This window comes from Mesorhizobium sp. MC2-1-1 (assembly GCF_057597255.1).
Genome location: NZ_CP195205.1, coordinates 895509 through 949262 on the forward strand (window position 1 = coordinate 895509; position 53754 = coordinate 949262).

The 53754-nt window shown below is 65.0% G+C and carries 64 protein-coding genes and 1 riboswitch (2 of these 65 running past the window's edge); of the genes, 29 read left to right on the plus strand and 35 right to left on the minus strand.

Going from position 1 to position 53754, the window contains the following annotated elements; translation table 11 throughout:
• On the plus strand, positions 1-407 hold the 3' end of the coding sequence (locus ACR64R_RS04390; RefSeq protein ID WP_487360462.1) for a cation diffusion facilitator family transporter. It extends 937 nt beyond the left edge of the window; the window shows 407 of its 1344 coding nt (coding positions 938-1344); its start codon lies beyond the left edge, outside the window; the stop codon is at positions 405-407.
• A 53-nt stretch (positions 408-460) separates the two neighbouring features.
• Here ACR64R_RS04390 and ACR64R_RS04395 read toward each other — a convergent pair whose 3' ends face one another.
• Positions 461-1408 carry a DMT family transporter gene (locus ACR64R_RS04395; RefSeq protein ID WP_487360463.1) on the minus strand — a complete coding sequence of 316 codons (948 nt, stop codon included), beginning with the start codon at positions 1406-1408 and terminating at the stop codon, positions 461-463.
• A gap of 228 nt (positions 1409-1636) precedes the next feature.
• Positions 1637-2041, minus strand: a complete 405-nt coding sequence (locus tag ACR64R_RS04400) for a VOC family protein (RefSeq protein ID WP_487360464.1) — start codon at positions 2039-2041, stop codon at positions 1637-1639.
• 101 nt (positions 2042-2142) lie between these two features.
• On the opposite strand from ACR64R_RS04400, the gene ACR64R_RS04405 reads away from it, so the two are divergent.
• Positions 2143-2775, plus strand: coding sequence for a TetR/AcrR family transcriptional regulator (locus ACR64R_RS04405; RefSeq protein WP_487360465.1), 633 nt, complete (start codon positions 2143-2145; stop codon positions 2773-2775).
• An 80-nt stretch (positions 2776-2855) separates the two neighbouring features.
• On the opposite strand, the gene ACR64R_RS04410 is transcribed toward ACR64R_RS04405, so the two are convergent.
• From ACR64R_RS04410 to ACR64R_RS04420, 3 genes are all read right to left on the minus strand, one after another.
• Positions 2856-3482, minus strand: a complete 627-nt coding sequence (locus tag ACR64R_RS04410; RefSeq protein WP_487360466.1) for a hypothetical protein — start codon at positions 3480-3482, stop codon at positions 2856-2858.
• A gap of 5 nt (positions 3483-3487) precedes the next feature.
• Entirely contained in the window at positions 3488-4228 is a 741-nt protein-coding gene (locus ACR64R_RS04415) for a CbtA family protein (protein WP_487360467.1), read from the minus strand.
• A gap of 279 nt (positions 4229-4507) precedes the next feature.
• A complete protein-coding gene (locus ACR64R_RS04420) occupies positions 4508-4717 on the minus strand; it encodes a CbtB domain-containing protein (RefSeq protein ID WP_487360468.1) in 210 nt (69 codons plus the stop codon).
• Positions 4718-4861, minus strand: a riboswitch (adenosylcobalamin (AdoCbl) riboswitch).
• 84 nt (positions 4862-4945) lie between these two features.
• On the opposite strand from ACR64R_RS04420, the gene ACR64R_RS04425 reads away from it, so the two are divergent.
• Positions 4946-5515, plus strand: a complete 570-nt coding sequence (locus ACR64R_RS04425; protein ID WP_487360469.1) for a histidine phosphatase family protein — start codon at positions 4946-4948, stop codon at positions 5513-5515.
• A gap of 166 nt (positions 5516-5681) precedes the next feature.
• The gene (locus ACR64R_RS04430; RefSeq protein ID WP_487360470.1) at positions 5682-5954 is read left to right on the plus strand and encodes a PilZ domain-containing protein; all 273 of its coding nucleotides are present in this window, start codon (positions 5682-5684) and stop codon (positions 5952-5954) included.
• A 226-nt stretch (positions 5955-6180) separates the two neighbouring features.
• Here ACR64R_RS04430 and ACR64R_RS04435 read toward each other — a convergent pair whose 3' ends face one another.
• A complete protein-coding gene (locus ACR64R_RS04435) occupies positions 6181-6702 on the minus strand; it encodes a DUF6428 family protein (protein WP_487360471.1) in 522 nt (173 codons plus the stop codon).
• A 42-nt stretch (positions 6703-6744) separates the two neighbouring features.
• On the opposite strand from ACR64R_RS04435, the gene ACR64R_RS04440 reads away from it, so the two are divergent.
• From ACR64R_RS04440 to ACR64R_RS04460, 5 genes are all read left to right on the plus strand, one after another.
• Positions 6745-7095 carry an ArsR/SmtB family transcription factor gene (locus tag ACR64R_RS04440; protein WP_487360472.1) on the plus strand — a complete coding sequence of 117 codons (351 nt, stop codon included), beginning with the start codon at positions 6745-6747 and terminating at the stop codon, positions 7093-7095.
• A 34-nt stretch (positions 7096-7129) separates the two neighbouring features.
• On the plus strand, positions 7130-7828 hold the full coding sequence (locus tag ACR64R_RS04445; RefSeq protein ID WP_487360473.1) for an aquaporin: 699 nt from the start codon (positions 7130-7132) through the stop codon (positions 7826-7828).
• Positions 7825-8238, plus strand: a complete 414-nt coding sequence (gene arsC, locus ACR64R_RS04450) for an arsenate reductase (glutaredoxin) (RefSeq protein WP_487360474.1) — start codon at positions 7825-7827, stop codon at positions 8236-8238. Before ACR64R_RS04445 ends, arsC begins: the two co-directional genes overlap by 4 nt.
• Positions 8239-9426 (plus strand): MFS transporter, encoded by a 1188-nt coding sequence (locus ACR64R_RS04455; protein ID WP_487360475.1) that lies wholly within the window; start codon positions 8239-8241, stop codon positions 9424-9426. It begins immediately after the preceding gene.
• 167 nt (positions 9427-9593) lie between these two features.
• A complete protein-coding gene (locus tag ACR64R_RS04460) occupies positions 9594-9815 on the plus strand; it encodes a hypothetical protein (protein WP_128260804.1) in 222 nt (73 codons plus the stop codon).
• 149 nt (positions 9816-9964) lie between these two features.
• Here the strand turns inward: ACR64R_RS04460 and ACR64R_RS04465 are convergent, their stop codons facing one another.
• Positions 9965-10693: an outer membrane protein gene (locus ACR64R_RS04465; RefSeq protein ID WP_487360476.1), complete on the minus strand. Its 729-nt coding sequence runs from the start codon at positions 10691-10693 to the stop codon at positions 9965-9967.
• Positions 10694-11085: 392 nt separating this feature from the next.
• Here ACR64R_RS04465 and ACR64R_RS04470 point away from each other — a divergent pair, with 392 nt between their 5' ends.
• Positions 11086-12051 (plus strand): AraC family transcriptional regulator, encoded by a 966-nt coding sequence (locus ACR64R_RS04470; protein ID WP_487360477.1) that lies wholly within the window; start codon positions 11086-11088, stop codon positions 12049-12051.
• A gap of 77 nt (positions 12052-12128) precedes the next feature.
• Here the strand turns inward: ACR64R_RS04470 and ACR64R_RS04475 are convergent, their stop codons facing one another.
• Positions 12129-12563, minus strand: a complete 435-nt coding sequence (locus ACR64R_RS04475) for a MerR family transcriptional regulator (RefSeq protein ID WP_487360478.1) — start codon at positions 12561-12563, stop codon at positions 12129-12131.
• 165 nt (positions 12564-12728) lie between these two features.
• On the opposite strand from ACR64R_RS04475, the gene ACR64R_RS04480 reads away from it, so the two are divergent.
• Positions 12729-14942 (plus strand): heavy metal translocating P-type ATPase, encoded by a 2214-nt coding sequence (locus ACR64R_RS04480; protein ID WP_487362376.1) that lies wholly within the window; start codon positions 12729-12731, stop codon positions 14940-14942.
• Between the two features lie 92 nt (positions 14943-15034).
• Here the strand turns inward: ACR64R_RS04480 and ACR64R_RS04485 are convergent, their stop codons facing one another.
• From ACR64R_RS04485 to ACR64R_RS04535, 11 genes are all read right to left on the minus strand, one after another.
• Complete coding sequence (locus ACR64R_RS04485) at positions 15035-15319, minus strand: PRC-barrel domain containing protein (RefSeq protein WP_487360479.1); 285 nt, start codon at positions 15317-15319, stop codon at positions 15035-15037.
• Between the two features lie 79 nt (positions 15320-15398).
• A complete protein-coding gene (locus ACR64R_RS04490; protein WP_487360480.1) occupies positions 15399-15812 on the minus strand; it encodes an MAPEG family protein in 414 nt (137 codons plus the stop codon).
• Between the two features lie 169 nt (positions 15813-15981).
• Positions 15982-16389: an SRPBCC family protein gene (locus ACR64R_RS04495; RefSeq protein WP_487360481.1), complete on the minus strand. Its 408-nt coding sequence runs from the start codon at positions 16387-16389 to the stop codon at positions 15982-15984.
• The gene (locus ACR64R_RS04500) at positions 16386-16727 is read right to left on the minus strand and encodes an ArsR/SmtB family transcription factor (RefSeq protein ID WP_487360482.1); all 342 of its coding nucleotides are present in this window, start codon (positions 16725-16727) and stop codon (positions 16386-16388) included. Before ACR64R_RS04500 ends, ACR64R_RS04495 begins: the two co-directional genes overlap by 4 nt.
• A 192-nt stretch (positions 16728-16919) precedes the next feature.
• Positions 16920-17246, minus strand: a complete 327-nt coding sequence (locus ACR64R_RS04505; protein ID WP_487360483.1) for a DUF2934 domain-containing protein — start codon at positions 17244-17246, stop codon at positions 16920-16922.
• A gap of 167 nt (positions 17247-17413) precedes the next feature.
• Positions 17414-18523, minus strand: a complete 1110-nt coding sequence (locus ACR64R_RS04510) for a mandelate racemase/muconate lactonizing enzyme family protein (protein ID WP_487360484.1) — start codon at positions 18521-18523, stop codon at positions 17414-17416.
• Between the two features lie 5 nt (positions 18524-18528).
• Entirely contained in the window at positions 18529-20967 is a 2439-nt protein-coding gene (locus tag ACR64R_RS04515; RefSeq protein ID WP_487360485.1) for a GcvT family protein, read from the minus strand.
• Positions 20968-21291: 324 nt separating this feature from the next.
• Entirely contained in the window at positions 21292-21579 is a 288-nt protein-coding gene (locus tag ACR64R_RS04520; RefSeq protein WP_487360486.1) for a DUF982 domain-containing protein, read from the minus strand.
• Positions 21580-21606: 27 nt separating this feature from the next.
• Positions 21607-21909 carry a DUF982 domain-containing protein gene (locus tag ACR64R_RS04525; protein ID WP_487360487.1) on the minus strand — a complete coding sequence of 101 codons (303 nt, stop codon included), beginning with the start codon at positions 21907-21909 and terminating at the stop codon, positions 21607-21609.
• A 224-nt stretch (positions 21910-22133) separates the two neighbouring features.
• Complete coding sequence (locus ACR64R_RS04530) at positions 22134-22415, minus strand: hypothetical protein (RefSeq protein ID WP_487360488.1); 282 nt, start codon at positions 22413-22415, stop codon at positions 22134-22136.
• Positions 22416-22424: 9 nt separating this feature from the next.
• Positions 22425-23312: a transcriptional regulator GcvA gene (locus ACR64R_RS04535; RefSeq protein WP_487360489.1), complete on the minus strand. Its 888-nt coding sequence runs from the start codon at positions 23310-23312 to the stop codon at positions 22425-22427.
• Between the two features lie 135 nt (positions 23313-23447).
• Between ACR64R_RS04535 and ACR64R_RS04540 the strand changes: the two genes are divergently transcribed.
• A complete protein-coding gene (locus ACR64R_RS04540) occupies positions 23448-23909 on the plus strand; it encodes a VOC family protein (protein ID WP_487360490.1) in 462 nt (153 codons plus the stop codon).
• 32 nt (positions 23910-23941) lie between these two features.
• Positions 23942-24688 carry an SDR family oxidoreductase gene (locus tag ACR64R_RS04545; protein ID WP_487360491.1) on the plus strand — a complete coding sequence of 249 codons (747 nt, stop codon included), beginning with the start codon at positions 23942-23944 and terminating at the stop codon, positions 24686-24688.
• A gap of 226 nt (positions 24689-24914) precedes the next feature.
• On the opposite strand, the gene ACR64R_RS04550 is transcribed toward ACR64R_RS04545, so the two are convergent.
• The 7 genes from ACR64R_RS04550 to ACR64R_RS04580 all read right to left on the minus strand — a co-directional run bounded on the left by ACR64R_RS04550 (position 24915) and on the right by ACR64R_RS04580 (position 29755).
• Positions 24915-25274: a hypothetical protein gene (locus ACR64R_RS04550; protein WP_487360492.1), complete on the minus strand. Its 360-nt coding sequence runs from the start codon at positions 25272-25274 to the stop codon at positions 24915-24917.
• A 127-nt stretch (positions 25275-25401) separates the two neighbouring features.
• Positions 25402-25959 (minus strand): DNA-3-methyladenine glycosylase, encoded by a 558-nt coding sequence (locus ACR64R_RS04555; protein WP_487360493.1) that lies wholly within the window; start codon positions 25957-25959, stop codon positions 25402-25404.
• A 13-nt stretch (positions 25960-25972) separates the two neighbouring features.
• Positions 25973-27121 carry an amidohydrolase gene (locus ACR64R_RS04560; protein ID WP_487360494.1) on the minus strand — a complete coding sequence of 383 codons (1149 nt, stop codon included), beginning with the start codon at positions 27119-27121 and terminating at the stop codon, positions 25973-25975.
• Between the two features lie 304 nt (positions 27122-27425).
• Entirely contained in the window at positions 27426-27674 is a 249-nt protein-coding gene (locus ACR64R_RS04565) for a hypothetical protein (protein WP_487360495.1), read from the minus strand.
• 185 nt (positions 27675-27859) lie between these two features.
• Positions 27860-28228, minus strand: coding sequence for a hypothetical protein (locus ACR64R_RS04570; protein WP_487360496.1), 369 nt, complete (start codon positions 28226-28228; stop codon positions 27860-27862).
• Between the two features lie 197 nt (positions 28229-28425).
• Positions 28426-29253 carry an AraC family transcriptional regulator gene (locus ACR64R_RS04575; protein WP_487360497.1) on the minus strand — a complete coding sequence of 276 codons (828 nt, stop codon included), beginning with the start codon at positions 29251-29253 and terminating at the stop codon, positions 28426-28428.
• A gap of 355 nt (positions 29254-29608) precedes the next feature.
• Positions 29609-29755, minus strand: coding sequence for a hypothetical protein (locus ACR64R_RS04580; protein ID WP_487360498.1), 147 nt, complete (start codon positions 29753-29755; stop codon positions 29609-29611).
• 310 nt (positions 29756-30065) lie between these two features.
• Between ACR64R_RS04580 and ACR64R_RS04585 the strand changes: the two genes are divergently transcribed.
• On the plus strand, positions 30066-31982 hold the full coding sequence (locus ACR64R_RS04585; RefSeq protein WP_487360499.1) for a putative bifunctional diguanylate cyclase/phosphodiesterase: 1917 nt from the start codon (positions 30066-30068) through the stop codon (positions 31980-31982).
• A gap of 123 nt (positions 31983-32105) precedes the next feature.
• Positions 32106-34217: an ABC transporter ATP-binding protein/permease gene (locus ACR64R_RS04590; protein ID WP_487360500.1), complete on the plus strand. Its 2112-nt coding sequence runs from the start codon at positions 32106-32108 to the stop codon at positions 34215-34217.
• Positions 34218-34303: 86 nt separating this feature from the next.
• On the opposite strand, the gene ACR64R_RS04595 is transcribed toward ACR64R_RS04590, so the two are convergent.
• The 3 genes from ACR64R_RS04595 to ACR64R_RS04605 form a co-directional block, all read right to left on the minus strand.
• Positions 34304-34840 carry a hypothetical protein gene (locus ACR64R_RS04595; RefSeq protein WP_487360501.1) on the minus strand — a complete coding sequence of 179 codons (537 nt, stop codon included), beginning with the start codon at positions 34838-34840 and terminating at the stop codon, positions 34304-34306.
• Positions 34837-35670, minus strand: a complete 834-nt coding sequence (locus ACR64R_RS04600; RefSeq protein ID WP_487360502.1) for an SPFH domain-containing protein — start codon at positions 35668-35670, stop codon at positions 34837-34839. Before ACR64R_RS04600 ends, ACR64R_RS04595 begins: the two co-directional genes overlap by 4 nt.
• Positions 35671-35781: 111 nt before the next feature.
• Positions 35782-36303: a hypothetical protein gene (locus ACR64R_RS04605; RefSeq protein WP_487360503.1), complete on the minus strand. Its 522-nt coding sequence runs from the start codon at positions 36301-36303 to the stop codon at positions 35782-35784.
• A gap of 470 nt (positions 36304-36773) precedes the next feature.
• On the opposite strand from ACR64R_RS04605, the gene ACR64R_RS04610 reads away from it, so the two are divergent.
• The 5 genes from ACR64R_RS04610 (at position 36774) to ACR64R_RS04630 (ending at position 40097) form a co-directional block, all read left to right on the plus strand.
• Positions 36774-37196: a DOPA 4,5-dioxygenase family protein gene (locus tag ACR64R_RS04610; RefSeq protein ID WP_487360504.1), complete on the plus strand. Its 423-nt coding sequence runs from the start codon at positions 36774-36776 to the stop codon at positions 37194-37196.
• A gap of 210 nt (positions 37197-37406) precedes the next feature.
• Positions 37407-38378, plus strand: coding sequence for an ornithine cyclodeaminase family protein (locus tag ACR64R_RS04615; RefSeq protein ID WP_487360505.1), 972 nt, complete (start codon positions 37407-37409; stop codon positions 38376-38378).
• A 204-nt stretch (positions 38379-38582) separates the two neighbouring features.
• Entirely contained in the window at positions 38583-38858 is a 276-nt protein-coding gene (locus ACR64R_RS04620; protein WP_487360506.1) for a PepSY domain-containing protein, read from the plus strand.
• A gap of 7 nt (positions 38859-38865) precedes the next feature.
• Positions 38866-39426 (plus strand): cytochrome b/b6 domain-containing protein, encoded by a 561-nt coding sequence (locus ACR64R_RS04625; protein ID WP_487360507.1) that lies wholly within the window; start codon positions 38866-38868, stop codon positions 39424-39426.
• A gap of 134 nt (positions 39427-39560) precedes the next feature.
• Positions 39561-40097, plus strand: a complete 537-nt coding sequence (locus tag ACR64R_RS04630) for a cytochrome b (RefSeq protein ID WP_487360508.1) — start codon at positions 39561-39563, stop codon at positions 40095-40097.
• Between the two features lie 286 nt (positions 40098-40383).
• Here the strand turns inward: ACR64R_RS04630 and ACR64R_RS04635 are convergent, their stop codons facing one another.
• Both ACR64R_RS04635 and ACR64R_RS04640 read right to left on the minus strand, forming a co-directional pair.
• Positions 40384-41850: an HWE histidine kinase domain-containing protein gene (locus ACR64R_RS04635; RefSeq protein ID WP_487360509.1), complete on the minus strand. Its 1467-nt coding sequence runs from the start codon at positions 41848-41850 to the stop codon at positions 40384-40386.
• A 139-nt stretch (positions 41851-41989) separates the two neighbouring features.
• Positions 41990-42340, minus strand: a complete 351-nt coding sequence (locus ACR64R_RS04640) for a hypothetical protein (RefSeq protein ID WP_487360510.1) — start codon at positions 42338-42340, stop codon at positions 41990-41992.
• A gap of 272 nt (positions 42341-42612) precedes the next feature.
• Here ACR64R_RS04640 and ACR64R_RS04645 point away from each other — a divergent pair, with 272 nt between their 5' ends.
• The 6 genes from ACR64R_RS04645 (at position 42613) to ACR64R_RS04670 (ending at position 47097) form a co-directional block, all read left to right on the plus strand.
• Positions 42613-43323, plus strand: a complete 711-nt coding sequence (locus tag ACR64R_RS04645; RefSeq protein WP_487360511.1) for an SOS response-associated peptidase — start codon at positions 42613-42615, stop codon at positions 43321-43323.
• A gap of 49 nt (positions 43324-43372) precedes the next feature.
• Entirely contained in the window at positions 43373-45073 is a 1701-nt protein-coding gene (locus ACR64R_RS04650; protein WP_487360512.1) for an ATP-dependent nuclease, read from the plus strand.
• Between the two features lie 432 nt (positions 45074-45505).
• Entirely contained in the window at positions 45506-45712 is a 207-nt protein-coding gene (locus ACR64R_RS04655) for a hypothetical protein (protein ID WP_487360513.1), read from the plus strand.
• A gap of 232 nt (positions 45713-45944) precedes the next feature.
• The gene (locus tag ACR64R_RS04660; RefSeq protein ID WP_487360514.1) at positions 45945-46400 is read left to right on the plus strand and encodes a hypothetical protein; all 456 of its coding nucleotides are present in this window, start codon (positions 45945-45947) and stop codon (positions 46398-46400) included.
• Between the two features lie 60 nt (positions 46401-46460).
• Positions 46461-46805, plus strand: coding sequence for a hypothetical protein (locus ACR64R_RS04665; protein ID WP_487360515.1), 345 nt, complete (start codon positions 46461-46463; stop codon positions 46803-46805).
• Positions 46806-46965: 160 nt separating this feature from the next.
• On the plus strand, positions 46966-47097 hold the full coding sequence (locus ACR64R_RS04670) for a hypothetical protein (protein WP_487360516.1): 132 nt from the start codon (positions 46966-46968) through the stop codon (positions 47095-47097).
• Positions 47098-47497: 400 nt separating this feature from the next.
• Here ACR64R_RS04670 and ACR64R_RS04675 read toward each other — a convergent pair whose 3' ends face one another.
• From ACR64R_RS04675 to ACR64R_RS04690, 4 genes are read right to left on the minus strand one after another with little or no spacing between them, the layout of a single operon-like run.
• Complete coding sequence (locus ACR64R_RS04675; protein ID WP_042639658.1) at positions 47498-47743, minus strand: MoaD/ThiS family protein; 246 nt, start codon at positions 47741-47743, stop codon at positions 47498-47500.
• 16 nt (positions 47744-47759) lie between these two features.
• A complete protein-coding gene (locus tag ACR64R_RS04680) occupies positions 47760-50024 on the minus strand; it encodes a xanthine dehydrogenase family protein molybdopterin-binding subunit (RefSeq protein WP_487360517.1) in 2265 nt (754 codons plus the stop codon).
• A gap of 3 nt (positions 50025-50027) precedes the next feature.
• The gene (locus ACR64R_RS04685) at positions 50028-50504 is read right to left on the minus strand and encodes a (2Fe-2S)-binding protein (RefSeq protein WP_487360518.1); all 477 of its coding nucleotides are present in this window, start codon (positions 50502-50504) and stop codon (positions 50028-50030) included.
• Positions 50504-51364 carry an FAD binding domain-containing protein gene (locus ACR64R_RS04690; protein WP_487360519.1) on the minus strand — a complete coding sequence of 287 codons (861 nt, stop codon included), beginning with the start codon at positions 51362-51364 and terminating at the stop codon, positions 50504-50506. The genes ACR64R_RS04685 and ACR64R_RS04690 overlap by 1 nt, the downstream gene beginning before the upstream one ends.
• A gap of 516 nt (positions 51365-51880) precedes the next feature.
• On the opposite strand from ACR64R_RS04690, the gene ACR64R_RS04695 reads away from it, so the two are divergent.
• The 3 genes from ACR64R_RS04695 to ACR64R_RS04705 form a co-directional block, all read left to right on the plus strand.
• Positions 51881-52228, plus strand: coding sequence for a VanZ family protein (locus ACR64R_RS04695; RefSeq protein WP_487360520.1), 348 nt, complete (start codon positions 51881-51883; stop codon positions 52226-52228).
• Between the two features lie 114 nt (positions 52229-52342).
• Entirely contained in the window at positions 52343-53347 is a 1005-nt protein-coding gene (locus ACR64R_RS04700; RefSeq protein WP_487360521.1) for a GlxA family transcriptional regulator, read from the plus strand.
• A 393-nt stretch (positions 53348-53740) separates the two neighbouring features.
• Positions 53741-53754, plus strand: partial view of an aspartate aminotransferase family protein gene (locus ACR64R_RS04705; RefSeq protein ID WP_487360522.1) — the 5' portion only. 1306 nt of this gene lie beyond the right edge of the window; only the first 14 of its 1320 coding nucleotides appear in the window; the start codon lies at positions 53741-53743; its stop codon lies beyond the right edge, outside the window.

A 53754-nucleotide genomic window follows, 5' to 3' on the forward strand; every position in this document is an offset into this window, starting at 1 on the left:
TCGCGCATATCCCGGCGCTCGACGTCGCAACGGTGCGCTTTGCCGCGCCCGTGGCCGCGGGCGGCGACCATCACGCGCCGGATCCGTTCCTGGTGTCGGGCAAGCTGGCCAGCGGGCTGCTGGAGATCGTCGGCACGCCACAGGGCGAGCGCATGCGGCTGCGCCTCTCGCGCCACGCCGAGGGCCTTCGGGCGAACGTCGCCATCGAACGCGCCGGCGGGGCCGTGGAAACCCTGCCGCTGTCCCCGGTCGGCGGCGACCACCACTACCTGCAAAGCCTGGTCGCGCCGGCCGAGCCGCACGAGTTCAGCGCCAGGCTGCAACTGGCGGCCGGTGCCGACAGCGAGGACCTGCCTTTCGCCATGGCGGAGCCGGAAGGGCATCACCACGAACACGAGCGCGGATGAGACGGCACTCTTTGCGCGCCGGCGCGGAATCTGCCTGATTACGACGGCTCAGATTACCTGATGCTGATCAGCGCCGTGCCGGCGATGGCCAGAAGCGCTCCGGTCCAGGCGACCATGGTCGGCCTTTGGCTGCTGCGCAGCCACACCATCGGGAGGATGATGACCGGCGTCATCGAGGACAGCGTCGAGATGATGCCGACATTGCCGTTGCGCAGCGCGGCCATCAGGCAGGACATGCCTAGCGAGGTGCCGACGAAGGCGGAAAGCACGGAGAGCCCGACCGTGCCGAACTGGACGGCCTCCCGCTTGCCCCTGCCGAACGGCGTCGCGGCGAGCGCGATGAACAGGATCGCGGCGAGGCCGGAGCGCAGCGCCATCGCGCTGAACGGCTCGACGCCGGCGGCCATTGCCGGCCGCGCCAGAAGGGTGCCGGTCGCCTGGCCGAGCGCCGTGACTACGCCGAGCACGACGCCTGGTCCGAGGCGCCCTGTGAGCGGCGGACCCGGCGCGGTGCTGACCGGCACGGTGGAAGGGGTGACGACCGGCATCGCCGGCGCCATCTCGCCGCGCTTGAGGAACCGCCGCGGCATGCCGATCGCAAGCACGATGCCGGCAAGCACCAGCGCCACGCCCAGCGCCTGCCAGCGGCTGATGGTTTCGCCGAGCACGAGATAGCCGAGCGCAAGCGCGAATGGCGAGGTGAGCGAGAAGAGCAGCGCCGTGATGCGCGGTCCGACCGAATAGATGGTCGCGAAATAGGTCGTGCTGGCGATGCTGATGCCGGCGAAGCTCGACCCCGCAAGCAGCCAGAACTCCCTTGGTCCGATCGTGTGCCAGCCGCCGACCGCCAGCGACACCGAGCCGGTCATCACGAAGGTCGCGAGCATCTGCCAGCGGGCAAGCTGGAGCAGGGGAACGCGGCCCTTGAGCTCGCTCAGGAACATGGAACTCAGCGCGCTGCATATTGCAGCGGTGACGGCGAAGGCTTCGGGGGCGAACATGGCTGCTGGCGGCTGCGAATCCGGGGGCCGGACAATTGACGATGCTTACGCCAGCGCGCGGCGATGCGCTAGCCGGACTGGCGACGGCCCGCTGCAGGCGTGGGCGTGGACCCAGAGATGCCAAGAATTGGTCGAGGACGACTGCAGGCATTGCTCGGACATGAGAGCGAAGGGCGAGTGCCCGTCGCTTCCAGGGCGTCATTCCGGCATGGGGACGCTACAGGCGCTCTATTGCATGGCTGCGGGGTTCATCCACAGGAACTCCCAGACATTGCCGTCCGGGTCTTCTATATGGCGATTGAACATGAAACCGAGATCCTGCGCCGGGTTGGGATCGGCGCGGCCGCCGGCCGCAACGCCTTTCTCGATTACCGCATTGACCGCGTCCTTGCTGTCGACGGTCAGAGCGATCAGCATCTGGCTCTCGCGCTTGGCGTCGCCGATCGGCCGGGCCGTGAACTGGCTATAGTGTTGATGGGTCAGCAACATGACCCCGATCGATTCGGAGAACATGATCGAGCTGGCCTGGTCATTCGAGAACTGCGGGTTGAGCGTGCCGCCGATCGCGAGATAGAACTCGGTCGCCGCCTGCAGATTGCGCACCGGCAGATTGAGAAAGAGCATCTGAGTCATCGGGTTGAACCTCCGTTTATTGACGGGTACTAGTCAGTCTAGTACTGTCGTGACGGCTATCATATGGGAACGGTACCGTCTAGTACCGATCGAGAGGTGCCATGAAAATTGCCGTTGAGACCAGATCGGCCCGCAAGGATCGTGAGATCATCGAGGCGGCGACGGCCTCGTTCATCGCCAAGGGCTATGATGGGACCAGCATGGAGGAGATCGCCACCAGGGCGGGCGCTTCCAAGCAGACCGTCTACAAGCATTTCAAGGACAAGGAGACGCTTTTCACTGAAGTTGTGGAGTCCACCGCCTCCCAGACCAATGACGTTGTCGAGTCCGTGACGATGCTGCTTTCCGAAGCGAAGTTCCTGGAGGGCGGCCTGCAGCAGCTTGCCCGCCGATTGACCACCGCACTGATGAACGACGAGTTGCTGAGGCTCCGGCGTCTGATAATCGCCAATGCCGATCGGATGCCCCAGCTTGGCCGCAGTTGGTACGACAAGGGCTTTGAGCGTATGCTTGCCTCGGTGGCGGCGTGCTTTCAAAAGCTCACCAGCCGAGGCCTGTTGCAGACCGGCGATCCCCGTTTGGCGGCCAGCCATTTCTTTGGCATGCTGCTTTGGATCCCGATGAACGAAGCCATGTTCACCGGAAGCAACCCGCGCTCGAAGGCCGACCTCGAGCGCCACGCCGATGCCTCGGTGGAAGCATTCCTTGCCGCCTATGGGGTCCGGTCGAAGTAGTCGCGAGGCCTGGCGCGACCTGCGCGGCGCAACGAGCCGCGTTGGTTCATATCTCGACGCAATCGACCGGCCCGATTCGGTTAAACCGCGCGTACCCGTTTTGCGCCGAAGATCGACCACGCAGCCGTCATCAGCGCCGCCATCGTGACCAGCAGCACCGCAAGGCTTGGCAGGTGGAAGAAGATGCTCCGCCAGCGCGGCTCGACGACCGCGCCGGTGCTGAAGGCCTCGCCGCTATACTGGCACAGGATCCAGGACGCGCCGCTTCGCACCATGTCGACGTCGATATCCGAGATCAGCGCCTTCGCCTGGCGTTCGGCTGAGGGCATCGTCGCCATGTAGGCGAGCAGCGCCTTGGCCGTGGCCAGATAGGCGTGGCTGCATTCGTTGAAGGGGCTTTCCTCGTCGCCGATGCTTCCCGGCATCAGGCCCCACAGGCAGTAGGTGAATTGCAGATTGCCGTGATTGTAGAGCCGCCGGAAGGTCGGGTCGGTCACGGTCTGGCGTTGCGCAAGGTCGAGGATTTCGCCCCGGTAGCGCGCGATCACAGCCATCTGGCCGTGGGTCAGGCTGGGGATCTGGATGCCCGGGGGAGGCGGGGCCGAAGACCCGCTATGCGCCTCGGCCGGAATGGCGATCAGAAGTGACTGCCAGATCGCCAAAAAGAAAATGGCCGCCAGGGCAAGGAACCGTGGCGGCCAACGCATGGGTTTCAGGCGTAGCGGCGGGCAGGGCCGCGCTGGTCGCGCGCGGCGACCAGGCGCTCGACAACCGCGCCGAAGCCGAGCCCGACGACGGCCCACAGCACGAGCTGCATGCCGAGCGAGGCGACGCGGAACTGCCACAGCACCGTCGCCGAGAAGTTTTCCGGCACTTCGTTGATGTCGGGCAGGGCTGCCTTCACCAGTGCGAAGACGACGAGGAAAGCGAGGCCCGCGACGATCGAAGCGTTCCAGGCGCCGAGTTGCTTCCACAACCGCTGCGCCAGGCCGACCGCCGCCACCATCGCCGCGATCGAGACCACGATCATGATGAAGAACAACTCGGTTCGGTAGGCGATCGTCTCGGCGTTGCCGACCGCCGGCGGGTTCGCAGGGTATTTGAGGCTGGGAACCACGATCACGGCAAGGAAGCCGAGCAGCGCGATGAGCGCCGAAGTGCCGCGCGGCCCGAGCGAACCAAGCCGGCCATAGGCATAGGCAAAGACCAGCGAGAACAATCCGCCGAGCGCCGCGCCATAGACCAGAACGCCGGTTGCGAGACCGATGCCGGCCTGCGTTGCGCGGCTGACCATCTCGGGCTCCGGCGCCTCGCCGGACGCCTGGGCCTGCTGCTCCTCGAAAGCGATCGCCTTGTCGACCTGCGGCTCGCCATAGACGCGCGCGAAAGCGAATGCGAGCACCCCGGCGACCAGCCCTACAAGCATGCCACGCAGCAAGAGTTTTCCGACCATGTCACCAATTCCTCCAGGCAATTCCAGGAAAAGTGCGAAGCGATTTTCCGCCCGGAATTGCGTCAAGCCAATCGAGCAATTCCAGGAAAAGTGCGAAGCGGTTTTCCGCCGGGGATTGCGTCAAGCCAATCGAGCAATTCCAGGAAAAGTGCGAAGCGGTTTTCCGCCCGGAATTGCGTCGAAACAACCAGGCAATTCCAGGGAAAAATGCGTAGCGGCTTTCCGTCCGGAATCGCGTTGGATCAGATCGAAAAGCGGGGTCGGCGATGCCGAGCCGCTTTAATGGCAGGGGAAGCCGAGCAGGTGGCGGCCGTCATGCACGAACTCGTGCACCGCCGTGCCACGGATCAGCGACGTCGCGCCTTCTTCCGCGCCGACGAAATAGATCGCCAGCATCAGCATCAGGCCAGCGAAGATGGCCCAGGGCAGAAGCTCGCGGACCGGGATTGCAACCGGGCCGTAGGTGGGGGCGAAGGTGGCGTCGGACATTTCGAACTCCTGTGGGATGCTGCGTCCCGTTGATCCAACCATGCTGCGGAATAAGGCCTGACTTTCGGCTGATGCCGATTACAGTGGCGCGACCGTGCCGGACTCGCACCGGCTTCCAATCCCGTATAGCGCTAAAACACTTGTCAGCACTTCGTTCGCCTGTCAACGACATGTAATGGCCGGCACGGCTTCGTGGGGCTTATTTTTCGCTGAGCCACGGAGTTTGGAATGTTCGCCCGCCTGACCATGATCGCAAGCGGAGCCACGCCCGGCATGCGCAAGGGCCGCTTTCCGAACGACGAGGCGCCGGAGCCACGCGCCTTCGAGCGCGCGGGCGCGCTGGCCGCCTCGCTGCGCCACGCCGGCCGCGCCTGGACAAGTCCGGCGCTTGCCGCGCGCAGGACAGCCGAGGCGCTCGGCCTCGACGCGACGGTCGAGCCGCTGCTTGCCGAGCAGGATTTCGCGCGCTGGGCCGGCAAAAGCCTCGAGGAGGTCCAGGCCACGGACCCGGAAGGCATGGCCGCCTGGTTCGCCGATCCGGACGCAGCACCGCATGGAGGCGAATCGCTCGCCGCGGTGGCCCGGCGCGGCGCCGCGCTGATGCAGCGGCTGGCCGGCGAGGGCGGCCACACCATCGCGATCACCCATGCGGCGCCGATCCGCGCCGCCATCGTGCATGTTCTGGGCGCCCCGCTCTCCTCGGTCTGGAAGATCGACGTCGAGCCGTTTTCGTTCACCGAGTTCCGCAGCGATGGCCGCCGCTGGGTGCTCCACGCCAGCGGCGTAGCTGTCGTCTGAACGGTCGGCGCGTGTTTTTCCCTCACGCGGATACTGCCAAGCTTCGACAACCGTCCGCACGTAATATCAAAGTAAGTGTTTCAGGAATCGCTAACGGAACGGAAACGCCTTGCTGCTATGGTGCGACCCCATGCGAGGAGAGCCTTGCCTGAGGAGCCCGCCTTATATGGCCAGTTATCCCGAGACCGAGCGTCGTCTTCATGCGCGCGAATTCGTGCTCAAGGAAGCCACCATCATTGCCGGCGCCGTCAGGATCGGCTGCTCGGTCAGGAACCAGCACGAGCAGGGCGCGGAATTGCGCGTCGCCGCTGATGCGGCCATTCCGGAACGCTTCCTGCTTGAAGTTCCGGCCGACGATATGGCCTATCGCGCCTTGGTGCGATGGCGGCGCAACGACCGCGTCGGCGTGGCGCTCTACAGCAACGCGCCGAAGGACTGAGGCGGGGTCGTCACACCATCTTCACTTGATTTCGCCCGGGCGGCGTGCAACCCAGCACGCGCGGAACGCTACCGGCACGAGCGCGTTCATTGCCGGACCAACAGGGATTCGCGAATGAGCAGGACAGCCGTTTGGGTGGCGCTGATCGCCATCGTTCTCGTGAGCCTCTACCTTCTGCAGGCCAATGGCATGATCAGATTTTAGCAACGCCGCGACCGTTTCGGCGTCAACAGCAGCGGCTCGCGCCGCAGCAGGGCTGGCTCACGGCTGCCTGTTCCTTCAGCCAGCGGTCACGCGGCTTGCAGCTTGCCGGCCGTGGCGAAAGCTCGACTTCGACCGCCTCGCCAACGAGGTTCGGCCGGGCTGCTCGATGCAGTTCCATCGGGCGCACGCCGTCGCTGACCTCGAAGGTCAGCTTCGCTGCCTGATCGAGCGCGACATGGTCCGCCACCTTGCGGATGATCGCCGCGAATTTACCGGCCGGCATATGGACCGGCCCGCCTTCCTCCACGTCCCACAGCTGGACGAAGATCTCAGACCAGGATTCCGGATTCGCCTCGCAATCCAGCGCCGAGAACTGCCCCACCTTAACCTCGGTGACATGGTATCCCGGCTTGACCGGCCGCCCGTCATAGCGGAACACCAGCGGCCGGTCCTTGTAGTCGGCCAACGCGTCCAGCAGGTCGCCGATGGTCAGGTCGGGTGGGTCGATAGCGGCGATGTTTTCCCAGTTGTCAGAAGACAGCATGTCGGCTATTCCTCATTTCGATATTTCAAGGATTATTGAATCGTGGATGAACGTCAAGCCTTGATCGCCTTCGGCGCGCTGTCGCAGGACACACGCCTGCGCCTGCTGCGCCTGCTGGTCGTTGCCGGACCGGACGGCATTTCCGCCGGTTCGCTCGCCGAGCAGGTCGAAGTCTCGCCGTCCAATGTCAGCTTCCATCTCAAGGAGCTGGAACGGGCCGGTCTCGTCGCCGCGCGGCGCGAGGCCCGCTCGATCGTGTACAACGCGGAGTACGACGCGCTCTCCGGACTGATCCGGTTCCTGATGGAGGATTGCTGCTCGGGCCGTCCGGAAATCTGCGCGCCAGCGCTTGCTGCGCCTTGCTGCCGGCCGGGCGAGGGGACACGGCAATGATTGTCGCGCCCTTTGCCAGACGGAAGGCCAGTCCATGAACAGCTTCGATCCATCGCGCCGCTTCGTCGCCGAAGCCCTGGGCACCGGCATGCTGGTGGCGACGGTCGTCGGCTCCGGCATCATGGCCGAGACGCTGACGCATGACACCGCGCTGGCGCTGCTCGGCAACACGCTAGCGACCGGCGCCATGCTCGTGGTGTTGATCACCATCCTCGGGCCGATCTCCGGCGCGCACTTCAACCCCGCCGTTTCACTGGTGTTCTGTCTCAACCGGTCGCTGCCCGCCCGCGATCTCCCCGCCTATCTGGTCGCGCAGTTCGCCGGCGGCATCGCCGGCACCATGGGCGCGCATCTCATGTTCTCGCTGCCGGTTCTGGAGGTCGCGACGAAGCCGCGGACCGGGGCGGCGCAGTGGTTCTCCGAAGGCGTCGCGGCATTCGGGCTTGTCGCCGTCATTCTCGCTGGCCTGCGCTTCGAGCGGCGGGCCGTGCCGTGGCTGGTCGGGCTCTATATCACCGGGGCCTATTGGTTCACCGCGTCCACGTCCTTCGCCAATCCTGCCGTCGCCGTGGCGCGCGCGCTCACCAACACCTTCTCCGGCATCAGGCCGGTCGATCTGCCGGGCTTCATCGCCGCCGAGCTGCTCGGCGCCCTGATCGCGCTTGCTCTGATGGGCTGGCTGCTCAAGCCCGAAACCGCTCAGCAAACCCATGCACTGAAGGCAGAGCCATGACGGTCACGATCTACCACAATCCCGCTTGCGGCACCTCGCGCAACACGCTCGCCATGATCCGTGCCAGCGGCGAGGAGCCGGTGGTGATCGAATATCTCAAGACGCCACCGAGCCGCGACCGGCTGCTCGAACTGATCGCGGCGATGGGGATCACGCCCCGACAGTTGCTGCGCGAGAAGGGAACGCCTTACGCCGAGCTTCGCCTGGCCGATCCGAAATGGAGCGACGCGGAGCTTGTCGATTTCATGCTCGCCCATCCGATCCTCATCAACCGGCCGATCGTCGAGACGCCGAAAGGAACAAGACTCTGCCGGCCGTCGGAGGCGGTGCTGCCTCTGCTCGACAATCCGGTGGAAGCGTTCGTCAAGGAAGACGGAGAGAAGGTCGTCCGCGAGCCGGGGCAGGCCTGATTGGAAGCGGCCGCGCCCACCGCCCGCAATCGCAACGTCCTCGTCACGGCTCTCGGCATCACGCAGATCCTCGCCTGGGGATCGTCCTATTATCTGCCCGCGGTGCTGGCCGCGCCGATTGCCAGGGACACGGGCTGGTCGCTCGCCTCGGTGGTTGCCGGGCTGTCCTGCGGGCTCCTGCTCGCCGGGCTTGTGTCTCCCGCCATGGGACGGCTGATCCAGCGCCATGGCGGTCGCCCGGTGCTTGCCGCCGGCTCGCTGCTGCTGGCGGCCGCGCATACGCTGTTGGCGACGGCCACCGCCTATCCGCTTTATCTGGTTGCCTGGCTGCTCATGGGCCTGGGCATGTCGAGCAGCCTCTACGACGCCGGCTTCGCAACGCTCGGGCGGCTCTATGGCCAGGGCGCGCGCGGCGCCATCACCAACCTGACGCTCTTCGGCGGCTTCGCCAGCACCGTCTGCTGGCCGCTCAGCGCCTTGCTTGTCGAGCATGGCGGATGGCGTATGGCCTGCCTTGCCTATGCCGCTATCCATGTGGCGATCTGCCTGCCGCTCCACCTTTGGGTGATACCGCCGCCTCCGCCCGCGGCGCCCGCGCCGGCGAGGGACAGGCCCAAGGAGGCATCGGCCACGGGCGGGACGCGGGCTCGCTTCATCCTGCTGGCCTCGATCCTGACCCTGGCGGCGATGATCGCGTCCATGCTCTCCGTCCACCTGCTCACGCTGCTGCAATTGCGCGGCGTCGGCCTGGCGGCTGCCGTCGGCCTCGGCGCCTTGGTCGGCCCGTCACAGGTCGGCGCGCGGGTGGTCGAGCTGCTGATCGGCCGCAACCGGCATCATCCGATCTGGACCATGCTGGCGTCGGTATCGCTGCTCGCGGCCGGGATCTGGCTGCTCCTGGCGAGCCAAGCCCTGGTTGCTCTCGCCCTGATCCTCTACGGCGCGGGCAACGGCATCCACACGATCGCGCGCGGCGCGCTGCCGCTGGTGCTGTTCGATCCGAACCAATACGCGGCGCTGATGGGCAAGCTCGCGACGCCGAGCCTCATCATCCAGGCGGCGGCTCCTTCGATCGGGGCGCTGCTGCTTGGCATGGGCGATGGACAGCTCGTCCTGATCGCGCTTGCGATAGCCGCCACGCTCAATGTCGGACTCTGCGCCAGCCTGGTTTCAGCAGTGCGCCGATAGCTCCGTCTCGCGCCGCAAAGGACACGGCCAAACTTTACATTTTTGTAAATTGCCCCAAGGGGTTAATTCGCGATACGGCTGGCTGTCGGCTCGGCCCGTTCCCCCTGCTGGGGCATAGGCGCTTCAGGGATGAGTAGGCCGGCCATCCACAATTTTGGGAGAACGCCATGATACGTAAGGTTCTGGTTGCAGCCTCGGTTGTCGCGCTTGTCAGCATGCCGGCATTCGCCGCCACCCAATATTGGGTAGCAAAGGACGCCACGACCAAGAAATGCTCGGTGGTTTCCACGAAACCCGACGGCAAGAAACTGACCGATGCGGGGACAAAGGCCTACACCTCACAGGCCAATGCCGAAAAGGCGCTCAAGCTGCTGAAAGACTGCAAGTAGGCTTATCGCGCAAGAACTTCCGCCCGCTCCGGCATGCCGGAGCGGGCGTTTTTTTGCGGAGGGCGGCCTTCGGCAGAATAATCGAAGTGCGCCCGGCCGGGTGACATCTTCCAACCCGCAACCTTTCCGCTCGAACGATCGCGGCGCGTTTAGAAGCGAAAGTTCACGAAGGCCTTCAGCGTGTGGAAAGCCACGTCGTCCTTGATTGTCAGCCCCTCGCCATTGTCGAGTATCTGCTTCGAGCCAAGGTCCACATAGGCATATTCGGTGCCGAAGGAGATGCGATTGGTGATGGCGTGTTCGACGCCGGCGCCGACCGTCCAGCCGGCGCGCGTCTGCTTCTCGTTGAAGACGGTCGTGCCGCCAACCGTCAGCGTCTGCTCGGTCTTGCCGAAGGCAAGGCCGCCATGGCCGTAGACAAGCGTGCGGTCCCAGGCGTGACCCAGCCGCGCGCGCACGGTGCCAAGATATTTGACGTCCACGTCGCCATTGAAGACCTCGGTGCCGTCCACCGAGGCCGTCACCGAGGAGCCGTAGCTGGATGCGGCGATGTCCGCCACGGCGCCGACCACCCAGCGGTCGGCGAATTGCCAGTCATAGCCGGCCTGGATGCCGCCGAGGAACCCGCTTGCGGAAATCTCGAAAGCGCCGTTGATCGGCGGCGGGTTTCCATCCGCAAAGATCTGCCGGGAATTGAGTTCCATGTCGCCCACGGCAAACGAGCCGAACCCGCCGAAATAGGGCCCCGTCCAGCTGAAACTCTCCTGCACCGGCGGAGGCTCCGGGGCCGCTTCCGGACCTATCGCATCGGCCGCGAAGGCCTTGCCGGCGGCAAGAATGATCGCCATGGCGGCCATGGACGTAGGTATGGTCTTCATCGGATACGTTCCTCGTTGGGTTGCCAATTCAAAAGTGCGTCCGCACTTCCGCCCGCCCATGCATGAGCGGGTCTCGGGGGCCGCCAATTGATTTGCGAAGACATGCGGACATGAAAATCGATAACCGCCCCCTCGACGCACCGCTAGCAGAGAAAATCCGGGTGCGTGTGGCGAATACGGAAGTCAAATTTGCAATATCGGAACAGTTGTTGTTCAGGAATTTCAGTCTTGCAAATTTGCCACACTTAACTCATTTTCGGAAAGCTGAGAGACCATTGTGGATCGGGGTCGAACCAGGTCGGAAATGATGTTTCTCAGGAGCCGGCGAGCAGGCTAACGCCATTGGAGGCCCGGCGCTGTCCAGTTCCGGGCGGTCTTCGACAGGGAGCATGATGCCGGGCGCTGATCGGGTGGCCATATTTTCGGCGGACGACATTCCCGAAGATCATCGGGACGAGTTCATCCGCGATTTCTACGGTCGCATCCAGATGCGATTGGACATCACGCCGCGTGCCGACACGCCGCTCAAATTCTCAGCCCGGACCCTGATCCTGCCGGAGATGAGCCTCACCAAGGGCACCGTCTCCCCCATGTTCTGGGAGCGCAACAGCGGGCTGATGGCCGACGGCAACGACGATATCATCCTGTCCTGGAACAAGGGCGGCTACCGTTTCACCATGCCTGGGCGCGGCGACTTCAGCACCGATCCCGGCACCGCCGCGATCCTGCCGATGGACCGTCGCTACTCGATCGTCAGCGAGGATTCGCGATGGACCATGGCGCTTCAGTTCAAGCGCTCGCTGCTGGCCCCGCTGGTAAAGAACCTCGACGATGTGCGTCCCGACAGTCTCGGCCTCACGCTCCCGGCCCACCGGCTGCTTTTCGACTACCTCTGGTCACTCCTGCGCTTGGAGGGGCCCGAGACCCTTGCACCCCTCGCTTCTCGCCATATCACCGATCTTCTCGCCGTTTCCTTCGGCGGCATGGAGGCGCATACGCATCCACCCGGTGTCCGCGCGGCAAGGCTTGCGGGCATCAAGCAGCACATCGCCCGCAACCTCACCGATCCCCGGCTCAACGCCGCGCAGATATCGCGCAAGTTCCGCATCAGCGAGCGCTATGTCCGCCAGCTGTTTGCCGGAGAGGGGACAAGCCTTTCCGACTACGTCAACGGGGAGCGGCTCGCCTATGTCCATAGCTGCCTCACCGATCGCCGGCAGTTGCTGCGGCGCATCGCCGACATCGCCTTTGAGGTCGGCTTCAACGAGCCCTCGACCTTCTATCGGCAGTTCCGGCAACGCTACGGCATGACACCGACGGAAGTTCGTGCCTTGACCGAGAAGGATGGCGACAACTGAGGCGGTGGCGGACATGCCGGCATCGGTGACGACCTGGCTGCTGTGCAGGTGATCGACTGAAAAGGAAGACCGCGCGCCTACGCCTCGGCAAGCCGCCCATGCGCGTGGGTCGTGTCGGCGAGCGTCTCGATCACGCGGCAGTCTCCGACCCGGCCGCTGGCGCATTGCTTCACCATGCGCCTAAGCTCGTCGCGCAGTGCGTTGAGGCTCGCTATGCGCTTCTCGACCTCGACCAGGCGAGACTTGGCGATCGCGTCCGCGGCGGCGCATGGCTGCTCCGGATCGTCCTGCAGCGACAGCAGCGTGCGGATGGCCTCGACCTCGAAGCCGAGCTCGCGCGCGTGCCGGATGAACGCCAGGCGGTCGAGGTCGCGGCGGTCGTAGAGCCGCCGGTTGCCTTCGCTGCGCGAGGCGGCGGGCAGAAGGCCGATCTGCTCGTAATAGCGGATCGTCGGCACCTTCACGCCGCTGCGCCGCGCCGCCTCGCCGATCGCAAAATCACTTTTCAGCATTTTCCGCTTGCTCCTCTAGTCGCTAGAGGATGTAGCACCGGGCAAAGGCTGGAGCAATTCCAGCAAGGAATGCATCGCGGTTTCCATCCGCAATCGCATGAAAACAACGACTTGCAGCAGATCGGTGATTCTCTTGCCGAACTGCCCGAACAGAAGGCCGATGCCATGGACGTCAAGGAGACCCGTTACCGTGTGACAGGCATGGACTGCGCCGCCTGCGCGGCCAAGATCGAGACAGCGGTGAGCCGTCTTCCCGGGGTGGCGAAGGTATCCGTCTCGGCGACGGCGGGCACGATGCGGGTCGCTCATGCCGACGAGGCAATCCTGTTCCCCGCCATGAAGACGCAACTGGGCAAGCTCGGCTACGGCGTCTTTCCCGCGGACGGGAACAAGGCGGACGATCCCGCCCACGACCATGCAGGTCACGACCACGGCCATGATCATGACCACGACCATGATCATGCGCGGGCCGGAACCCACGCGCATGATCATGAAGGCGGCGACGGGCAGGGCGCCTGGTGGCGGACCCGCAAGGGCATGCTCACCATCGGCTGCGGCCTGGCGCTTGGGCTGGCCTATGGCGTTGGCCGCTTGTACCCGCCGATCGAATGGGGCGCGTTCCTGGCGGCGCTTTGCGTCGGCCTGCTGCCGATCGCCAGCCGTGCCTTTGCCGCTGCCCGCGCCGGCACGCCGTTCTCGATCGAGACGTTGATGACGATCGCGGCCGTCGGCGCCGTCATCATAGGTGCAGCGGAGGAGGCTGCTGCGGTCGTCTTCCTGTTCCTCGTCGGAGAGTTGCTCGAAGGCGTGGCGGCCAGCCGGGCCCGCGCCAGCATCCAGAACCTTGCCGCCCTCGTTCCCAAGACGGCCTTCGTAGAGCGCGATGGCGCGGTCGCCGAACTGCCCGCCGAAAGTCTTTCTGTCGGAGCGGTCATCCTGGTGCGGCCTGGCGACAGGATCGCGGCGGATGGCGAGATCGTCGAGGGCGACAGCGCCATCGACGAGGCCCCTGTCACCGGCGAGAGCGTGCCGGTGCGCAAGAAGGCCGGCGACGCGGTGTTCGCCGGCACGATCAACACCGACGCCGTGCTGCGCGTGAAGGTCACCGCGGCCGCGTCCGACAACACCATCGCGCGCGTCGTCAGGCTGGTCGAGGAGGCGCAGGAGAGCAAGGCCCCGACGGAGCGCTTCATCGACCGCTTCTCGAAATATTATACTCCCGCAGTGCTGGCGCTCGGCGCGCTGGTGGCGGTCCTGCCGCCGCTGGTCGCCGGCGCGAGCTGGAGCGAATGGATCTACAAGGGCCTCGCCATCCTCCTGATCGGCTGCCCCTGCGCGCTGGTCATCTCCACCCCGGCGGCGATCGCGGCCGCCTTGTCGGCCGGTGCGCGGCGCGGCCTCTTGATCAAGGGCGGCGCCATCCTCGAGGCGCTGGGCTCGATCGACGCGATGGCGCTCGACAAGACCGGCACGCTGACCGAAGGCAGGCCCAAGGTCACCGACATCATCGCGATCGGGTCCAGCGAGGCCAATGTGCTTTCGCTTGCCGCGGCGCTCGAGACCGGTTCCAGCCATCCGCTCGCGCTCGCCATCCTCGACAGGGCGAGGGCCGACAAGGTGCCGGTGCCGCCGGCCTCGGACGCATTCGCGCTCGGAGGCAAGGGCGTCGCCGGCAAGGTCGGCGGCAAGGAGATTTTTCTCGGCTCGCCGGCGGCGGCCGCGGAGCGCGCAGCACTACCAGCCGACACGCTGGCGCGCATCACCGCCTTCAACGACGAGGGCAAGTCGGTTTCGCTGCTGCTTGTCGCCGGTCAACCGGCGGGCATCATCGCCATGCGCGACGAGCCGCGCGCCGACGCGCTGTCCGGGCTGGCTGCGCTGCGCGAGGCCGGCGTCGAGCCGGTGATGCTGACCGGCGACAACAAGCGCACGGCCGCGGCGATCGCCAAGGGCTTGGGGCTTCCAGTGCATGCCGAAATGCTGCCGCAGGATAAGCAGCGCGTCGTTCGCGAATTGCAGGCTTCCGGCAAGAAGGTCGCCAAGGTCGGCGACGGCATCAACGACGCGCCGGCGCTTGCCGCCGCCGATGTCGGCATCGCCATGGGCGGCGGCACCGACGTGGCGCTGGAGACGGCCGATGCCGCAGTGCTGCACGGGCGGGTCGGCGACCTCGCGGCGATGATCGACCTGTCGCGGCGGGCGCTCGCCAACATCCATCAGAACATCACGGTGGCGCTCGGGCTGAAGGCCGTGTTCCTGGTCACGACGATCATCGGCGTTACCGGCCTCTGGCCCGCCATCCTCGCCGACACGGGCGCGACGGTGCTGGTGACGGCCAATGCCATGCGGCTGCTGGCGTGGCGGCCCGTGCGCAACTGACCGCCGAAGTATGAAGAGCCCGGCTTTCACCGGGCCCGTCTGCCGTTCAATCGCGAGGCTCTGGATTGCTCCGTCGCGATGTCTGGTTGTCTTTAGTCGCGATGCTCCGGCATCGCCTTCAACTGGTCCTTCGTCCAACTGGTGACGGCATGGACGTCGCCGTCCTCGTCGCGCATGAATTCGAGTTGGCTGGCACTCACTGCCACGGGCTTGGCGCCGATGCCGAGAAAGCCGCCCACATCGATGACGACCTGGCTGCCGTGCAGATGGTCGACCGAGCCGATCTTCTCATCGTCCGGTCCGTAGATGGTGGCGCCTTCGAGGATGTCGGGCGTCAGCTCGGCACTGGTCAGTCTAACGTGGCTGGTGTGGTCCATGATGCATCTCCTGTGGTTGTACAGGGATGAACCTCGGATCAGGGCTAGGGTTCCAACGGCGGAGCGAAAAGCATGCGGCTCAATGGAGCGCCGCCCAGCCGGTCGCGAGGATGAGTACAAGCGTTACTGCCGCGCCCGAGACATAGAGGATCGTCCTGAGGCCACTGCCCTTGGCCGCGTCTCCGCCGCGCAGATAGATCCCCATATGCATGAGGCGTATCGCCAGGTGCGCCCAGACGAGCACGGCCAGCGTCACGGGCCCGACGCCGACCATCATCGCAAGCACCGCGGGCACGACGAAGGGTGCGAGCGCCTCGACCGAGTTCATGTGGACGCGATCGATCCTGTAGAGCGGGTTGTCGTCGTCCGCGGGGATGACCGGACCCGAGAGCTTGCCGGCAAATCCCTTGGACGAGCCGGAATAGACCGCCAGGGCCACCGACAGGAGACAGAGCGCAAGCACGCCGACAATGCTCAGCCAATAGGGTCCCATCTTCTTGGCTCCTTCCTTCGGCTGTGGCGCGCGCCTCGCGCTGCTCCCCATGCGGGGTGCTGCCCGGCGGGCCGAGATGCCAGGCCGCGCTATAAGGCCGCTTGGGAAAAAAGCGCCTGGTAACGCTGCAGGTAGAGCGGCCAGCCCTGATCGCTGTCGACGCCGCCCCTCACGCTCTCCCAACCCTGGCCATGCCGCTCGATATGGCGGTGTTCGATTTCGACGCGGGTCCGGTTTTCCGACTCGGCCGTGAAGCGGACTTCCCACTCGCTTGTCCTGGCGAGGTCGGTTTCGATCTGCCAGCGCGGCTGATGTCCCAGCTTAAGAGCAGTCGGCTCGGCGGTTCATAGGCAAGCACGCGGGCGAAGCGGCATTCCGAGCCGTCGACGCCGCGATCGTAGACGTGGCCGCCAACGCGCGGCTCGAAGATCGTCTCGGCGATCGGGACGGCGAGCAGATTGTGCTCGCGCGGTTTGAAGCTGCCGAAATCCTCGGTGAACACCTTGAAGGCGCGCGCGATCGACGCCGCGACCACGACGGAATGTCTCACGGGAGCAGGTGGCGGCTGCTTGATCATGTGTCGTCCTCCCTCGGATGCTCGACAAGCTTGGCGTAGGCCGCGAGCGTCTTCACCCAGAACTGGTCGATCTCCGCCCGAAACGCCGCGAGCCCATCCGGATCGATCCGGTATATGCGTTCCTTGCCGGAGCGCGTGTCGGCGACAAGCCCGGCATCCTTGAGCACCTTCAGATGCTGCGAGACCGCCGGCCGCGTCACAGGCAATACAGTCGCGAGCCCGCTGACCGAGCTGGGGCGGTCGACCAGCAGCTCAAAGATCTTGCGCCGTGTCGGATCGCCGAGCGCTGTCCAGTATTTCGCGTTAGTGGCCACTAACGCGAAGCTAGGGCGATGCATCTGCCCTGTCAACCCGGATCGAGATTGCCAATCTCAGCGTACGCTCGGGGCACCACCTGAAACATCATGCGTTGTGGGAAGTCTAAGAACTGTCGGACGCCAGATCTCGCGGCTGCAGGCCCCAAGAGGCGTGTGCCCTGGGGCATGCCTGTCGTTCTCACCGTGGAGCGCAAATAGGGTCTCTTCGGCTCTCTAGATGCCTCGCTTCGCCTTCAGGCTTCGCGCCGCTTGTTCGATCGCCGCGCGATCGTTGCCGAGCCGGTCGAGCAGGTCCTGCGCCTCGTCGCCTGAAATGCCGGTGCGCATCGCAAGCGCCTCGACCGTCAGCACATCGGCGCTGTCGATCTCGCGCGTTTCGGGCAGCGCATCGCCCGCCGTCAGCGGCAGTGCCGCCTCGCGGTCGATTTCCATCTCCGCTTGATGCCAGTGCCGCTCATGGTCGCCATTCAGGCAGCCTTCGCGCTGCCAGATTTCATAGGCCCGCTGCTGGATCTTTCCGTGCCGATCTTCTTCGCTCATTGCCTGTTCCTCCGTGGGTGTCAGGTCAACGCAAGACGAGGCGGAACGATCCGCGGTATCGAGAAGGTGATCGGCGGGTCTAATCGCACAGGTGCGGGACGGGGCTGATGATTATCGCCCACATCCGCGCCTGTTCCGACCGTGAGCTTGGCTGCGCCGCATCCCGCTCAGGGGCCGTATATGGCCACCGGCTTGCCGAACATGCCGGGCTCCGGCCTCACGCCGAGCCCCGGCCGCTGCGGCACGGCGATATGGCCTTGCCTGATGACGACCGGGTGCTTCTGGTCGAAATGGCCCTTGATGTATTCCTGCGCGATCCAGGCGCCTTCCATGCGGCGCGGCTCGACGGTTGCCGCCAGATGCACGCAGGCCGCGGCGATGATGTCGCCGCCCCAGGCGTCGTCGCAACTGTGCGGCAGCGAGCGGATGGCGCAGAGGTCGCGCACGGTGGTCATCTTCGTCAGGCCGCCAAGGCGCGTGACCTTGAAGCCGAAGCCGTCGGCGATGCCCATGGAGATTGCCCGAAGCACCGCGTTCTGGTCCTCGGTGCTCTCGTCGAGATAGACCGGATGCGTGACGCGGCCGTTCAGGGTCGCGATCTCGTCCATCGTGTTGCAGGGCTGCTCGAACACGAAGGGGATTGTCTGGCAGAGCCGGTCGAGATGGATCGCGGCGGCGACCGTCAGGCCCCGGTTTCCGTCGACCGCGATGCGTGCTCCGTAGCCGACCGCTTCCCAGACCTTGTGGACGACGGCCACGTCCTCTTCCAGGTCGCGCCCGCCGATTTTCACCTGCAGGCGAAGATAGCCGGCCTTGACCTTGTCGGCGGCGAACCTCGCCGTCTCGTCGGGCGGACCGACGATCAGCGAATAATAGGCCGGCACGCGGTCGGTCAGCGCGCCGCCCAGCAGCGTCGAGACGGGCACGCCGAGCTTTTGTCCAAGCAGGTCGAGGAAGGCCATGTCGAAGGCGGCCTTGGCGTAGCCGTGGCCGTTCAGGCGCTCGTCCATCTGTCTGGCGAGCAGCCTGATCGAGGCGATCTCCGAGCCGATCAAACCCGGCGCGATTTCGGCGATCGCGGCGCGGGCGCCCAGCGCATGATGCGGCTGGTAGACTGGACCGATGGGGCAGGTCTCGCCCCAGCCGGTAAAACCGTCATCGGTCACGATTTCGACCAGCGTCGAGTCCAGCGCGTCGACATCGGCGCTGGCCATGCGGTAGACGCCGCCCTTGACCGGCAGCTGCGCCGAATAGACGTTGATCCGCTCGACGCGCATGGCGGCTAGATCCGCGCCCTGGCCGAGCTCGGGTCGTAAGGCGAATCCGCGATCACTTGCGCCGTCTTCCACTCGCCCAGGATCGCCACTTCGAGCTTCGTGCCCGGTTTGGAGAAGCGCTCGGGCAGCAGGGCCAGCGCCACGTCATGGCCGAGCGCGTAGCCATAGCCGCCGGATGTGATGCGCCCCACCAGTTTGCCGTCGCTGTAGAGCCCCTCATTGGCAAGGGAGCTTGCGCCGTCGGTATCGATCCTGAGCGTCACCGACCGGCGCTGGTCGTTGCGCTCCTTGTATTTCAGCACCGCCTCGCGGCCGGCGAAATCGCCCTTGTCGAGGCGGATGAAGCGCTCCAGCCCGCTCTCCAGCGCGTTGATCTCCGGGTTCATGTCGCGATACATGGCGCGATAGGATTTCTCGAGCCGGAGCGATTCCAGCGCGTGCAGTCCGACCAGCCGCATGCCGTGCTTCTCGCCTTCCTTCAGGATCGCGTCAAGCAATTGCCGCTGGTAGGGCAGGGGGTGGTAGAGCTCCCAGCCGAGCTCGCCTTCATAGTTGACGCGCAACAGCCGCACGTCGCTGGCCAGGGCCACGCTGCCGGTCTTGACGCCGAACCACGGAAAACTTTCGTTGGAAAGGTCGATCTCCGTCAGGGGTTGAAGCACGGCCCGCGCGTTCGGCCCGACGACCGTGAAGCAGCCGCGGTCGTTGGTGGCGTTCTTCAAGGTTACGCCGCCGTCGGCGGGCAGCAGTCTGGAAAGATCGTCGAAGTTCCAGCGCTCGGCGCGCGGCGTCGAGATCAGGTAGAACAGGTCTTCGCCAAGACGCGCGACCATATATTCCGCCTGCACGCCGCCGTTGGCGGTCAGGTGATGCGCCAGCGTCACCTTGCCGACCGCGGGCAGGCGGTTGGCGATGATCCGGTCCAGCCACTGGGCGGCGTTCGGGCCGGAGACCTCGAACTTGGTCATCGGCGTCATCTCGACCAGGCCGACGGCATTGCGCACCGCCAGCACTTCCTCGCCGACGAGGTTGCCCTTGGGCGTCCAGCGCCAGCTATACTGGTCCTTGGCCTCGACCCCGTCGCGCGCGAACCAGTTCGGCATCTCCCAGCCATTGAGCACGCCCCAGACCGCACCCAGTTCTGTCAACCGGTCATAGGAAGGCGCGGTCTTTTGTGGCCGCGCGGCTGGCATGTCCTGCCCGGGATATTTCTGCTCCGCATGCGTGCCCCAGGCCTCGCGCACCTTCTCGCGCGTCCAAGCCTTGTTGGCGTAGTCGCCGAAGCGGCGCGGATCGAGATCGGAAGTGTCGAGGCTGTTGCCGCCCTCGACGATCCGCTCCGACAGGTAGTAGCCGATCGTGCCGCCCCACAGGATGCCGCCCGGCACGCCTTCTGCGAGCCAGACGTTGGGCAGGCCCCAGGCCGGTCCCATCAAAGGCAATTCGTCCGCCGTCATCTGGAACGGGCCGCGCACATTGGCCTTGATGCCGACGCGCCCGAGCGCCGGCACGAGCTGCAGCGCCTGCTCCCAGTTCCACGACACCGCCTCGAAATCCTCTTCCAGCAAGTCGGCGCCGAACCACGAGGGAACGCCGTCCTCGGCGAACAGTTTCAGGTGCTCGGTGCGCTCGTAGGGCCCGAACATCAGCCCGTCGCCTTCCTCGCGCAGATAGCCCTCGAAACCCTCGTCGCGCAGGATCGGCATTTCGGGCCGCCCGGCGCGCTTGCGCTCCACCACCTCCGGCACCGCTTCGGTGATCCAGTACTGGTGCAGGATCGGGATCGCCGGGATGTCGAGGCCGAGCAGCGCGCCGGTCTGGCGCGCGTAATTGCCGGTGGCCGTGACCACATGCTCGCAGGTGATGTTGCCCTGGTTGGTCTCGACCAGCCACTCACCGCTTGGCGTCCGCCTGAAGCCGGTCACCTCGGTGTTGAGATAGACCTTGGCGCCCAGATCGCGCGCGCCCTTGGCCATGGCATGCGTCACGTCGGCCGGCGCGATATGCCCGTCATCGGGATGGTAGAGCGCGCCGAGCATGTGCTTGTTGTCGAGCAGCGGCCAGAGCTTGCGCGCTTCGTCCGGCGTCAGCAATTGCGCCCGCATGCCCTGCACCTCGGCGACGCTCATATAGCTCTTGAATTCGTCGAGCCGGTCTCTGGAATTGGCGATGCGCAACTGCCCGCATTTGTGCCAGCCGACCGGCTGCCCGGTCTCGGCTTCGAGACCTTCATAGATCTCGATGGTCTTGTTGATCATGCGCCCGACATTGATGTTGCGGGCATAAGAGGGGATCAGCCCCGCCGCATGCCAGGTCGAGCCGGCGGTAAGCTGCGTGCGCTCGAGAAGCGCCACATCGGTCCAGCCGCGCTTGGCCAGGCCATAGAGGATACCCGCGCCGACGCATCCCCCGCCGACGATCACCACCCGCGCATGTGTCTGCATCAAACCACCAATTCCGACTGTTGGAGCAAGGATCGCGCTCGAAGCTACAGGCGGCGAATGGCCGTGTAACGCCTTCAAAAGTTAGGGGTGACGATAAATTGGGCTTATGCAGAGGTGGCGCGGGGCTGGCTCGCGATCAGGCGGCGTCCTATTGCGCTTTCCCATCCTGCCCGGTCTCGTCCTTGAAGTACCGTGAACGCCGTAATTTTCGAACGACGCGCCCGACCTGATCTGGTTCTTCTTGCGGGAACCGCGTCAAGATCATCCACCTGCTCAGTGCGGTCGGGGATGAACGAGGCGGCGTCGGCCGCCGCCTCGTTCTCATCAGGCATGTTTCGCCCGGGCATTCCCCATCGCGAGGGCGGGGACGACGCCATCCTCGACGAGAATGTCCTTTTTGCGCGCAAAGGCAACGAAGACGCCTCTTGCTGTTTCCGCGTCGATATCCCCGGCAAGCGCGGCCTTGCAGGCGCGGATCGCCGCCTTCTGCTCAGGGCTGTTGCCACACCAGTCGGTGGCGAATTGATAGGCGTCCACGACGGTGTTCAACTGACGGGGAAATCCAAGTCCGACCCAGACGCGGACAGGCTTTTCGAACGGTTTTGAGAGCATTGCAAACGACCCCGCTTCGCGATGACTCTATGCAACCACTCCGCCGCCGCGGTCGCTTTTGCCGGTCATCCAGGGCAAGGTGACGATCACGTCCTCATGGATCCTTACCGACTTTGCGAAACCGCAAAACGCATCCCTGGCGGCTGCCAGCGGATAGCCGCCGTCGAACGCTCGCTGGCACGCCCGCAAGGCGGTATCGTAGATGGTGCCGCGTCTGTTCCTGGGCCATTCGTAGAGAAATTCCAGGGCGTCTTCGAGGCACGCGATTTCCTGGACCAGGCTGTCCCCGCTCTTCACGAAAACGGGACTGTCAAACATGCGATCGTTCATAGGATCCTCCAAGTCGAACGAACAATTTGAGTTTGAATCAGGGCGGGGACCGACAGCGGTCCGCGCCTCCCTTTGATATTGGTTTTGAGGTCTCGGCCGTCAAGGTTGCCCGCTCGCAAACGGGACGGGTGGGCTTTCAGGGTGGTTTTGAACGCCGTCGGGTCGTCGTCGCGGCGCACTCGTTCAGGCTGGATTTCCCGCCTGTTTGCTCCCCGGGCAAGCTTTCACCGGCTGGAGTCGAGCTTCTGGATCCGCCCCTTGTCCAGCCGGAACACGCCCTCGGTGCCGCCCTGGCGTTCGAAGTCGACCTGAAGCTCGTCCCACGTGCCCAGATATCTGCCGCACTCGGCGCAATGGATCAGAGTGGCGGGCTTCGCGTCGGCCGGAATCTGCAGACGGATCGTGCCGCAAAACGGGCATTCCAACTTGTGGTCCAAATACTCGCCGGCCATGATCGCGAAGCATTGCGCAATCGACACGCCTTCGCAAGACCGGGACTTCGGCAAGCCTTTGCTTCAGCCCGGCTCGATCTCCGAAAACAGCCAGTCGCGAAACGCCTTCACCTTACGTTGGCGGATCGCTTCCGGCGGGTAGACCAGATAGAAACTGGAGACCGCTTTCAGCGCGTGGTCGAACGGCCGCACCAGCCTACCCGTGGCGAGGTCGGCCGAGACCAGCATGGTGCGGCCGAGCACCACGCCTTCGCCCTGGACGGCGGACTCCACCGCGAATGTGGCGGAATTGAAGGTGAGGCCGCTGTTCGGGTCGACGCCTTCGACGCCGGCGCTGGCCAGCCACGCCGCCCAGTCGATGCGGTAGCCGTCGCGGATCAATGTGTGGTGCTTGAGGTCCTCGGGCGTCCGAAGCGGGTGCGGTCCCTCCAGCAGCTTGGGGCTACAGACGGGGAACACCTCCTCGCCGGTGAGGAATTCCGAGGTCAGCCCGTGATAGTGGCCGGCGCCGTAGCGGATGGCGACATCGATGCCGTCGCCGCGGAAATTGGTCAGCCGGCCGGTGGTCGAGACGCGCACGTCGATGTCGCTATGCGCGCGATGGAAGCGATAGAGCCTCGGCACCAGCCATTTGCCGGCGAAGCCGTCCGAGGTGCTGACGTTGAGCGTCGATCCCGAATGACGCGACGTCGCCGTTTGCGTGGCCAGCGCGAGCTGGTCGAGCGCCTCGCGCACGGCAGCCGCATAAGGCTCGCCGACCGGGGTGAGCCGCACCGAGCGCGTCGCGCGCTCGAACAGCTGCACGCCGAGCTGGTCCTCGAGATGCTTCACCGCGCGGCTGATCGCGCCATGCGTCAGGTGGACCTCGTCGGCGGCCCTTGAAAAATTCAGATGCCGTGCGGCGGCCTCGAAGGCCGGCAGGGCGTTGAGCGGCGGCAGTCTGCGGGCCATGACGACAAGGCTATTTGTGAGTTATGGTAACAAATAATTGCCAAACTTTGGTTTGTCCGTCCAGCCTTTTCCAGTCAAGAATCCTCACAGAATTTGTGACCGATGCTCACTTAAGATCAAGCCTGCGAGGACGTCATGGCCACCGTTCATCCCTTCCTCTGGTTCAACCTCGATGCCGAAGCCGCGCGTGATTTTTATCTCTCGGTCTTCAAGAACAGCCGGACGCTGGGGACGATCGAGTTCACCGACAAGCCGCATGCGATCTTCGATTTCGAGCTCGAGGGTCAGCGCTTCACCGCGCTCAACGCGGGCCCGGTGCCGCCCTTCAATGAGCGGATTTCGCTCTACATCGAGACCGAGGGCCAGGCCGAGACCGACTATTTCTGGAACGCGCTGACCGCAGGCGGCGGTTCGGAACAGCCCTGCGGCTGGCTGAAGGACAAGTTCGGCGTTTACTGGCAGGTCATACCGGGCGAGGCCTTGCGGCTGATGAACGATCCGGACCGCGAAAAGGCCGGACGAGCGCGCCAGGCGATGTATTCGATGAAGAAGATCATCCTCGCCGACATCGCAGCGGCTCACGCCGGCCGCGCCTGATTTCCCACGTTATTCAGAGACGGAGAAGACCTATGGCCAATCTCCCCATGGCTGGACTCGATGGAAAGAAGATCATCGTCGTCGGCGGCAGCTCCGGCATCGGTTTCGGCGTCGCGGCGGCGGCGCTCGAAGGCGGCGCGGCGGTGGTGATCGCCGGCCGCTCCGAGGACAAGCTCAAGGCCGCAGAGGAGCGGCTCGCCGGGGCAGGGCGTGTAACGGCCATCGCCGCCGACATGGCCAGCGAGGCGGATGTCGCCCGCCTGTTCGATGCGGTCGGCGCCTTCGATCATCTGGTGGCGACGGCCGGCACGCCGCCGCCGAATGATCCGATCGGCGGGACCGACATGGATTTCGTGCGCCAGTTCGTCGACGGCAAGCTGGTCGGCGCGGTTATGCTGGCCAAGCACGCCGTGCGCAGACTGACCAAGGGCGGTTCGATGATCTTCACCTCCGGCATCAACAAGGACCGTCCGCCGGTCCCCGGTGGCTCGGTCGTCTCGGCGGTCGCCGGTTCCTTCACCTATTTCGCCCGGGCGCTCGCGCTGGAACTTGCGCCGACCCGCGTCAACGTCGTCTCGCCCGGCTGGGTGGACACCGAAATGTGGGACGAGATCGTCGGCGCGGCCAAGACAGGCTATTTCGACCAGATGGGCGCCCGCATTCCGGCGGGCCGGATCGCCAAACCCGCCGATATCGCGCCGGCCTATCTCTATTTGATGCAGAACGAATTCATGACCGGCGAGACTGTCCACATCGACGGCGGGCAAAGGCTGATATAAGGCCAGAGCTAATGGCATCGGCAAATCCGACCCAGCCGCCAAATCCGACCGTCAGGTGCGGAGTCACTTCGCTCTTAATGTCGAGACCGGCTCGCACGCCAAACTCCCTCCAGCGGAGCGATGTGGTCGCGTTATAGGTCTCGCTGAGCGTTTGTATCCTGAGAACCTGGTTCAAGGTCTGGTCGACATGCGTGTTGCCACCGAAAAACGTCAGTGATGGCGTCGCCTATGGATAATGCTGCTTCTTCGGCGCGTAGATCGCCGGATCGAAATCAAGTTCCTTCGGCAGCGGCTGGCTCGAACACTGCAGGTGCATCTGGCGGGCGAGCAGCCGCCGCTGCTGCTGCTCATGCTCCTTCACCGCCGCCACCATCCCCATGCTGTAAGGTCCAAGCAGCACGCCCATGCCCCACCCGGGATGGTCCTTCTCGCGCTTGGCATAATCAGCGGCGGCGGCGCGGGCCTGCTGGCATTCCGGCGATGCCCATTTCGGATCCTGTTGCGAAAGCGAGGCGCCATAATCGACCGGTGTGGGAACGCATCCAGCCACAGCCGCGCCAAGCGCGACGATCATCGCGATCCGCATCCTTGAGTCCTCGCTAATTTAGGCGGCAGAGTACACAGAACGTCTCTTCGCACAAGCGAGATGGCCGCAAAAAGGAGAGCTGGAAGGGCTTGGGCGTCCGGGCGATCGAAGGCAGGCTGGGGCACGTTCAAAACTTGCGGCTGAGATACGCCGACCCGGCAAGCCCGAACCGCCACTCGAACTCCACCGCCCTGGTAAGGCCGATCCGGCGGCCGCTGACGACCGCGGCCGGATCGGTCCGCGTCGGGGCGAACTCGAAAGGCGGCGCGGTGAGAGGCAGCCGATTATACGTGCCGTCGATGCCCAGCGCCTGGCAGAGCTTGCCGGGGCCGGAGCATAGCAGCCGCTCGTCATCGGTTCCGCGGCGCTCGCGCATCTCGTCGATGCCCGATTGCGGCTGGATCGCGCGGATCAGGACGGCGCTGCCCGGCAGGCACACCGCGTTCAGGCACCAGTGCAGACCGTAGGAGCGGTACACATAGGCAGTGCCGGGCGCGCCATACATCGGCGCGTTGCGCGGCGTCTCGCCGCGATAGGCATGCGAGGCGGGGTCGTCGGGCCGGTAGGCCTCGGTCTCGACGATGATGCCGCCGGCACCATCCAGGGCAAGCGTGGCGCCGATCAGCGCGCGCGCCACGACAAGGGCGTCGCGGGCGAAGAAATCTGCGTCGGCCGGGCGAACCATCGCTGGCGTTCGATCAACCGAGCAGGTTGCGCGCCGCGCGCATGAATATCCGCGAGCCGATCGGGATCAGGTCGTCGGGAAAATCATAGTCGGGATTGTGCAGCGACGGGTGCTTTTCGCCGGCGCCGAGGAAGAACATCGCCGATTTGGCGTTATGGCCGAAAATGCCGAAATCCTCCGAGGCGCGCATCGGCAGCGTCTCCTCGCTGCGTGAGACGCCTTCCTCGTCGAGCGCGCGGGCGAGATGCTCGACCGCGTCCGGCGCGTTGACGCTGGCGACGAAGATCTCGTGATAGTCGAAGTGCAGGGCAAGCCCATGGGCGGCGGCGATTTTTGCCGCAAGCGCCTCCGCGGCGGCGACCAGCTCGGCCATGCGATCGTCGCGCCTTGTGCGCAGCGTCGCCCAGACTTCCGCATGGCCAGGCGCGATGCCGAACACCGCCTCGCCCATCGCGCAGTGCGTGACGGTCACCATGCCGAAATCCTCGTCAGTGAAGGTGCCGCGTCCCAGCGCCGGCAACCGCGGCATCAGCTCGCTCACCGCCGCCATCGGCGAGATGCCGGTTTCGGGCATCGAGGAATGCGCGGTCTTGCCTTCGAGCATGATGCGCATGCCGCGCGAGGCGCAGTTGACTGTGCCGGCCTTCAACCGCGCCTCGCCGAACGGAACGCCCGGCAGGTTGTGCAGCGAAAAGGCGAAGTCCGGCGCGATCTCCGAAAAACGCGGATCGGCGACGACGCCGGCCGCGCCGTTTCCGGTTTCCTCCGCCGGCTGGAACATAAGGACGACGCGGCCGCGCGCCGGCCGCTCGCGCCCGAGCTGGCGGCCAAGCGCGGCCAGGATCGCGGTGTGCCCGTCATGCCCGCACATATGCGACTTGCCCGGCACCTGCGAGGCATGCTCGACGCCCGAAAGCTCCTCGATCGGCAGCGCGTCGAGCTCCGAGCGGAACAGCACCGTCGGCCCGGCCTTGCCGCTGTCATAGACCGCCGCCACGCCGTGTCCGCCGAGCCCCGTAAGCACCTGGTCCGGCCTGGTATCGGCGAGGAAGGCGACCACCTCCTTCGCCGTCTTCTCCTCCTCGTTGGAAATCTCCGGCCGCCGGTGCAGCCTGCGCCGCCATTCGGTCAGCTCGACGATGTCTCGGTTGGTGAGGGTCATGGGTTGGAGCTCCGCTTGGCTTTCCCGTCACAGAAAACACCATAGAGGCTTTCTTGCGCCGGCCATGTCGATCAATTTTGATAGGCCATCGATGTCCGGCGAAATCAAAGCGGTTATCTGGCCAACGCCACTTGCGCCAGGTCGCGGCTGGTCGCGCGAGAGACGACTCCGTCATAAATGGCGCGGGCGGCTGGATTTGCCAGCACGTCGCGGCAGGCGAACAGCATGCGCGTCGGAACAGTCCGCACATGGGAGATTGCGGACGCGGCATGTGGCATTCCGTGCCTAGGTGGCGGCTTGGATATCACTCGGCGGTGGCGGGCTTGTGTCCGGAAGGCGTGCCGTCTGGGTTCATGCCATAGCGTTTGTAAAGCGCCTGCTCGTCGCGCGCCAACTGGGCGTCCATCCGTGCGTCGGCGCTTCTTGCCAACGCATTTCGCGCCGCCAGCGCGACAGGCGCCTTCGCGATGCTGGAAAGGCCGGTGGGATCGGCGGAGGCAGCGAGGCTGGTCGCGCCTTGCGCGGCGCCTAGCGCCGAGGCTTCGGCGTTCAATTGCTTTTCCAAAGCCCTTGTCTCACCGGAGAAATTGGAGCCTTGGAAACTGGACTGGGAGCTTTGGCAAGCGGCCAAGCCGAACGCCGCAAATGACGCCGAGGCGACGCGGATGACATAGGTGATGAAATACATGCTCGAGATAGGCCTGCAAGGGTTGAAAATCATCGTCGGTTCCAGCCCGCCTAGTAGCAGGCGACCTGGAAGTTCCCCTGGCCGCGCGTTGCCATGGCAACCGCCGGCGCCATAGTGCGGGCTGCCAGGGTGCCGCCCGGCCCAGCCATGCTCACGGCGGCCATCGCGCCCGTGGTGGCCATCTTAGTCGCCCGCACCGTTTGTGCATGGGCCTGAAGCTTGTCGATGCACGATTGCGCCGAGGCGTAGCTCCTCGCTCGCTCCCTGTCCTCCGCGGTGCCGCCTGGACTACTGGCTGCCAGCTCAGCGGCGGCCTGGCGTCCGGCCATGTCGGCGCGCAGGGCATTCATCCGGGCGTCACTGGTGCATCCGGCGGCGAGCAGGCATAGCACGCCTGCGAACACTGGTCTGGTAATCATGTCTGAAACCCCCACGCGAATTGCGGCGCGATGCTGCGCCCCCTGCGCGGACCATACGGCCGCGGGCGAGAGATTATCTTGGGCGATACCGAACATTCCTTTGGCGGAAAGCGAACAAAACCGGCTGGCGACCAGTGCCGTGACCGCGTCGGAACGGGAGGCGCGACAGGCATCCGAATCCGCGCCGGATGCCTATCTCAAGGCTGCGGGGGCGATCGCCTGATGTCGGTAGGGGTGGCGTTGAAGCGCTGGCGAAATGCGCGGCTGAAGGTGGACAGGTCCGAGAAACCGGCATCGTAGGCGATTTCGGTGATCCTGGTCGGGCTCGCACCGCGTTCGGTAAGGAGCCGGAAAGCCAAATCGAGCCTGCAATCGCGCACGAAAGCAGTGAAGGTCGTTCCCTCGGTTTCGAACAGGCGCTGTATGTAGCGTGGCGTGACGCCCTGGCGCTTCGCAATGGCGCCGACGTGTAGACCGGGGTCGGAGAGGTTTTCGAGGATGTCGCGCCGGATAAGCCTGCGGCGGGCCGCCGCCTTGCTGTGTTCGTTGCGCTCGGCGCCTCCGCGGACGAAGCTGTCCAGGACCAATGCGGTCAGATCGTAGACATGGCGAGACGCCATGTCGCCAGCCTTGCTGGAGCAAGGCGGATAACCGCGCAGCATTTCGGCGTAACTCGCCAGCAGCGGCATGCCGGGCGCGGTCGCGGGTATCAGGTAGCTGGCCTCCAGTTCGATGCGGGGTGCGAGGTCGGCAAGCGTCTGGCGATCCAGCGAGATCAAGTCCACGCGCGTGGTTTTGTCGTATCGGAATTCATGGCATGTGCCCTCGTTGACCAGCACGACGTCGCCGGCGGCGACCCTGAACGGCGACTTGCCATTGATCGATATCTGGTGCTCTTCGCTGTGGATCAGCAGTAGGTACTGCTCTCGCCCGTCCTGGAGCAGGTCGCGCGTCCGCGCGCCGCCCATCGGGGCGTAGAGGCCGCGCGCCATCGTCAAGCCGCCGGGCAGCGGCATCGCCTCCATGTCGATCCGGATATTGTCGTGATCGGCCGGTGAGAAATGGCGTCCCCCGATATGACGGGCCATAAAGTCATGCACGAAAGCCAGCCGTTCCCGTCGTGGAATATCTTCCGTGGACAGTCGCCTCATAGGGAATGCGGATAAGCTAGCCAAATTTGTCCTCTCTCCTCGGTCTTCAAGACACCTCGATGACCTCAAGCATCATCGCGGCGAGAGATCAATTACCGAGATTTATGCGCAGTCGTCCAGAAACTATGCGTGGCTGTATTTCACGGTGGGAAGAGAAAGCTTGCGGAAGTCGGGGACACTCTCCCGACGCGCGGGCGCTTCCGGCACGACTGGCGGCCTGCCTGCATCCTCAGCCGCGCCTGGGGAAGAGGAGATAAACGACCCCGAACACGACCACGATGGTCATGTTCACGGTCAGCCGTTCCCAGAGCCGGCCTTTGAGGAACAGGACGTCGACGCAGACGATGACGATTACCATCGCCAGCACGTAAAGCACGACGGCGACACGGTGGCTTATGTACGGACCCTCTTGGCTCGGTCACTTGCAAAGGGAAATAGCACGGGCGCAGCGCTCCGAAATATGCTGTGCGCACGACGCACGGCCTTGCCGGGCCTGCCTGCCTCCATGTTGCGGCCACCGACGGGGGGCAGAGGCCGGAGGCGCCTCGCTGTCAATCGAGAAATATGCCGTAAACCTCTGAAATCCTTAACACGATTTTCATGCTGCTCGCCTAACAGCGATGGCCATGACAAGGCATGACGAGCGGCAGGCTTCGGGTCCTTCCTCCGAGGGGCGGAGCGAAGCCGTGGCCGCAGGCATCCTGAGCGATCAGCTCGCCAATCTGGGCAACGGCATCCTCGTTGCGATGGCCGTCGGCACGGTCCTTTCGGCGCTGATCCTGGTGGTGCAGCTTCTGTCCGGCGGCAGCCTTGCCGCCGTGCTGTGGTTTGCGGCGATCGCCCTGCTCAATGGCGCGCGCGTGGTGCTTGCGCTCGCCCCCACGGACACTCACGGCAGGCCGGAGGCGGCCGCCGGCCGGCTTTCCCTCTATGGCGTGCTGGCGCTGGCGTCGGGCGTCGCCTGGTCTTTTCTGGCGCTGCTGACGGACGGATACGCTACCCCCCAGGCGCCGCTCTATCTGATCGTGCTTGCCGGCACGTCGGCCGGTTCGGTCACCTATGGCGCGCCCTACGCGCCGGCTTCGATCAACTTCGTCACGCTGCCGCTCCTCACAGCCGCCGGATGCATGCTGGCGAAGGGCGGCGTCGAAAACTATGTCCTGGGCTTCACGATCCTGCTTTTCCTCGGCGCGATGATCAGAAGCGCGCTTCTGGGGCAATCCCGCTTCCGCGAGACGAGCCGCCTCAAATACGAGGCGCGCGAGTTCGCCGCCGAGATGGAGCGCAACTCCAGGCGCGACCCGCTGACGAATCTGCTCAACCGCAATGGGCTGGAGCAGGCGATCGCCAGGCTCGGCCTTTCCGACGGGCCGTTCGTTGCCATGCTGATCGACCTCGACGGCTTCAAATCCGTCAACGACACCTATGGCCACAAGACCGGCGACGACCTTTTGGTCAAGGTGGCGCGCGGGATAGAGAACCACGCCCCCGAAGGCGCCACGATCGCGCGCATCGGCGGCGACGAGTTCGTGCTGCTTTTCCCCCTAGGCGAAATCCGGCAGCCGGCGGGCGAGCTTGCATCCACCATCATCGCGGCCATCGCCAACCCGGACCCCGAGTTGAATTCGGTCCGCGTCGGCGCGTCGATCGGCATCTATCAGTCGGAAAAGCCGCGCTTGACGGAGATGCTGCTCAAGGCGGATTTCGCGCTCTACGCGGCCAAGCGGGGCGGCAGGAACGAATTCTGCCTCTTCGACGCCGCGCTCGACTGCGCGCTGGAGCGCAAGAACCGCATCGAGCGCGATCTGCGTGGGGCTATTGAAAACGGTACTCTTTGTTCCTGGTTCCAGCCGCTGGTGCGGCTCGACTCCAATTCGGTCGTCGGCTTCGAAGCGCTGCTGCGCTGGCACCACGATGTCCATGGCGCCATCTCGCCGCCCGAGATCGTCACCGCCGCGCGCGAGACCGGCCTGCTGTCGCTCCTGAGCGAAACGGTGTTCCTCAACTGCTGCGCCATGATCCGCGAACTGGTGAAGCACGGGCGCCGCGACGTCCGCGTCGCCATGAACCTTTCGCCGCGCGAGCTCGAGGCCGGCGATGTCGACGACATGATCCTCCACGGGCTGAAGGCGAAGGATGTGCCGGCCGCGATGCTCGAAATCGAGATCACCGAGGAGGCGCCGGTCGACCGTGACAGGGTCGGCGAGAAGGTCGGGCGCCTGGCGGATGCGGGCATATCGATCGTCCTCGACGATTTCGGCACCGGCTTTTCGACCCTGGTGTCGCTGAAGGATAGCCGCATCCGCAAGATCAAGATCGACAAGGATTTCGTGCGCGACCTGGCGAAATCCGTGGAGGATCAGGCGGTGGTCGAAGCGGTCATCGGCCTTGGCCGCACGCTGGGCATAGAGGTGATGGCCGAGGGCGTCGAGACGGACGCCGACCGCATGATCCTGCGCTCGCTCGGCTGCATGATTGCGCAAGGCTATCTGTTTTCGGCAGCGCTTCCCATGGGCGACGCGCTGGCCTTCGACGCGGCCGCCGCCGGGACATTCCTGGATGCGGCTGGGTTATCCAGTCCAAGGAGCGGCCACGCCGCCTGACCCGGCCCTGGCTGGCAAGCCGGGCGCTCGACACCACTCCTGCGTGACAGGCTTTCGACGCGGGAAAGGGGGCGGCGACTGGCGCCAATGCAACTTTTTGAATTGGGAGCCGTTGTGGCGGCGATGCCGAAAACCAAAGCCAGATCGAGCGCTGCCGCCATGGTCAAGTCGCAGGGCGCAGCCGAACAGCGCCGCAAGCCTGCGCAACCGTCAAAGACGCTGCGTAAGAGGCCGCGTCGGCCAAAGTCAAAGGCAGCGGAGTCTGCGGCCGAAAAGCTCAAGCAGGCGCAGCCGTCCCCGCAGATAGAAGAAGTCATCGAAGCGGCGCCGGAATCCGTGGGCGAGGATGTGCCGCCGCCGCCCGAAGAGGTCGAGCCCAGCCCGGAACTGACGCCCGAGGAGGCGGCTCAGGCGCGCAAGAAATACCTGTTCCGGCGTTTCTGGATCAGCGCCCGCGGCTACTGGAGCCTGCGCGGCGACAAGCTCGCCTGGCCCTTCACCATCGGCCTTTTGCTGCTGATCTGCATCAATGTCGCCTTTCAGTACGGCATCAACGTCTGGAACCGCTCGATCTTCGACGCCATAGAGCAGCGCAATGCCCACACCGTATATTTCCTCAGCGCCGTTTTCGTGCCGCTGGTGCTGGCGAGCGGCAGCATCGTGGTCACGCAGGTCTATCTGCGCATGACGATCCAGCGCCGTTGGCGCTCCTGGCTGACGACGGCAATGATCGCGCGCTGGCTCGCCAATGGCCGCTACTACCAGCTCAACCTGGTCAGCGGCGACCACCAGAACCCCGAGGCGCGACTGACGGAGGATCTGCGCATCGCCACGGAATCGCCGGTCGATTTCCTCTCTGGCGTCCTAAACGCCTTCCTGTCGGCGTCCACCTTCATCGTGGTCTTGTGGACCATCGGCGGCGCGCTGACCCTGCCGCTTGGCGGATCGACCATCACGATTCCCGGCTTCCTGGTCATCACCGCGGTGATCTATGCCGGCATCACCTCGACTTCGATGGTCGTCATCGGCCGCAATTTCGTGCAGCTCTCCGAAGAAAAGAACCAGGTGGAGGCGGAATTCCGCTACACGCTGACGCGTGTGCGCGAGAACGGCGAGAGCATAGCCCTGCTTGGCGGCGAGGAGGAGGAGCGCAGCGGCATCGACAGGACGTTTGCCGGCGTGCTTGGCCGCTGGGCGCGGCTGACTGGCCAGCACATGCGCACCACGCTCGTCTCGCAGGGCTCCAGCCTGTTCGCGCCGGTGGTGCCGGTGCTGCTGTGCGCACCGAAATTTCTCGACGGCTCCATGACGCTCGGCCAGGTGATGCAGGCAGCCTCCGCCTTCGCCATAGTGCAGGGTGCCTTCGGCTGGCTGGTCGACAATTATCCGCGCCTCGCCGACTGGAATGCCTCGGCGCGCCGCGTCGCCTCGCTGATGATGTCGCTCGATGGGCTGGAGCGCGCCGAGCAAAGCGACGCGCTCGGGCGCATCGGCCATGGCGAGACCAAGGGCGACGCCATGCTGAGCCTGAACAATCTGTCCGTCTCGCTCGACGACGGCACCGCCGTGGTCAAGGAGACCGAGGTGGCGATCGAACCCGGAGAGCGCGTGTTGGTCTCGGGGGAATCCGGCTCGGGCAAGTCGACCCTGGTGCGCGCCATTGCAGGGCTATGGCCCTGGGGCGGCGGCAGCGTCGATTTCCACCCCGACAAGCGCCTGTTCATGCTGCCGCAGCGTCCCTATGTTCCGACCGGGACCCTGCGGCGCGCGGTCGCTTACCCCGGCGCCGCCGACAACTGGTCGCCCGAGGAAATCAAGCAAGCCCTCGACAAGGTTGGTCTCGGCCACCTCAAGGACAGGATCGAGGAAGACGCGCCATGGGACCAGACGCTCTCTGGCGGAGAAAGGCAGCGCCTGGCCTTCGCGCGCCTCTTGCTGCACCGGCCCGATATCGTCGTGCTGGACGAGGCCACGGCCGCGCTGGACGAGAAGAGCCAGGACAGGATGATGGAGACGGTGATAGCCGAGCTGCCGAAGGTCACCATCATCAGCGTCGCGCATCGGGCCGAGCTCGAAGCCTATCACAGCCGCAAGATCACGCTGGAGCGGCGAAAGGGCGGCGCCAGGCTGGTCAGCGACATCGACCTCATTCCGCGCAAGCGCAGCCTGCTCAGGCGCGCCTTGTGGGGATCGCGCAATAAGAGCCGCTCGAGCAATTCCGTAAACAGCGCGTGACGGTTTCCCGTCCGGGCTACGCGAGCCGCTTGTGAGCATGAGGAGCGACCACAAGGCCTTGGCCCTGTAGTCGCCGGTTCGACAACTCACAGCAGGAACATCTGCCGGTCGTGCAATGTCGCCTTGATGGCGGCGATGCCGGTCTCGATTTCGCCTTTGCTGGCCAGGATGGCGTCGGCGGCCGCGCCCTCGACCATCGAACGCAAGAGCTCCGCCTGGCCGACCAGCACCGCGTCCTTCTCGGCCAGCGCGGCGAGCGTCGCCGCCTCCAGCCGGTAGCGCTGCGTCATGCGGTCGTTTTCCGGCACCGGCTGGTGGCGGATCAGCCCTTCGAGCCCGCCAACCTCGCGCCCCAGCCCCTCCAGCGCCTGGGCGTTGGCGACGACGGCCGGATCGGGGAAGGGGTTGGCGCGGCTGGGCGGCGCGATGTTCTCGCGCCGGTAGCGGCTCTCGGCCTGATCGAGGCCCGCCCGCGCGCGGCCGAGCAGCGAGCACGCCATCTGGCGCACCCGCTGGTCGTCCGCCCGGAGCTGGTTCTCCTGACGGTAGAAATTGTAGCCGTAGCCATAGAAGAGGTTGATCCCGACCTTGGCGAGCGGCCCGGCCTCGTAGAAGCCGCTCATCTGGTGGCGCCCACTTCATCGCCCAGCGGGTAGAAGCCGGTGGGCTGGCCGCCGATCTGGAACGGCACGCCGGCGGCCGCGTTAGGCGCCGACACCAGGCCCTTGTCCGCCATGCGCAGCGCCAGGTAATAGCGCACCGCCTCGATGGGGCTGAGGCCGATCGCCTGCAGCGAGATCAGCTCGCGCATGCGCTCGTCGCGCGGCATGATCAGCACCTTGAGGTCGTTGAGCATGATGCCGTAGACCTTGAGGAAATCGGTGAGATGCGCCTTCACCGCCTCGCGCACGTCGCTGATGCGCTCGTTGATGTTCTCCATCTTGGTGACCTGGATGATCTGGTTGATCGCCTGCTCGATCGCCGGCCCGGCATAGTCGGCGATCTCCTTGGTGTCGATCACCGCACCCGCGAAGGGCATGTGGGTAATGAGGTCGAGCGCCTCTTCCTTGCTGTCGATGTGGATGTAGTAGTCCACCACGTAAGCCATCTCCGCCATCTCGGCGCTGGTCGCGACGCCCTCGTTGCGCACCAGGAGCTTCGAGCGGTTGATGTAGATGACCTCGTAGACCCAGGGCGACGAGCCGCCGAAGAACCCTTGCACGACCGAGCCGACCAGCGGCTTGTCCGGCGTCTGCAGCGCGTATTGCCCGGTCTCGTAGACGTTGAGCACCGCGCCGCGCGACTTCAGGATGCAGAAATGGTTGCTTTCGACGGTGAGCAGCGAGCCCGATACGATGCTCTCGTCGACGATCTTCATCGCCACGGTCCGGGTGCCCAGCGCATCCGTGCCGTCGCGCTGCAATGACGTGATGACCTGCCTGGTGATTGCCATTTGAACTCTCCCTCGTTTGGTTGAGGGCACGCCCGCGCGTGCCCGGTGCTGTGGATTTACGATGCAGAACAAAGAGTTGGAGCGGATATGCGATTCAGTGTCGGAGCCGCGCTAACGCGGCGAGCAGAGGCCCTTGCCCCTGAAGGATTGTTCGAGCCGCGCGGTGCGATCCGTGCGCTGCCGGAAGCCGCCATCGCCGTCGAGCAGGTATTTCGTCCGTTGCTTCGTGGATGCTTGCGGCGCCGTCTTCTTCGCCGTCGCCCTGGCTGCCTGCCGGATCGGCTTTACGACCTCGGCCGCGCGGCGCTCGATCTCGGCGGCGACGCCGGACTCCTGCAAGGCGCGGCTGACGGCCTGCCCGAGGAGCTCCCGACCGGTTTCGCCAAGCAGGGCTTCGCCAAGCAGGCCTTTCTCGCCCAGGAAACCCTTTTCGCCGAGCAAGTTCGAAACCGCCTTGGCGACATCGGCGACCGCGTCGCTTGCGGTGTCATCATCAGCGTCGTCGGAAGGCGCGGTCTTCAGCGCGGCGCGCCGGCCGCCTTCCGGTCGAACGCCTTTTGCGCCGCCGCGCGCCTTGGCGAACCACTGCCAGGCGACGAAGCCGAGCGCGAGCACAAACAGAAGATGCGACATGCCAAACCCCGATCAGATCGCCGACCTCAAAATCGAAGGAGTGGGGCAAGCGGTAGTCGACAACGAAGCCCGGGACTGTGCCCGATTTCACAATGTCGCGGGTCGCCGTCTCAGTCGGCCCGCGCTCCATGGTCCGTGTCGATTGCCCGCTCTCAAGATGGCGTAACGTGCCCGCCCTCAGCGCGCCTCGCCGCCCGTTTCCGGGCGCCAACGGCCACGCCTGAGGCGTTTCAAAGGCCGTTCCGTCGCCGATCCCCCTCCATCCCTTGCCTCATTCTCAAAGACGTCTTCTTTTCCGGACGGGGCTGTCCGGGAACCATGGATGGCATGCTGCATCGTTGATAAGCGAAGACTGAAATAGCCGCCATACACATTGTCGCGAGCAGTTCGCCGTTTCGACGAAACGAAGAACCGCCTAGAGTTCCGCCGGGCACGACGGACCGGAACCACCGGGGAAGGGGAGCATGGCCATGAATGACGTCAAGCCAGTTGATCCGAGGCCGCTTTCGGAGATCGCAAGCTATCACGCCCATATCTACTATGACGGAGAGGCCGCGCGGCGGCATGCCGAATGGCTGCGCCGGCGCATCGGCGAGCGGTTTCGCGTGCGGCTGGGCAACTGGCATGACGAGAAGGTCGGCCCGCACGAGCAAGCCATGTACCAGGTCTCCTTCGCGCCCGGGATCTTCGCCACGCTGGTTCCCTGGCTGATGCTGAACCATGGCGGCCTGAGCATCCTCGTCCACCCCAACACCACCAACCCAAGGCGCGACCATCTGGTCGACCCGATCTGGATCGGCCGTCCGCTGCCGGTGAAAGGCGACATACTGCCCGAGGATCACGAGGCGGAGGAGGCGCTGGAAGTGAACACGGAGCCGACGCTGGAAGCGTAGGGAAGGCGCGCTTTCGGCAAGGCGCGCCGGCCGGATGGCCAATGCCCGCTCGCCTTGCGTCGCATCGGCAGGTCGGGCCGGCGCCCAGGCCCGGGATTCATTCGTTCCACGAGGCGTTTCATGGTGCTTTGCGGCCGCTCGGCGGTTAGGGTGCCATGCGGGCGCTGCCTTGCGGGGCAGGCCCCTTGATCCGCATCGGGAAGTGACAGCATGAACAATCAATCCCCCACCGCCGAGACGCTGCCCTATCTGTCGGCGGCGGTTCTCGATCGCCTGGCGATCTCCACGCCGGACGTGGTCGACGAGATCGAGCGCCAGATCATCGGCCAGAGGCGGGGCGAAGTCTGGTGCGCGCCGAAGGCGGCGGTGTGGCCGGGCGACGACCGGTTCATCATGGCGACCCTCGGCGTGGCGTCCGTCCCGCCGGTGCTGGCCACGAAGTCGCTGGTGGTGAACCCGCGCAACGCCGAGCGCGGACTTGCCACGATCAATTCGCTGATCACGCTGCTCGATGCCGGCACCGGGCTGCCGCTTGCCCTGGTCGATGGCAACTGGGTGACGGCCAGGCGCACGGCGGGCCTGAGCGCGGCCGCGGCCAGGCGCATGGCCAGGGACGATTCCTCGTCGGTCGCCTTCATCGGTTGCGGCGTGCAGGCGCGGGGCCATCTAGAGGCGTTCGCCGATCTTTTCCCGTTGCGGGAAATCCGCGCCTTCGGTCGCGGCGCGGCCAACCGCGACGCGCTTTGCCGAATGGCGCAGGCGCGGGGCCTGAAGGCAATCCCATGCGACACGGCGAGGGTCGCGGTGGAGGGCGCCGACATGGTGGTGACGACGGTGACCCTGGTGCCTGAACCCGAACCGTTCCTCGACGCGAACTGGCTGAAGCCGGGAAGCTTCGCCGCGATCACCGACCTCGCTCTGCCCTGGCAGCGCGAAACGATGCGCCGCTTCGATCGCATCGTCGTCGACGATCTGGAGCAGGAAACGAAGATGCCGAAACCCATGGTCGACCCGGCGCTGGTCGCCGGCGACCTGACCGGCCTGGTCTGCGGCGATTTTCAGGGCCGGCGGAGCCCGGCCGAGACCACGGCCTTCGTTTTCCGGGGGATAGCCGTGGGCGATCTGGCGGTGGCGGCGCTGGCCTATCAGCGCGCGCTGGCGGCGGGAGCGCTTGTGGCGTAGGGGCAAAGCCGGGCAAGACGGGTTCCGGTTCCGGCGCGTCTGCGCAAGCGGCGACCCATGCCCCTGGGTGGGCGCGCGGAGCGGTTGTCAGTGGTTTGTCAGGTTGGATTCGCTATGCCGCGCCAATGACGCGCGCAACGCCGTCATGGCCTGTTGGTCGAAACACCAGTCGCACTACAACTTCCCCAACCGAATGGAGATACCATGTATCGCACTCTCGTTATCGCCGCCCTCGCCGGCGTGATCGCCGGACCGGCGTTCGCTGCCGCCACTTGCAGCACCGCAGCGAAATCGAAGTTCCAGCCCAAGGCGACACTGGAGGCGCAGTTGAAGGGCGAAGGCCTCACCGTGCGCCAGATCAAGACCGAAAAGGGCTGCTACGAGGTCTATGCGGTCGATAAATCCGGCAAGAAGGTCAACGCCGCCTACAACGCCGAGACCCTCGAGAAGCTCGACAATGCCGAAGCCGGCGAAAATTGATCGAGCCATGCCGGCGGACGCGCACCCGTCTCGCGACGTGGTGCGCGTCTGGGATCTGGTCGTGCGCGGATTCCACTGGGCGCTGGTGCTGAGCTTCGCCATCGCCTGGTTCACGCCGCAAAGCGCCGAGAACATCCACTACTGGGCCGGATACGCGGCCGCCTCGCTTGTCGCGTTGCGGCTGGTGTGGGGCATCGTCGGCACGCCCTATGCGCGCTTCTCGCAATTCGTGCGCGATCCCGCCACCGTGCTGCGCTATCTCGGTGCCATCATCAAGGGCAGCGAGGCCCGCTATATCGGCCACAACCCGGCGGGCGGCGCGATGGTGTTGGTGCTGATGGCCATGATGGTCTCGGTGGCGCTGACCGGCTGGATGCAGACGACGGACGCGTATTTCGGCGTGTCCTGGGTGGAGGATGCGCACAGCCTGGGCGCGCACGGCCTGCTGGCGCTCGTGTTCCTCCACATAGGCGGCGTGGTGCTGGCAAGCCTTCGCCATAATGAAAACCTGGTTCGCGCGATGATCACCGGCCAGAAACGCAAGCCCGAATCGGCCGACATCGCCTGAACGCGCCCGCGACCGGGCAAACGCTGGCGTCGGTCGGACGCCGGTGGAACATATCGTCGCTTGCGCGATTATGCCGGGGCGCTCCCAAGGCCCCGGCATTTTCGCGCAAGCCTTGGGAAGAAGGAGTATGCCCGATGCGGCGCTATTCACAGATCACCATCGCCATCCATTGGCTTACCGCCCTGCTGGTCGTCGTCGCCTGGCTGACCTCCGAGGGCGGGCGCCATGCGCGCACCGACCCTTCCTATTTGCACTTCACCGTCGGCCTTGCCGTGCTGCTGCTGGTCGTCCCGCGTCTTTTGGCGCGCTGGCTTGGCGGGGCGCCCCACGTCGAGGATACGCAGAACCGCTGGCTGGACCTTGCCGCGCGCGCCGGACACACGGTGCTTTATCTGTTCCTTATCGCGCTGCCGCTCAGCGGCTGGTATGCCGCCTCGCGCCTCGGCATCCCGGTCTCCTTCCTGGGGCTTGACCTGCCGGCGCTCGCCGCGCCCGTGCAGGGCGCGCCGGGCCTGATCGCCGAGCTGCACGGAACCGGCGGCTCGCTGATCCTGTGGCTGGCCGGCGCCCACGCGCTGGCCGCGATGTGGCACCAGTTCGTCATGAGGGACGGAACGCTGGAGCGGATGAACCCGCTCGCGTCGAACGAGCTCGCCGGCGGCCGCGACTAGCCGGCGCCGACAGGGCACGATGAGAGGCCGCGCCGGCGCGTCCGCGAAAGGGGCGCGCTGGATGTGAATAGCCGGCCGACGTTTGACGCTTAGGGGCAGCTTCCAGTGGCCGGCGCCTGTTGCCTGGTGGGAACAGCGTCCCGGCGCCGGCCCGGCGAATTTGCGATCCGCCGCAATATTCAAGGTAGCTAAAGAACGTCTGCCACGACATGGCGCGATCGCATAAGCAGCATCGCATATGCCTGGCCGCCGCCGAAGCCGCTTGTGCCTCAGCCCGGCTTGCGCCTCAGCCCGGCGCCTGGACGGGTTGGTCCAGCCTGGCATCGTCGACGACGACATTGGCGAGCGGCGCCGAGAGCGTCCAGCGCACGAAGCCGGGCTGGCGCTCCAGCGAGGCGCTGCCTGACAGGCTGGTGGGCACGACGCGCTGCAGCACGATGCTGCCGAAACCGAGCCGCGGTTCGGCCTCTGGCGGCGGCGCGGCACTGCGCGCCGTGCGCTCTTCCCAGACCAGCTCGAAATCGCGACGTTCCTCGCCTTCGGTCGGCACCCGCCAGCTGACCCGCACTGTTCCGCCATCCGCCGACAGCGCGCCATATTTGGTTGCGTTGGTGCCGAGCTCGTGCAGCGCCATGCCGATATTCTGCACGGCGTTGAGGTGCAGCGTCAGGTCCGGCCCCGACAGCTCCACGCGCCCATCCCGCGCGAAAGGGCTCAGATGCTCTCGCACCAGGTCCGATATGCCGGCGCCGCGCCAGTTGTTCACCACCAGAAGGTCATGCGAGCGCGACAGCGCCATGATGCGCTCGCGGATCTGGACTTCGAACAGGCGCGGATCGGTCGCCCGCTTGGCCGTCTCGCGGATCATCGAAAGGATCACCGCATACTGGTTCTTCACGCGGTGGTTCACCTCGCGCATCAGAAGCCGGATGTGCTGTTCGCTCGTGCGCCTTGCCGTGACGTCGGCGGCCATGCCGAACCATTCGCGGATCTCCCCGTCCTCGCCGAGAATCGGGATCGCGCGCGACAAGGTCCAGCCGGCGGTGCCGTCGGCACGCCGCACGCGGTGCTCCAGCTCGAACACGCCGCGCTCCGCGACAGCCCGGTCGATCGCCGCCTCGACGGCGGGAATGTCCTCCGGGAAGAGATAGGCCTCGCGCCACGACACCACCGGGCCTTCCGTCGTCGACATCAAGCCCCGGCCGTCCAGCTGATGCATTTCCTGCCAGTCCGGGCTCATGCGGTAGATGACGTCGGAGCTGGCATTGACCAGCGCGCGGAACCGCTGCTCGCTTTCAAGCAGCTTTGCCGCCGCAAGCACCCGCGCGGTGGTTTCCGAAACGATGCAAAGCACCGCTTCGACAGAACCGTCCTGCGCCCGCACCGCCGAATAGGAGATGTCGAAATACACCGTTTCGCCCACCCCGCCCGAGCGCTCGATGTAGAAAGGCCGGTCCTTGGCCGAGAACGTCTCGCCGGTGGTGAGCACGCCGCTGAGCAGCGGCTCGAGGTCGTCCCACAGCTCCGCCCAGTTCTCCCGCGCCGGCCGGCCGAGCGCGCGCGGATGCTTGTCGCCGATCGTCGGCGCATAGGCATCGTTGTAGACCGCCACGAAGTCCGGCCCGCAGAACATCACGATCTGCGCCTCGGCCGCGAGCATAAGGTCGGCGGCGGTGCGAAGGCTTGGCGTCCACGCCTCAGGCGGCCCGAGCGGGCTGGAATCCCAGCGATAGTCGCGGATCAACCCCGCCACTTCACCCTTGCCCCGAGGCCATTGTGCCAGCCCGTCCACCATGGGGGCATTAACGCGCGACTCCGAAGATGTATCCGTGGGTTAAGGGGGAAATTTCGAGCGGACGTTGTGGGGGCTGGAATCTGTGGCGCGCGCCCTGTCAGCGCTTTGCCGACAGCCGATGATAGTTGCTCCGGACGCGCTTCGCTATCGGTCTAACCGCTGCCGCCGTGGCGGCGCTTGCCGCCCTGCCGTCCAGCAGCGAAGGGCTTTTGCCCGCAAGAACCTCCGGCCAGAAGCTGAGCGCCGCCCTGAACGTCGCCGCCTGCGCGGCAAGCAGGCCTTCGGTCGCAGCGAGCGCTTTTTCGTGAACCGCCATCATCGCCTCCTTGCCGTTGGGCGCCCCGCTCACCGCATCGAGCGCCATCAATGGCATCCGCATGCCGATGACCGCCGGCGCCAGCCAAAGATCGAGGCCGCCCGGCTTCCTGAATTTCCTGCGAACGGCCATGAGCACTTTACCTTCTTGTGATGAGAACGATGGCGAGACTACGCGCCAAGGGCAGGTTGGTTCCACGTGGGGGGCGAAGAAGCGGGAGAGGCGGGCGGATGCGTTTCCCCGAGGCCCAGCGCCTGGAGACCCCCGCAAACAGCGACGAATTGGGTGGTTCCGTGGGGCGAGGGGGAATTGGGGCGCGGTTTGGCCGGCCGAAGCCTGCGTTGGGGCGAAGGGATGGCGCCCGCCACTGGCGGACATCGCTTCGTTAATGCACACTCGCGCGCATGTGCAATCTCTACAACATCACCACCAGCCAGGACGCCATCCGCGAGTGGACCCGCGCCATGCGCGACATCATGGGCAACCTGGAGCCCTCGCTGGATGTCTATCCCAATATGCCCGGCGCCGTCGTGCGCAATGCTCCCGACGGCCAGCGCGAGCTTGCCAGGCTGCTTTGGGGCATGCCGACGCCGGCCGAGCGGGTGAAGGGCAAGGCGGACTACGGCACGACCAACATCCGCAACCCGCAATACGGCCACTGGCAGCAATATGTCGGCGTGGAGAACCGCTGCGTGGTGCCGGTGACGAGTTTCGCCGAGCCGAGCCCGACGCCGAACGACAAGGACCCGGAGACGGGCATACAGCGCAACTACTGGTTCGCACGAAGCGAGGAGCGCCCGCTGTTCTTCTTCGCCGGCTTCTGGACGCGCTGGCAAGGTGTGCGCAGGGTGAAGGACGGCCCGGGAGACTTCGAGCTTTACGGCTTCCTGACGACCAGGCCCAACGCCCTCATCGCGCCGATCCACGAGAAGGCCATGCCGGTGATCCTGACCACCCGGGACGAGGTGGAGACCTGGCTCACGGCCCCGTGGTCGGAAGCGCGCCACATGCAGCGCACAGCCCCCGACGATGCCCTGGTGATCGTCGAGAAGCCGGCCACCCAGATCAAGTTTCCGCAGCAGGCTCCGGAGGGAGGGCAGCTTTCGTTGTTGTGACGGCGCGGGTTCGTGTAAGCTTCCCAAATACCGGGCTGCGGGGGACACTGTGCCAATCGACTATCGACTGTCAAAGGTGGTCATCGATTGCTTTCGTGGAATTGAGCACCTAGAGCTCGATTTGCATCACGGATTTCCATCAGTTCTTATCGGCGCGAACAACGCCGGAAAGTCTACGGTCCTCAACGCCATTGCTTTGGCTTTGAACGGCGGTGGCTTTCACCAGTGGTCTCCAGAGGAAACAGACTTCTTTTGCGATAATACTGGAAACCGATCTCGAGAGTTTTCGGTTCAGGTGCATTTCCATTCTGTGAATGAGCTTGGTTACCCTGCTGTTCGAGGGATCGGGAAACCGACACTGGTCCACGGCGTCCAGGTGAAAGGAAAGACGACCAAGGGAAGCAAGGTGAGCCACACTCGCACACTGCTCGACAACGAGGGAAGAGCTGTAACTGTCGCCCCGAGGACGCCGCTTGCCGCCGATGACAAGGCTAAGTTTGCCGAGCACAATGTTGAATATAGGCTACTTAACGCCCGCCTAGACGACATATCCGAACATGCCCCGGAGGTTTGGCTTTTCAAGCCCCAGAACATTGAAGCATCGCTGTACGTTTGGAAATCGGGGCCGATAGCGAAGCTATCAAAGCTGCTCGCTTCTCGCTTCCTAAACGACACCTGGACCATGAAAGCAGCGGATGGTGTCGAGCGGCCAATGCCCAAGACATTGCATTCGGCACACAACTTCTTTCGACAGGCGGTGGAGGCCTTCCCGTTTTGGCGTGACGATATGAAGCCGAAGCTTGAGACCGTTTTCAGCCGGTATGTTGGCGCCCAAGCCAAGATCGATTTAAGGCCTGATCCTCAAGCGCTGGATGAGTGGCTTGCTCAGCAGTTAGCGGTCTCACTGGCCACAGACCCTGACAGCATTACGACCCCGCTTCGAAGCATGGGGGATGGCTGGCAAAGTGTCATACGCCTTGCCGCGCTAGAGGCCCTTTCGGAGTATCCCGAGCTAGTCAGAGAGAGGGTGGTCCTGCTGGTCGAAGAGCCCGAGACGCATCTTCATCCCCACCTCCGGCGCAAAATCAGGAAGGTAATGGGGACGCTGGCGCGGAAGGGTTGGACTGTCGTTTATAGCACCCATTCGCCAGAGTTGGTTTCTTTTGATCAAGATCAGTCGATTACGCGCCTGGTGAGGAGCCGCGGGGCGGTTGCCGGCAGAGGCATACAGACCGATGGACTGGAGCAGACTGCAAAGCTGCAATCAAAGCTGGATGACAATGGTGCACATGACTTTCTTTTTGGGTCGGCGGCGGTGTTATGTGAGGGCAAGGACGACCAGTTCGCGGTCAGACTCGCCCTGGAAAAGCTGGGCTTTGATCTTGATGCTCGATCGATCAGCGTCACACAATGTGGCAGCGTGACTGCCATCCCTGCCTTTGCCTCCGTGGCGGCAGCACTCGGCATTCGCTGGTGTGCTCTCACTGACGAAGACCTCGGGGATGACGGGAAGGTAAAGCCCAAGACTGAGGCAGCTCGCGCTTCGATTGACCGTTGCCGAAGTGAATCTGATTTGCAGGTGTGCTGGCCCACAGATTTGGAGAAGACCCTCGGCGTCTCGAAGGGAAAAGCGACGCCAGATGTAACCAGTGGCCAGCTAGAATCGGCGGCGTGGCAGACAGATCATCCGGAGTTCAGCGATGTTGTGCGGACGATTGCGCAGTGGATCGACCCGTCAGCCAGTCGGTGATGTCCGCGCCCACTGCTATTGATCGTCCTTCCACATCACCCGGCGCACCATACGGACCCCGGCAAGCCGCCTCACGCGTATCTTCATGCTCTGCACTGCGCTTGGTAAAAGAATGTCCACATCGAACTCCCGCCGCTTGCAGCGGTCGCACCGCATGTGCCGCTCCACGTCCCAGAACGGAATGTCTCCCATGAGCTTGAGGAGATCCCCGGGGAGGTAGTGGCGAGTGATGTTGCAATTGATGCAGCGGACGCGAATTAGCTGCCCGATGTCGTGGGCACGGCTTAGCGTTTGGACGACGCGGCGGGTTCGGCTGCTGGGCTCCGGCATGCTCAATCGATAGGAAGGTATTCCTCAAGGAGTCAATTCGCCCGTTGACATTTTCGTTCCCTTTTTGTTCACTGCAAGCATCGACAATTGGGAGTCAACGGATTGAACCAGATCGTCCGGCTCGACAGGCGCCAGGAGGCCGTGCTTCAAGCCACCGCCGACAAGTTCATTGCGCTTCACAAGGGCGACGCCGTGAAGGCGCTCAAGGAAATGATCGTGCTCAACGGGCACCTTCAACGGCGGTTGGATGCGCTATCGGGAACGCAGCGGAAACCATTGGAAGGACGGGGCAATTCCGCTTTCGGATAAGCTCGCGGTAAGGTGGGGGATAACCCCCAGAGGCCATAAGCCAGAATCCAGCGTCCAATCCCAGGAAAGAAGGTGTATCGCGATCGATCCACGGCTCGATGCCGGGATACCGTTCCGCCAGCTTGCGGAACAGCTCCCTTATGTCCTTGGCTTCGATCTCGTGCCTTGCCTTCCCGCCGGCGCTGAGTGAGCGCTAGACCTGGACCAGGCTGGGTCGGGCGCCGCTCGGCCCTTGAGCCTCATCCGAGACCACGAACGAGAGCGCGATCAGGTCATCGACGTCAATACAGCCATGGCCGTTGTCCAGCACGTCCGCGACCCTTTGGAAAGCCAGCATGTCATCCGTGCTGAGGTTGGCCGCTCTCAGCCTCGCTTGCAAACCCGCCAATCTGGTTTCCAAGGTCGTGGTAATCATGCTTGCCTCCGTTACTGCCCAGCGCCGCGTTCAGATGCCGACATCGGGCGCGAGAACATCACCGGCCCGATGGAAAAGGTTGATCGCCATTTTCGTCAGATGCCCGCCATCCGTGGGCAGATGGCGGGCGATCCGGCACTCCTGACGATGAAGGGACTCATTTCTCGTCAGCGCAGACCTAATGAGAACGAGGAGCATATGTTTCGCGCGATGGACCAATGCGTCGCAGAATGGGACCTCGGTCGGATCGAGGGCCGCATCAGCGGAACCTAATGTTCTTCGCGCGCTTATCGCCACATGAGCAAGCGCGGTCTCGAGTTCTTCGACAGATGGATGGCGCAGCATCTGCCGAACGTGATGACGGACGACCCCCTCGCGGTGGCCGACCTTGCCACCGAGATTATGAAAGCGGCCGGGCGGGAAGGGATCGCGGCCAGCGAGATCGACGAGGAAGTCGATAGCATCTACGAGGTGATCTTCGAGGCGCTGCAGCATGGCAATCGCGGTCTGGGCGAGAGCGGCCAGGCCGCCCTCGATTTGCTTGCCGGTCGCTTGGCGAGAGAAGCCGGCATCACCCAGGAACAGGCCGGCGCGCTGATCGAAACGATCGGAACCGACTGGGATTCCCTCCTTCGTGAGGCTCATTTTCTCCGGGATCAGGCTGGTCGACAAAGCTAGGGCAGGGCTCTTCTACGATAGCATTAGCCTTTGCCTCTGGTCCTTCCTGCTGCAGCAACAAATCGATGGCGCCCGTGTGTTCCCACGATAGCACCAGCCGTCAGGAACATTAGCCCGGCCTGATGGTTCTTTCGGAGGGATTGCCCAGCCGAGTGGAACCATGGCCGAGCTGACATTTGCCTTTGTGTATTATTGCGGGCTGACCAGCCACGATATGGTCGGCGCCGTCATGTCCCTGATGGCGGGGCTGTTTCTCCACAACCTGGTGCGCCAAGATCGGCCAGACAGATAATTCGTCGGCCCGCCCGCGGCCCGACCCGGAAGGGAAGGCACGAGCCTGGCCAGACTGACGTTCGAACTTGCCTGATCGACGGAACGTTAGTGGGCGCTAATTGTTTATCCTCCACAGGAGGATCAACCATGCACAGTATCATCTACATTGTCGGGCTCGTCGTCGTCGTCCTCGCCGTCCTGAGCTTCTTCGGCCTCAGGCGATAGGCGGATGCCCCCACGGTCCGCAAGGACCTCCATGCATCCGCACAACTCGGTAAATGGCTGGATGCGGTTGCCGGGGATTTGCTCCGAGCTTGACTTTGGCTGCTGAAGACGCCGGCGAATGAAGGCCGACCCCAAGCAGGAATCACAGTAATCGGGGGCAAGAGGCCATCGCGAGTCGCGCGATAACCTCGCGCTCACCCCCCAGCCAACCTCGGCAGCAGGAAAATCTCCGCCCCCTCTGGCAGTTCCTTGCTCCACGTATCGCGATAGATCGTCCCGTCGATGGCGACCGCGATGCCGCGGTCGATCCATGGCTCTATGCCGGGATACTGTTCCGCCAGCTTGCGGAACAGCTCCCTTATGTCCTTGGCCTCGATCTCATGCCTGGCCTTGCCGCCGGCGACGGCGCTGAGGGAGCCCCAGAGGGTGACTTCCACCATCGCCGTCAGTCCCGGTTCAGCCTTCCCGTTCCGCGTCGAGCGCCGCGAGGATGCGTGGCGGCGACATCGGGATGTGGGTCATGCGCACGCCCACAGCGTTCGACACCGCGTTGGCGATCGCCGCCAGCGGCGGCACGATCGAGGTTTCGCCCACGCCGCGCACGCCATAGGGGTGGTTGGGGTTGGGGATTTCCAGGATCTGCGTGTCGATCATCGGCAGGTCGGAGCACACCGGGATGCGGTAGTCGAGGAAGCCCGCATTCTGCAGCCGCCCGTCCTTGCCGTAGATATACTCCTCGTTGAGCGCCCAGCCGATGCCTTGCGCGGCACCGCCCTGGTACTGGCCCTCGACATAGGTCGGGTGCACCGCCTTGCCGGCATCCTGAACCACCGTGTAGCGGATCACCCTGGTCGAGCCGGTCTCGGGGTCGACCTCGATGTCGCAGATATGGGTGGCGAAGGAAACGCCCGCGCCGTCGGCCACGAGCTCGCTATGGCCGGCGATCGGGCCGCCGGTCGTGCCCGACTTGGCCGCGATCTCCTTCAGGGATAGCGGCGACAGGTTGCCGTATTTCTCGCCCTTGGCGATGGCATGGCCCTTTTCCCAGGTGACGTCGTCCACCGGGATATCCCACATCTGCGCCGCGCGCTCGCGCAGGATCTTGATCGCATTGCGGGCGGCCGAGATGGTCGCCATCGAGGAGGAGAAGGTGCCGCGGCTGCCGTCGGTCATGTCGTTGTAGCCGAGCGAGGACGTATCGGCGACGATCGCCTTGACGTGGCTGTAGTCGATGCCGAGCTCCTCCGCCGCCACCAGCGACAGCGAGGCGCGCGAACCGCCGACATCCACCGTGCCCACGGCCAGCGACACCGAGCCGTCCATGCCGATGTTGAGGTCCGTGCAGGTCTGGCCGCCGAAGTTGAACCAGAAGCCGCAGGCCATGCCGCGCCCCTGGTTGGCCTTGAGCGGCGCCTTCATGTGCGGATGATGCTTCACCGCTTCCAGCGTCGGGCCGATGCCGATCGGCCCGTAGACCGGGCCGTAGGAGGCGCGGGTGCCTTCCTGCGCGGCGTTCTTGATGCGGAAGTCCACCGCGTCCATGCCAATCTCGTGGGCGAGCTCGTCGATGGCGCTTTCCACCGCGAAGGCCGCCATCGGCGCCGACGGCGCGCGATAGGCCGCCGTCTTCGGCCGGTTGACCAGCACTTCGAAACCGACGGTCTTGACGTTCTCCAGCTTGTAGCAGGCGAAGGCAGTCATCGCCCCGATCTCGGCCCAGGAGCCGGCATAGGGGCCGCAGCTATAGCGCAGCGTCGCTTCCGCGGCGGTGATGGTGCCGTCCTTCTTCGCGCCTATTCTGACGTCGATCGAGGTGGCGCTGGTCGGGCCCGAGGCGCGGAACACCTCGTCGCGGGTCATCACCAGCTTCACCGGGCGCCCGGCCTTGCGCGACAAGGCAAGCGCCACCGGCTCTGCCCAGACATGGGTCTTGCCGCCGAAGCCGCCGCCGATCTCCGAGGAGGTGACGCGCAGCTTCGAGGCTTCCAGCCCGAGCAACTGGGCGCAATGCTGGCGGTAGACGAAATGGCCCTGCGTGCAGACCCACAGGTCCGCCGTGCCGTCCGGGTTGACGCTCGCCACGCAGGCATGCGGCTCGATATAGCCCTGGTGCGTCTGCTCGGTTTTGAAGGAGCGCTCGACCACGAAGTCGGCCTCGGCAAAACCCTTGTGGACATCGCCATGGCCGAACTGCGTGCGCTTGGTGATGTTGGAGGGCTTTACCGGCTTTTCCTCGAGGCCTTCGGTGAAGACCTGGTCGTTGATCAGCGGCGCGTGGTGGTGCGCTGCCTCGTCGACATCCGTCACATGCGGCAGCACCTCATACTCGACCTCGATCAGCTTCAGCGCCTGGCGGGCGATGCGGGCGTCGATCGCCGCCACGGCGGCCACCGCGTGGCCGTCATAGAGCGCCTTCTTGCGCGCCATGCAATTGTCGAGGATGTCGAACATCGCGGCGTCGCCGTCGGTGAGGTCCGGCAGGTCCTTGGCCGTGATCACCGCCTTCACACCGGCGAGCTTTTCCGCCTTCGAGGTGTCGATGCTCTTGATCACCGCATGGGCGTGCGGGCTGCGCAGCACGCGGCCGACCAACTGCCCGGCCATGTTGAAGTCGGCGCCGTAGCGGGCACGTCCGGTCACCTTGTCGATGCCGTCGGGACGGATCGGGCGCGTGCCGACGGATGCGAATTTGCGTCCTGAAAAGCGCGGATCGAAATTCATGGATTACGCTCCCTTCATCACGTTGGCCGCGTCCTGGACGGCGCGCACGATCTTGTCATAGCCGGTGCAGCGGCAAAGGTTGCCGGCCAGCCCGAAGCGGATTTCCTCCTCGGTGGGCGAGGGGTTCTTGGCCAACAGGTCCTTGGCCGCGATCAGGAAGCCCGGCGTGCAGACGCCGCATTGCAGCGCCGCATGCTCCAGGAACTTCTGCTGCAGCGGGTGCAACTGGTCGCCATGCGCCATGCCCTCGATGGTCTCGATCTTGCGGCCTTCGGCCTCCGCGCCCAGCACCAGGCAGGAGCAGACCAGCCTGCCGTCGACGATGACGCTGCAGGCGCCGCAGTCGCCGGTGCCGCAGCCTTCCTTGGCGCCGGTCAGGCCGAGCCGGTCGCGCAGCACTTCCAGCAGCGTCTCGTCGGGCTGGCAGAGATATTCGACGGCATCGCCGTTGATCGTGGTTGATACAGCTACACCGGCCATTATTTGCCTCCCGCACGCTTGTAGGCGATTGCCGCGGCGCGCCTTGCAAGCACGCCCGCGACCTTCCGTCTGAATTCGATGGTGCCGCGCTTGTCGTCGATCGGACGGCAGGCGCCGGAACAGATCTTGGCCAGCCGCTCGAGCGTGTCCTCGTCGAGCTTCGAGCCGACCAGCACCTGGCCCGCTTCCTCGACCAGAAGCACCGTGGGTGCCGCGGCGCCCAGCGCCACGCGGGCGCTTCTGATCGCGCCCTTGTCATCCAGCGTCAGGTTGACGCCGGCGCTCACCACCGCGATGTCCATTTCGGTGCGCGGAATGAAGCGCAGATAGGCGTCGCCCGCATGCGGCGGGCGCTTGTCGAGCAGGATCGCCTCGATGATCTCGCCCTTGGCGAGAGACGTGCGGCCCGGACCGGTCGGCACGGCTTCCACGGCAATGGTGCGCTTGCCCGAAGGCCCTACGACCACGGCCCTTGCGCCTGCCGCCACCATCGCCGGCACGCTGTCGGCGGCGGGCGAGGCGTTGCACAGATTGCCGGTGATGGTGCAGCGGCCCTGCACCTGCTTGGAGCCGATCAGGTTGGCGGCCTCGACCACGCCCGGCCATGCCTGCTTGAGCGCCTTGTTCTCGCCCAGCACCGCGCAGGGCACGGCGGCGCCGATGCGGAAGCCCTCGGCCGTCTCGGTGACGTCGCTCAGGCCGCCAATGCGCTTGATGTCGACGATCAGCTCGGGGTCGACGAAGCCGCCCTTCATCCTGACCAGAAGGTCGCTGCCCCCGGCCAGGATCGCGGCCGGTCCTACCGCCTTGGCGAGTTCGCCAACGGCATCTTCAATTGAAAGCGGACGTATGTAACGCATCGTCTCCCCTTGGTATCGCTTTGTCAGCGACCGTTATAAAGCGTCTGGTTATAATGGCCATCCCGTTCGTGCATGTCCGGGTTGGGCCAGAGCCCTGTTCCAGATGCGCCCAGCGGGCGGACCAGGGCAGGGCGGCGGCTTGATGCCCGAACTTGATGCCCGGGACGCCGGACGCGCCGATAACCGGCATTCCAGCAGGAAAACCGGCGCCGCGGGGCGCCGCGGCCAGTCTCTTCTCCGGCCACGATAAGGCGGGAATGTGCCCGAATGGCGGATGAGGGGCGGCGCCTTCGCCGATTATTGCCTGTTTCCGCGACAAACCGCAAAACTGATATTCGCCTCAGGCGACACGGCGAATGGATGGGTTGTCGTCATCGCTGAGCGCTTCGCCGTCTCCCGGCAGGGAGCGGCGATAACGGCTTCGTCCCCGATGTCCGGCGGCGAGCACGCGCGGGCCGATCCACGGCGGGAACGGGCAAATATTGTTATCGCGGCCTTGGGCCTGTAAGAGCGGGCATGACCTTCATCTCCCGTCTCGCCGCGCTCGCCCTGCTGGCCCTCATCACCTTTGCAACGCTGTCGCCGATCCAGCTCCGGCCGCATCTGGGCGATGCCAACATCGAACGTGCCCTGGCCTATGTCATGCTGGGGGTGGCCCTGGCGCTCGGCTTTCCGTCCCGCGTCGTCCAGACCGTAATTTTCGTTTGCGCGGTGGCCGGCGTGCTGGAGTTCCTGCAGCTCTTCGACCCCGGCCGGCACGCGCGTTTTGCCGATGCCCTCGTCAAGGCGGCGGCGGGTGTCGCGGGGATCGTCGTGGGGCGCTTCGTCCTCACCTTGGCAAGCCGCGCAGCCGATCGACGCTAAGCCGCCGGCTCGCGGCCGAGTGGTGTTGCGACCTGATGCAGGTCGGATTCAGAGCGCCCGGCGCATGGATTTCCGCATAAGCTGCGTTCGAACGAGGGACGGTCCCGCACGAAGATGGCCAAGAAGTTCGCATTCCTGCTGGTGCGCGATTTCACCCTGTCGCCGCTCTCGCTGTTCATCGACACGCTGAGGCTCGCCGGCGACGAGGGCGACCGCAGCCGCAGGATCGAGTTCGACTGGGAGATCGTCGGAGAGCGCGGCCTGCCGATCCGCGCGAGCTGCGGCGTCGAGCTGCTGCCGACAAGGGCGATGGGCAATCCGGAGGATTTCGACAATGTCGTGGTGGTCGGCGGCCTGCTCGACACCAACCGCAAGCTGAGCTCGGAAAAGGAGGCGTTCCTGATGCGCGCCGCCGAGAAGGGCGTGCCGCTCACCGCGCTCTGCACCGGCAGCTTCGTGCTGGCGCGCTACGGCCTGCTCGACGGCTACAGCGCCGCCGTCAGCTGGTTCCACATCAAGGATTTCCGCGCCGAGTTCCCCGATGTGAGCGCCCATGCCGACAGCCTTTATACGGTCGACCGTGGCCGCGCCACCTGCGCCGGCGGCACCGGCGCCGCCGACCTTGCCGGCTATTTCGTCTCGCAATTCATCGGCCAGAAGGCGGCGGAGAAGGCGGCGAAGATCCTGGTTCTCGACCGCATCCGCTCCAGCCGCGACGTGCAGCCGGTCGGCGACCTCTTCCCGGCCGCCGCGAGCCGCGCGGTGAAGCGTGCGCTGCTGCTGATGGAGAGCAATTTGCAGGAGACGCTCTCGGTGGCCGAGATCGCGGCGCGGCTGAACTGCTCGCGCCGCCAGCTCGAGCGCCTGTTCGGCGCCGAGCTCGGCATCGGCCCGATGGCCGCCTATCTGGCGCTCAGGGTGCATTACGCCAGGTCCCTGCTGGAAGGCAGCGATCTTGCCATCGGCGAGATCGCCTATCGCTGCGGCTTTGCCAACGCCGGTCATTTCAGCCGCGTCTTCCGCCAGCAGACCGGCATAACGCCGACCAATCTCAGGCATCCGAACCGCGGGGTTGCAGCCGTCGCGAAAGGCCAGAGCAATTCCAGGAAAAGTGCGTAGCGGTTTTCCGTCCGGGATTGCGAAAAACAAGGACTTGGAGCGGTTCCGCGATTCCTTGAAACGCTGAACCGCTCTAAAGCAATTCCAGGAAAAGTGCGTAGCGGTTTTCCGTCCGGGATTGCGAAAAGCAAGGACTTGGAGCGGTTCCGCGATTCCTTGAAACGCTGAACCGGTCTAAAGCAATTCCAGGAAAAGTGCGTAGCGGTTTTCCGTCCGGGATTGCGAAAAACAAGGACTTAGAGCGGTTCCGCGATTCTCTGGAACGCCGAACCGCTCTAAGGCGGCGCCTTGGCAGGCTTGCATGCCCTGCCTGGCTGATTGCGCCGGCGCGCAAACGGACCGTAGCTAGCAGGCGAGCGGTTATGTCGCCGCTGTTCAACGCCTGCGAGAGCCATGCCGCATTACCC

Excerpts from the sequence above, each read along its gene's own strand:
- ACR64R_RS04490 (WP_487360480.1), bottom strand. The coding sequence starts at position 15,812 with ATGGGACCCTATTGGCTGAGCATTGTCGGCGTGCTTGCGCTCTGTCTC.
- ACR64R_RS04475 (WP_487360478.1), bottom strand. The coding sequence starts at position 12,563 with ATGCTGAAAAGTGATTTTGCGATCGGCGAGGCGGCGCGGCGCAGCGGC.
- ACR64R_RS04515 (WP_487360485.1), bottom strand. The coding sequence starts at position 20,967 with ATGCAGACACATGCGCGGGTGGTGATCGTCGGCGGGGGATGCGTCGGC.
- ACR64R_RS04550 (WP_487360492.1), bottom strand. The coding sequence starts at position 25,274 with ATGCGGATCGCGATGATCGTCGCGCTTGGCGCGGCTGTGGCTGGATGC.
- ACR64R_RS04600 (WP_487360502.1), bottom strand. The coding sequence starts at position 35,670 with ATGGCAATCACCAGGCAGGTCATCACGTCATTGCAGCGCGACGGCACG.
- ACR64R_RS04620 (WP_487360506.1), top strand. The coding sequence starts at position 38,583 with ATGTATCGCACTCTCGTTATCGCCGCCCTCGCCGGCGTGATCGCCGGA.
- ACR64R_RS04700 (WP_487360521.1), top strand. The coding sequence starts at position 52,343 with ATGGCCAAGAAGTTCGCATTCCTGCTGGTGCGCGATTTCACCCTGTCG.
- ACR64R_RS04680 (WP_487360517.1), bottom strand. The coding sequence starts at position 50,024 with ATGAATTTCGATCCGCGCTTTTCAGGACGCAAATTCGCATCCGTCGGC.
- ACR64R_RS04560 (WP_487360494.1), bottom strand. The coding sequence starts at position 27,121 with ATGACCCTCACCAACCGAGACATCGTCGAGCTGACCGAATGGCGGCGC.
- ACR64R_RS04485 (WP_487360479.1), bottom strand. The coding sequence starts at position 15,319 with ATGGACCACACCAGCCACGTTAGACTGACCAGTGCCGAGCTGACGCCC.
- ACR64R_RS04540 (WP_487360490.1), top strand. The coding sequence starts at position 23,448 with ATGGCCACCGTTCATCCCTTCCTCTGGTTCAACCTCGATGCCGAAGCC.
- ACR64R_RS04420 (WP_487360468.1), bottom strand. The coding sequence starts at position 4,717 with ATGTCCGACGCCACCTTCGCCCCCACCTACGGCCCGGTTGCAATCCCG.
- arsC (WP_487360474.1), top strand. The coding sequence starts at position 7,825 with ATGACGGTCACGATCTACCACAATCCCGCTTGCGGCACCTCGCGCAAC.
- ACR64R_RS04545 (WP_487360491.1), top strand. The coding sequence starts at position 23,942 with ATGGCCAATCTCCCCATGGCTGGACTCGATGGAAAGAAGATCATCGTC.
- ACR64R_RS04610 (WP_487360504.1), top strand. The coding sequence starts at position 36,774 with ATGAATGACGTCAAGCCAGTTGATCCGAGGCCGCTTTCGGAGATCGCA.
- ACR64R_RS04400 (WP_487360464.1), bottom strand. The coding sequence starts at position 2,041 with ATGACTCAGATGCTCTTTCTCAATCTGCCGGTGCGCAATCTGCAGGCG.
- ACR64R_RS04640 (WP_487360510.1), bottom strand. The coding sequence starts at position 42,340 with ATGGCCGTTCGCAGGAAATTCAGGAAGCCGGGCGGCCTCGATCTTTGG.
- ACR64R_RS04480 (WP_487362376.1), top strand. The coding sequence starts at position 12,729 with ATGGACGTCAAGGAGACCCGTTACCGTGTGACAGGCATGGACTGCGCC.
- ACR64R_RS04525 (WP_487360487.1), bottom strand. The coding sequence starts at position 21,909 with ATGAACGATCGCATGTTTGACAGTCCCGTTTTCGTGAAGAGCGGGGAC.
- ACR64R_RS04445 (WP_487360473.1), top strand. The coding sequence starts at position 7,130 with ATGAACAGCTTCGATCCATCGCGCCGCTTCGTCGCCGAAGCCCTGGGC.
- ACR64R_RS04605 (WP_487360503.1), bottom strand. The coding sequence starts at position 36,303 with ATGTCGCATCTTCTGTTTGTGCTCGCGCTCGGCTTCGTCGCCTGGCAG.
- ACR64R_RS04520 (WP_487360486.1), bottom strand. The coding sequence starts at position 21,579 with ATGCTCTCAAAACCGTTCGAAAAGCCTGTCCGCGTCTGGGTCGGACTT.
- ACR64R_RS04695 (WP_487360520.1), top strand. The coding sequence starts at position 51,881 with ATGACCTTCATCTCCCGTCTCGCCGCGCTCGCCCTGCTGGCCCTCATC.
- ACR64R_RS04500 (WP_487360482.1), bottom strand. The coding sequence starts at position 16,727 with ATGCATCGCCCTAGCTTCGCGTTAGTGGCCACTAACGCGAAATACTGG.
- ACR64R_RS04460 (WP_128260804.1), top strand. The coding sequence starts at position 9,594 with ATGATACGTAAGGTTCTGGTTGCAGCCTCGGTTGTCGCGCTTGTCAGC.
- ACR64R_RS04505 (WP_487360483.1), bottom strand. The coding sequence starts at position 17,246 with ATGAGCGAAGAAGATCGGCACGGAAAGATCCAGCAGCGGGCCTATGAA.
- ACR64R_RS04670 (WP_487360516.1), top strand. The coding sequence starts at position 46,966 with ATGGCCGAGCTGACATTTGCCTTTGTGTATTATTGCGGGCTGACCAGC.
- ACR64R_RS04590 (WP_487360500.1), top strand. The coding sequence starts at position 32,106 with ATGCCGAAAACCAAAGCCAGATCGAGCGCTGCCGCCATGGTCAAGTCG.
- ACR64R_RS04625 (WP_487360507.1), top strand. The coding sequence starts at position 38,866 with ATGCCGGCGGACGCGCACCCGTCTCGCGACGTGGTGCGCGTCTGGGAT.
- ACR64R_RS04685 (WP_487360518.1), bottom strand. The coding sequence starts at position 50,504 with ATGGCCGGTGTAGCTGTATCAACCACGATCAACGGCGATGCCGTCGAA.
- ACR64R_RS04570 (WP_487360496.1), bottom strand. The coding sequence starts at position 28,228 with ATGATTACCAGACCAGTGTTCGCAGGCGTGCTATGCCTGCTCGCCGCC.
- ACR64R_RS04645 (WP_487360511.1), top strand. The coding sequence starts at position 42,613 with ATGTGCAATCTCTACAACATCACCACCAGCCAGGACGCCATCCGCGAG.
- ACR64R_RS04395 (WP_487360463.1), bottom strand. The coding sequence starts at position 1,408 with ATGTTCGCCCCCGAAGCCTTCGCCGTCACCGCTGCAATATGCAGCGCG.
- ACR64R_RS04430 (WP_487360470.1), top strand. The coding sequence starts at position 5,682 with ATGGCCAGTTATCCCGAGACCGAGCGTCGTCTTCATGCGCGCGAATTC.
- ACR64R_RS04425 (WP_487360469.1), top strand. The coding sequence starts at position 4,946 with ATGTTCGCCCGCCTGACCATGATCGCAAGCGGAGCCACGCCCGGCATG.
- ACR64R_RS04555 (WP_487360493.1), bottom strand. The coding sequence starts at position 25,959 with ATGGTTCGCCCGGCCGACGCAGATTTCTTCGCCCGCGACGCCCTTGTC.
- ACR64R_RS04630 (WP_487360508.1), top strand. The coding sequence starts at position 39,561 with ATGCGGCGCTATTCACAGATCACCATCGCCATCCATTGGCTTACCGCC.
- ACR64R_RS04435 (WP_487360471.1), bottom strand. The coding sequence starts at position 6,702 with ATGCTGTCTTCTGACAACTGGGAAAACATCGCCGCTATCGACCCACCC.
- ACR64R_RS04465 (WP_487360476.1), bottom strand. The coding sequence starts at position 10,693 with ATGAAGACCATACCTACGTCCATGGCCGCCATGGCGATCATTCTTGCC.
- ACR64R_RS04415 (WP_487360467.1), bottom strand. The coding sequence starts at position 4,228 with ATGGTCGGAAAACTCTTGCTGCGTGGCATGCTTGTAGGGCTGGTCGCC.
- ACR64R_RS04470 (WP_487360477.1), top strand. The coding sequence starts at position 11,086 with ATGCCGGGCGCTGATCGGGTGGCCATATTTTCGGCGGACGACATTCCC.
- ACR64R_RS04510 (WP_487360484.1), bottom strand. The coding sequence starts at position 18,523 with ATGCGCGTCGAGCGGATCAACGTCTATTCGGCGCAGCTGCCGGTCAAG.
- ACR64R_RS04675 (WP_042639658.1), bottom strand. The coding sequence starts at position 47,743 with ATGGTGGAAGTCACCCTCTGGGGCTCCCTCAGCGCCGTCGCCGGCGGC.
- ACR64R_RS04535 (WP_487360489.1), bottom strand. The coding sequence starts at position 23,312 with ATGGCCCGCAGACTGCCGCCGCTCAACGCCCTGCCGGCCTTCGAGGCC.
- ACR64R_RS04495 (WP_487360481.1), bottom strand. The coding sequence starts at position 16,389 with ATGATCAAGCAGCCGCCACCTGCTCCCGTGAGACATTCCGTCGTGGTC.
- ACR64R_RS04615 (WP_487360505.1), top strand. The coding sequence starts at position 37,407 with ATGAACAATCAATCCCCCACCGCCGAGACGCTGCCCTATCTGTCGGCG.
- ACR64R_RS04410 (WP_487360466.1), bottom strand. The coding sequence starts at position 3,482 with ATGCGTTGGCCGCCACGGTTCCTTGCCCTGGCGGCCATTTTCTTTTTG.
- ACR64R_RS04405 (WP_487360465.1), top strand. The coding sequence starts at position 2,143 with ATGAAAATTGCCGTTGAGACCAGATCGGCCCGCAAGGATCGTGAGATC.
- ACR64R_RS04690 (WP_487360519.1), bottom strand. The coding sequence starts at position 51,364 with ATGCGTTACATACGTCCGCTTTCAATTGAAGATGCCGTTGGCGAACTC.
- ACR64R_RS04595 (WP_487360501.1), bottom strand. The coding sequence starts at position 34,840 with ATGAGCGGCTTCTACGAGGCCGGGCCGCTCGCCAAGGTCGGGATCAAC.
- ACR64R_RS04575 (WP_487360497.1), bottom strand. The coding sequence starts at position 29,253 with ATGGAGGCGATGCCGCTGCCCGGCGGCTTGACGATGGCGCGCGGCCTC.
- ACR64R_RS04665 (WP_487360515.1), top strand. The coding sequence starts at position 46,461 with ATGGCGCAGCATCTGCCGAACGTGATGACGGACGACCCCCTCGCGGTG.